Below are 57,671 nucleotides of genomic sequence, written 5' to 3'. Positions count from 1 at the left end.
TATGTTGCGCGCACGCTGTTCAGCGACGGTAGTCTCCCACCGGGCCTGGCGGGTGGGGGGCGGGTAGTCGTGGCACATGAACAACCGGGTCTCCGGCGGTTGTTCCAGCAGTTTGCGTATCGACCGAAATAGCTGGCGCGCATCCCCTCCGGGGAAATCAGCGCGTGCCGTACCGAGATCGGGCATGAAGAGCGTGTCGCCGACAAAGATGGCGTCGCCGAACTGATAAGACAGGTCGGCAGGCGTATGACCAGGGGTCGAAATTGCTTTTGCGCTCAATTTACCGATTTCGAAGGTTTCGTCATCCGCCAAGAGATGGTCAAAGTGGCTGCCATCCGGCAAGAATTCCGGCCCAAGGTTGAATATTTCCTTGAAGATCCGTTGCACTTTTGGCACCTCACGCCCGATGCCGGTTTTTCCGCCCAATTGGCTCTTGAGATAATGTGCTGAAGTCAGATGATCGGCGTGCACATGCGTCTCAAGAATCCACTCCACCGTCAATTGCTGGTTTTCCACGAACGTAATCAGGTTGTCTGCGGACAAAGTACTCGTTCTGCCCGATCTGTGGTCGTAATCCAGCACGGGATCGATGATTGCGCAGGTTCCGCCAGACTCGTCGAAGACAATATAGCTAAGTGTCCCCGTCGCTGGATCAAGAAATGCCTCGATATTCGGTTGCATCCATTTTCCCGCTTCAAGTTGATCATTCATGCTTTCTCGGTATGGAGCGCTCCGGCGTGCTGGTTTCAAGCGTTCAACGTGCGTTGGGTTTGGCGCAAGCAGGGGAGGTTATCCAAGTAACACATCATAGTTGTTGAAGGTTTTTCAGCAATTGGCGCGTATGGAGCGGTTTGTCGCCGAGATAGTGATTGAGTATATAGCGCATCAGTGCTTTGCTCTGTTGCCGTGTCAGCGTGTCGGAATAATCGCCCCGCTCCATATCCAGAAGTGTTTTACCGCCCAATTGCAAACCCTGATCGCAGCGATGCCCATTCGACGGTACCGGCCCGCGCTCGATTTCATAGCAGTAATCTTCATTCGCATCGATGGGATTGCCGGAGGCGGCGTCGTGATCAAGTGTCAGGGCATAGCCGAGCTCTTGCAGCAGGCGTTGTTCAAAGCGTCGCAGTATGGGAATGTAATCTTTCCCGTTGCTCAGCGCGGACAGTGCCTCCTGGTAATATATGAATAGCTGTTCATGCGGATCGTTACGGTGCAACAGGCGCACCAGTAACTCATTGAGGTAAAAACCGCAGATCAGGCCTGTCCCCTGCAGCGGCATCTGGCCTGCTTGCCATTCGGCTTTATGCAGCGTGCGCAGTTCCGTTTTTCCACCCCAACTGAGCTGCAGCGGCTGAAAAGCCCGTAATAGACCTCTGAAGGCGGATTTAGGACGCTTGGCTCCTTTTGCCACCAGTGGCACCCGCCCGAAATTGCGTGTGAAGGCCTCCACCACGAGACTGGTTTCAAGGTACGGGTAAGTATGCAGCACGAATGCGGGCTGGGCGTCCTGACGCTGTTTATCCGCGATCATCCTAGATCCGGTAGTTGGACGGGGTGAAGTGTACGGTTTTTGGGGTGCAGGGCAAGGCGCAACGACGCGGAATGCGACCGCGCAGGGCGGAGCAGTGCCTTCCGCAGGAAGGTGCGACCCCGAAGCGGGATGCTTGCGCCCCCTTGCGTGTGGAACGCGATCGCGGCATCCCCTGCGCTGCCCGATCCCCGCTGCGCGGGGCCCCTCGGGCGACGCTTCGGGGCGCCGTTCCATTCCAAGGAGTTGCAACGCTGCCATGTGCCGCAAAAACCGTACACTTCACCCCGTAGCGGCCCTCACCCGGAAGGTAAGTGTCAAATAATATGAAATATTGTTATTAATCATAATACTGATCTATTAAATGAGCGGTCAACTACCGGATTTAGGATCATTATTCGTCAACCGGGTTTACGCATACCCCAGGGTTTTCAAAACCCGCGCGTCGTCGGCCCAGCCACTTTTAACTTTTACCCAGATCTTGAGATATACTTTACCGCCGAAATTTTCCTCCATATCCTTGCGCGCGGTGGTGCCGATCAGCTTGAGCTTTTCCCCGCCCTTGCCAATGATGATCGCTTTCTGATTGGCCTTGTCCACGATGATGGAGGCGTCAATTTTGCGCAGTTCTCCCTCCATCTTGAATTGATCGATGACGACGCTGGTTGAATAAGGAATTTCCTCACCCAGCAGCCTGAACAATTTTTCACGTACCAGTTCGGCGGCGATGAATCTTTCATCGCGGTCGGTTACCTCATCTTCGCTGAACAATGGCGGGTTTTGCGGCAAATACGGTCGAACCGTGTCTATCAGTGCCGATAGCTGTGTTCCTCGCTCAGCACTTACCGGAACGATTGCGGCGAAAGGGAACTCCTTCGCCATTTTTTGGAGAAAGGGAAGCATCTGCGATTTGTCGATCATCCGGTCTACCTTGTTGACAGCAAGAATCACCGGCCGGTCTTCAGGCAGGAGCTTAACGACCATTTTGTCGCGATCATCAAAACGCATCGCCTCGATAACGAATATCACCGCATCCACATCGCGCAGGCTCTGGGTAACGATACGATTCATTGCGCTATTCAGACAATTCGTATGCCGAGTCTGAAAACCGGGAGTATCGACAAAAATAAACTGGGACCGTGCGTCGGTAAGAATGCCGTTGATGCGATGGCGCGTGGTCTGTGATTTTTTTGATGTGATACTGATCTTTTGCCCGACGAGGCTATTCAACAGCGTCGACTTGCCGACGTTGGGGCGTCCCACGATAGCGACATAGCCACTGCTATGGTTGGGATCGGTAGAATGGTCGAGGTCGATATTCATGCAGGAAATGGTTAAAGAGAAACGGAGAGCCGGGTGATGGGCGAGCATGCAGCACAAAAAAACATAAGGAATTTCCTGCCTATCCGCAGTTTGCTTAACGGCTCGAATGAAGCTGCTCATAGGCTTGTTTCGCTGCTTCCTGCTCCGCGCTCCGCCTGGAGGCACCTTCTCCCACCGTGCGAATGTCAGGTTTTACAATTATGCATTCCACTTTGAATTGCTGCTGGTGAGCTTCGCCGGTCGTAGCGATAACAGAATATTGGGGCAGCGCCAGCCTGAGGCTCTGAAGATATTCCTGCAGAAGCGTTTTAGGGTCTTTTCCCAGCGTTTGCGCATCCAATCCTTTCAGTAAGGGGGCGAAAAGCGCTGTGATGACTTTCTCGGCTTGTGCAAAGCCTCCGTCGAGGTATATCGCGCCGAGTACCGCCTCCAATGTGTCGGCGAGAATAGAAGGGCGCCGCTCTCCGCCGCTTTTGAGTTCTCCATCGCCAAATCTGATCAGCTTTCCCAATTCAAGCATCTGAGCTCGCTCGGCCAGCGCTTGCTGATTGACCAGGTTGGCCCGGACCCGCGATAAATTACCTTCCGTAAGATCCGGGAAATGCCTGAATATCAATCCTGCGACGGCACAGTTGAGTACGCTATCGCCGAGAAATTCGAGGCGCTCATTGTGCGGAAGACTATGGCTGCGGTGGGTCAGCGCCTGACGCAGCAGTTCCGGCCGGTTAAAGATGTAGCCGATTTTCCGGCAAAGTGCATCACTGTTCATATCCTGCAAGTTTTATGCAATCCTTGGTCCGGATTATGACCGCACTGCCGCTGCGTTATCGTATGGCACTCTTACGCGCCGTGATTCACCTTGGCTCCGGCCAGCAGTTTGTCGGACTTGAAGGAAATCGGCTGCAAAAGCGTCTGGCCGGTTCATATTTCGCTGATTTTTCGATCAATAGAATAACTACTATTGGCCTTCAAAATCTGCCCTCGCCCAGTCACTTTTTCGACTACGATTCTTCAAGTCCGACAGGCTGCTAGTCAATCGATAACCCGATACGCTTGAGATCATTGAAATTCCACCAGATCATGAATGCCTTGCCGACAATATTGCGCTCCGGAACAAATCCCCAGTACCGGCTATCGCTGCTGCTGTCCCGGTTGTCGCCCATGGTGAAGTAATTGCCTTCAGGCACCTTGCAGGTGAAACCATTGTCATTGTAGCTGCAATTCTCATGGTGGGGGAACGGACGCACGCCGGCAAGCTGTATGGGGGGGACTTCGGAATTGATGAGAATCCTATAACTGTGATCTCCCACTGATTCGCTGAACCGACGGCTGTAAACGTAATTCAGGCCGGATTCCACATAAGTATATTCCCCGTCCGGCTGCGTTTTAACTGGAATATCATTTACAGCGAGCCTCTTGTGGCGATAGGTGACGGTATCGCCCGGAACCCCGATGATGCGTTTGATGTAGTCCATCGAGGGGTTCTCCGGGTAGCGGAACACCATTACTTCGCCACGTTGCGGCTCTTTTACGTCCAACAATTTGAGGTTGACGACTGGCAACCGGATGCCATAAGTATATTTGTTCACCAGTATGAAATCCCCTACCAACAGGGTTGGAATCATCGAGCCGGATGGGATTTTGAAAGGCTCCACCAGAAACGATCGTAGACAGAAGACGACCAGTATCACGGGAAAAAAGCTTTTGGGATACTCCACCCACCAAGGTCCCTGCGCTTCCGGCGCGCGGTGGCGGCGCAGCGCGAAGCGATCGAGCAACGAGATACCGCCGGTTGCTATCAGCAGTATCAGCATGATGAGAGGAAAGTTCATTCCGCGTCCCCAAGTGATAGTATTTGGCGCCGTATTGAAGGCAAGAACTGCTCTGGCTGGCGTATACAGGCCTTTTCAACACGGATGCCCATCGTTTGCTATTTGTCGCCCACTTGCAGAATAGCCAGAAAGGCTTCCTGGGGAATCTCGACATTCCCGACCTGCTTCATTCGTTTTTTTCCGGCCTTCTGTTTTTCGAGCAGCTTGCGTTTGCGGCTGATGTCCCCGCCATAGCACTTGGCAAGCACGTTCTTGCGCAACGCCTTGATACTTTCTCTCGCGATGATATGCGCACCGATGGCGGCTTGTACCGCAATATCGAACATTTGCCGAGGAATCAATTCGCGCATTTTCTGTGCGAGTTCCCGTCCCCGGTATTGGCTGCTGGCGCGATGCACAATGAGTGACAGTGCATCCACCTTTTCGCCGTTAATGAGAATATCCAGCTTGACCAGATCGGAAGTTCGAAATTCCTTGAACTCGTAATCCAGCGAGGCATACCCGCGGCTTGTGGATTTTAACTTATCGAAAAAATCCATCACGACTTCATTCAGCGGCATTTCGTAGGTGAGCATCACCTGCCTGCCCATGTATTGCATGTTTTTCTGTGTTCCGCGCTTGCTGATGCAAAGCGTAATGACCGCACCCACATATTCTTGTGGAACGAGGATGGTAGCAGTAATGATCGGCTCGCGGATTTCCTCTATTTTCGACAGATCAGGCAGTTTTGACGGGTTCTCGATTTCAGTTATGGAGCCGTCGCGCATCACTATCTGATATACGACTGTCGGGGCGGTGGTAATGAGATCCATGCCGTATTCCCGCTCCAGCCTTTCTTGCACGATATCGAGATGCAGCAGGCCGAGAAAACCGCAGCGGAAACCAAAACCCAGGGCTTGCGATGTTTCCGGCTCATACTGCAACGATGAATCATTGAGCTTCAATTTTTCCAATGCGTCGCGTAAAGCCTCGTACTGGTTCGATTCCACCGGATAAAGGCCGGCAAATACCTGGGGTTTTATCTCCTTGAAGCCAAGCAGCGGCTGGCTGGCGGGACGCTCTGCCAAAGTTACCGTGTCGCCCACCTTGGCCGATTTCAATTCCTTGATACCGGAAATAATAAAGCCGACCTCGCCCGCACCGAGAGATTCCCGGTTTTTTGACTTGGGCGTGAATACGCCGACCTGCTCGCATAGATGGACGGTCTTGCTGGCCATCAGCAATATCCTGTCTCTGGGTTTGAGTATCCCATCCAGTACCCGCACCAGCATCACCACGCCAACGTAGTTATCGAACCAGGAATCAATGATCAGGGCCTTCAGCGGCGCAGCAGGATCACCTTTGGGTGGCGGGATACGTGCAATAACCGCTTCGAGAATATCCAGTACGCCCTCTCCGGTCTTGGCGCTGCAATGCAGCGCATCCTGGGCGTCGATGCCGATAATATCCTCTATCTCTTCAATGACGCGCGCTGGTTCGGCTGCAGGTAGATCGATCTTGTTCAGTACCGGCACGACCTCCACCCCCTGCTCGATGGCGGTGTAGCAATTTGCAACCGTCTGGGCTTCTACGCCTTGCGAAGCATCCACCACCAGTAGCGCACCTTCGCAGGCTGCCAGCGACCGCGATACTTCGTAGGAAAAATCGACGTGCCCCGGTGTGTCGATCAGGTTCAGCAGATAATGAGTACCGTCACGCGATTTGTACTCCAGCGCGGCCGTCTGCGCCTTGATCGTAATTCCGCGCTCGCGCTCCAGGTCCATGGAATCCAGTACCTGCTGCTCCATTTCACGGTCCGACAGGCCGCCGCACAAATGGATGATGCGATCGGCGAGGGTGGATTTACCATGGTCGATATGGGCAATGATGGAAAAATTACGAATGTGCTGCATCAGCGGTCGGGAAGTCGGGGATGGAATCAAAGAGGATGATGATCGGAATGGCGGGATTATAAACAACTAAAAAGGGCACTACTGTGCCCTCTTGAAAATGTATGGTATCGATCCTCGCACGTCTTGCAAGGACCCGGCAACCCCGATTATTCAAGAATACGCATTCTAGCAGCCTGTCGGACTTAAAGGAAATCGGCTGCAAAAGCGTCTGGCCGGTCCACATTTCGCGCTTTTTCGGCCAATGGAATAACTATTGGCCTTTAAAGTCTGTCGTCATCCGGTGACTTTTTTCGCTGCGGTTCTTCAAGTCCGACCGACTGCTAGCGAATTTTGGCGAAATAAGCATCAAGCGCAACAGGATCGAGGTGATAGTGACAAATTTCTTCCCCCTCCGCTACCAGTACCGGAACCTTCAAGCCGAAACGCGACCGTAGCGCTTCATCACTATCCACATCCACCACTTCAAGGTGAAAAGAAAGCTGCACTTGCAATTCACGCAGGGCGGCGATCATATCCTGGCAGAGATGGCAATTCTCCCGGCTATATACCACCAGCTCAAATGGATCGCGACGGGTATCGGAAGCGGCCGGGTTATTTGCTGTCGTTGCCATTGAGCTTCATCGTAATGAAAGTTGCGGTATCGCCACGCCTGACAAGGAGTGCGATGTTGCGTCCTTTTCCGGTTTTGTTGAGCAACTGATTGAATTGCTCAACAGTGGTAACATCCTGATTATTAATGCTGAGAATCACATCACCGGGACGAACGCCGGCGTGGCTGGCGATGCCTGGCACCATGTCTTCCACCAGCAGACCGTTGTCTACTTCCAACTGTTTCTTCTGGTCTGTGCTGAGTTCGCTCAAGCTGAGCCCGATACGATTGGATGTATCCGGCGCTTTACCCCGTTTACCGCCCCGGCCCACCGGTTTCTCATCTGGCGGCGTTTCGTCCACTGTCACCGTCATTTCCTTGGTAGCGCCGTTACGCCAAACCTGCACCGGCACCTTCGACCCTGGCTTGGTGGCGCCTACAATGCGCGGTAAATCGCCTGCAGCAGTCACGGGTTTACCGTCAAACTTCAAAATGACGTCTCTCGCTTCCATTCCCGCTTTATCTGCGGGGCCGCCCTTTTGCACGGAAGCGACCAGCGCGCCGTCAGGTTTCGGCAATCCGAAGGATTCCGCGAGTTCTTTGGTCACTTCCTGGATCAGTACGCCAATCCGGCCACGGCTCACCTTGCCTGTAGCGATCAACTGGTTTGAAATATTCGTGGCTACGTCGATGGGAATGGCAAATGACAAGCCCATGAAGCCGCCGGTACGACTGTAAATCTGGGAGTTGATACCCACCACTTCACCATTCATGTTGAATAATGGCCCACCCGAATTGCCGGGATTGATCGCCACATCCGTCTGAATGAAAGGTACGAAATTTTCCTGTGCCAGGGAGCGTCCCTTGGCGCTGACGATACCAGCGGTCACGCTGTTTTCAAAGCCGAAGGGCGAACCGATAGCCACTACCCATTCGCCGACTTTCAATTTACCCGGATCGCCTTGAGTTACCTTAGGCAAGCCGCTGGCTTCGATTTTGAGAAGCGCAATATCGGTTTTCCGGTCGGCGCCGATCAGCTTGGCGCGGAATTCGCGCTTGTCGGTAAGCTTTACCGTAATTTCATCGGCAGCATCCACCAGGTGCGCATTGGTCAGGATATAGCCATCGGAACTGATGATGAAGCCCGAGCCGAGCGATTTCGATTCGAAGTCCCTGGGTGCGCCGCCATAGGGCTGCATGTGCCGGCGAAAAAACTCAAAAAATGGGTCATCCTCGGGAATATTAGGCATTCCCTGAAAATCCCGATTGGAAATCATGCTGGGCGCTTGCACCGTGCTGATATTCACCACGGAAGGACCTTCTTTTTCAACGAGACCGGTAAAATCGGGTAATTCCCGGGTCTGTGCGAAAACGGCAGTTGACAATCCAATCAGCGTCATCAGAATAAATTTGCGTATCATTCTCTGTCTTCCATAGGATAAAAGCGAATAAACCATCCGTTCGAGATAATAGCTGAGCCTCTGCAAGACTATCATACCGAACTTTTTAGTCTGGCGCGCCAGAAACGGTTTCGTAACAGGCTCAGGAATCAAACGGTATAGGCATCAAACGGTATAGGCGGTGCATTTTTACTCACCACAGCTGTTATCCATACCCGGGCTTGATGACAGGCAACCTGGGTGAAGACCTCCGGGCACATTTTTCCGGTTCGTGGTTCGTTATCAGCGTGCGTCAGAAAACAACTCAAGCGGTATCGAGATTCCATCTCCGCTTCTAATCGGCCTTCCTGCTTACCGAGTTTCCGATTTGCATGACGGTGGCCGGCGGAACTTCGCCTACCGTTGTTACGACGTTATCCGCCACCGTGCGGCTATAGATGTTGATTGCACCACGGCTGTGATAAAGCCCGTCATTCGGCGGGGGGGAATCCTCGGAAACCGGCTCGATGAACACCGATACCGCGGCAAGACCATCCGACAACGCGATATGTCCCACGGGCGCAGGTTTTCCTGAGAGATGACGCTTCATTTCGATGATCTTTTTGAATCCGGGAGGCGGATCTTTTACCTGCCAGCCGAGTTTGCCACGGCCCACCGTGGACGATACGAGATTGGTGGTGCGCCACTCGGCAGCTTTCTTGGCATATTTGGATTTCAACAGTTCTTTATCTATATTGCCGCCAATTTTCAAGGCGGTAAAAACAAACTGTTCGACGACGTGGCCCTTATCCATTACCGCGGCTTTAAGTAGCAGGCCGGTATGGATATCCACCCATAGTTTCTGGCCATAGCGCTTGTCGTCCCTGGGTTCCAGTTCGATTACCTGGCAAAGGTAATCGCTGACGCGTTCCTGCCCACCTTTTTTGACAATATAGCTCTCATCCAGATTATTCAGGGGCTGAGGCAGCAGTGCCGGAAAAACCTTCCGAAGCCAACGCTTTTCAGTGACAACGGTCTTGCTTTCCGGCAAATAGCACCTCATCTCATCATTATTACGGATGATTTCCCGGGGTGCGCCATCCAGCACTTCGCTTCTTTCCTGCTCGCCGTCCTCATTCACGAAATGGATGATGCGAGAGGTCTCGATGTGGTCGCCGGATGAATAAATGAAAGTGCCGACGTAGTTATACTGGCGAGGCGCGGCAGCGATCTTTTGCAGCCAGTTTAATGCCTCTGGGGAGGAACTGGATGGATGTTGTGCAAATACAGGTTGAACGTTGGCGCATAACAGCAATAGGGTAGCCAGCGCGACCCGTGTCATCTGGCAAAATTTTGGTGCGATTCCGCGGACGTACGCATATAAGGCGCTACGCCATGCACCGAGGTACTCGGCGAAAATTCCCGGTGCGCAAGGAGGTAATCGTTAATTTGCGCTGGGGCCGACACCGCTGCCGGAACCGCCGGAATAGCGGTTGCAGGAACCGGATTGTTCTCCGCCAGATTTTGCCGCGCCACCTCCGGAGGTTGCATCGTTTGCAGGCTCATCCATCCTGCGACGGCCACTGCCGCGATCGAGGCAGCGGCAGCGTAGGCGATCGGTCTATGTTTCATCGACGAGCGCGGTGCGAGCACAGCCCGTATATCCGGTTCGTCAGCCAATCTTGCGCCGACGCGACGTGTGATATCGAAAGGTTTCACGTCGGATTGCCCCAGCGAATCGCTGATCAGATGATAAAGCGCCCATTGCTCGCGTAAGCCATCCATTTTTCTGAATTGATCGACAACTACCGCTGCCTCTTCAGGATCCAGCTCGCTATCCATCAACGCTGATATTTTATCTTGCATGCTACCACCTCTTATCTTTGCCGGTCCCCAGCAGGGGCCGTAGTTTTTCCGCTATCGCTTCCCGGGCACGAAATATTCGCGACCGGACCGTACCGATGGGACAATTCATGATGACAGCAATTTCATCATAACTCAGCCCCTCAATTTCTCTCAGCGTAATTGCCGTACGCAATTCTTCAGGCAATTCCTCCAGGGTCTGATTAACCGTCTGCGCGATCTGCTTGCTTGTCAGTTCGCTTTCCGGCGTGTTCATCTCCCGTAAATGACTGCCCTCCTCAAAGCCTTCTGCATCTTCGTTATCGAAGCCGGCGGTGGTCGTCGGCGCACGCCGACCTTGAGCCACCAAAAAATTTTTTGCCGTATTAATACCAATCCTGTACAACCAGGTATAAAACGCGCTGTCTCCACGGAACGACGGTAACGCGCGATAAGCTTTTATAAAGGCTTCCTGGGTCACATCCTCCACTTCCGCAGAGTCGCGGATAAATTGCGATAGCAATCGTGCGAGTTTGCGTTGATACTTGATCACCAGCAGATCGAACGCGTGTTTGTCTCCTTGTTGCGCGCGCTCCACCAGCTGCTGATCGATTTCCCGGTCACCCATGCCACCTAATCCCTGAATTTGTGTTTTTTATACTTGTGACTGCTGCATTACGAGGCAGCCCAGTCAAGTATACTCGTTCAAGGGTCCATCTGGGTATTACGCGCAGACACACTATCGGTGGCCTGTGTGAACAGACAACGCATAATATAAATTAGTTCAGCTGAAAATATGGTTATTCGATATGGCAGAGTTCATGGCGCAATTCCTGACAGTTTTATAATATAAAAAATGAACTCAATAACAGTTCAAAAGTTAAATTGAGGGACCGAAGGGAATGGAAGGGCTGCTTCGATTGCCGGGTTTCACTTTATCGGTGTCCTTACTCTTGCCCAGGTACTGCATAAAAACGACATAACCAAACAAGGGTCGTGGTTCAAATACTGCGCTCGATGTCACTTTGCATCGCATTAAGCACAACCCCGGGTACTTGCTGCTCGCAGTGCTACTTCAATCCGGCATTCCGCCGATGTGAAAGTGAGGGTTGCGAGAATCAGTGACTCTAGCAGCCTGTCGGACTTAAAGGAAATCGGCTGCAAAAGCGTCTGGCTGGTTCATATTTCGCTGCTTTTTTGGCCAATAGAATAACTATTGGCCTTCAAAATCCGCAAAATCTGTTCTCATCCAGTCACTTTTTTCGCTGCGATTCTTCAAGTCCGACAGGCTGCTAGCTCGCCATGCTTCGGCAGCTTTCCGCGCATTTGCGGCAGGCGCGGGCACACTCTTCCATCCCATCCAGTTTTTCGCAACTTTCCGCGCAAGCATCGCAAATTCTGGCGCAGACACCGCAGACATGATTGCTCAGCCCCGAACTGCTCAGCATGAAATTAAGCGACGTCTGGCAAATTTCGGCGCAGTTTATCATGAGTCGGAAATGCTCGGGCTCCAAATGTTTTCCACCTGATTCAAGGCAATGATTCATGGCGGTTTGCAGGCAGATCTGGTGGCAATGACTGCATGCATCGATGCATGCTTGCATGTTGTGGCTGTTATCGGTAGGCATGGTGAGACATCTCCTTTTTTGCTCGTCAAGCGGCTTCCATGTGGCCAAGGCAAAAATCGGTGCAGGAAGGTAATATGCACGCGCGGCGCGGCGCGTTCTGTACGATAGCAGACATAGCCTCTGCTATTAACCCAGATAATTCATTAGGCGGCTCCGCGAGCCTACGCGAGTGCTGGCAGTCAGTTTGCGGCCATTTTCGCTACCTGCGCGGCGTCCATAGACCAGGCTATGGACTTCTCTCAACCGGCAAAACCGTCTCGCAACGTGTCTCGCCATCATCTCGCGTCCTAATGAGTTATCTGGGTTTAAAATCGGGGGAAGGGAGCAGCGAGCGGCGTGAGTTCACTTAATCGATCATCCGGAGGCCCAACCTGTTTCGATCAACGCTTCATGAGTAAATCCGGCGCATATCAGATGGGAGTAATATCAGGTCGGGTAGTATTAATGCCGACTCGGCGATATGCCGACATATATCCTTCTCATCCAAGCGGAGCATGATGGGAAATTACTCCGACCACAAGCATGAGCATGCTTCTTCCGGACCGCCTTCACCGGTCGGGCATGGCGGTCATCGGCACGCGAACCCGCATGACAACGGACGCATATTTGCGATTGCCATCGTTTTAAATATCACGTTTGTAATGATTGAGTTCGGCTATGGCTTTGCCGCCAACTCCACGGCTTTAGTGGCCGATGCAGGTCACAATTTATCGGATGTGCTCGGCCTTGTACTCGCCTGGGGCGCAGCCATCCTGTCGCGTAAAGCGGCCAGCGAACGCTACACTTATGGATTGCGCAGTACTTCCATTCTGGCTGCGCTGGCTAATGCCACGCTGCTTCTTGTGGCCTGCGGTGCGATTGCCTGGGAGGCAGTTCACCGCTTCTCGCAGCCTCCCGTCATATCCGGCCTGACCCTGACCGTGGTTGCAACTGCAGGTGTGATCATCAACGGCTTATCCGCGTGGCTGTTCTTGAAGGGAAGCAAGGACGATCTGAATATCCGGGGTGCGTACCTGCACATGGCGGCGGATGCTGCGGTTTCCGCAGGCGTAGTGGTTTCAGGCATGACAATAATTTTAACGGGTTGGTTCTGGCTCGATCCCGTCATCAGCCTGATCATCATCACCGTGATTATCTATGGTACTTGGGGCTTGTTTCGTGATTCAGTGCAGTTGATATTAAGCGCAGTACCGGCGCACATCGATATCGCGGCTATCGACGCCTATCTGCGGCGCCAGCCCGGCGTAACGGATGTACACGATTTGCACGTCTGGGGCCTCAGCACGACAGAAAGCGCATTGACCGTTCACCTGGTAATGCCCGAGGGTTATCCTGGAGACACATTCATGGACGAGATCAGAAATACACTCGAAGTCCAGTATGCAATTCATCACAGCACCCTTCAAATCGAGCAGGGGCTCGTCAGCCATGCGTGCCATATAAAGTAATCCTCAGCGGGACGTCCTTTCCAATGTTTGTTATAGGAGCCCGTTCCAACTTTCCCATCCATCTGTGCGAAGCTTGGGTGAAGTCGGCGTGTCGCTGCCCTGTCGCAAAGCATGATGGCATAATGCGTATAAAGACCGGCGGCAGGTCTGTTATTATTACATTCATTGGAATTAAAACAAGAATACTCAATTGCCACAGCTCAATTTCGACACTCTGATCATCGGCAGCGGTCTGGCTGGCCTCACCCTGGCGCTGAATCTGGCGCAGACCAACAAGGTGGGCCTCATTACCAAACGTGCGCTACTGGACGGCGCCAGCGGGTGGGCGCAAGGGGGGATTGCCGCGGTTTTGTCGAAGGAAGATTCGCCAGAAGCCCACATAAGGGACACGCTGATCGCGGGCGCTGGTCTCTGTAACGAAGCTGTTACGCGATACGTGGTGGAAGAAGGACCCCGGGCTGTCCAGTGGCTCATCAGCCAGGGCGTGCCGTTCACTCGAAACCAGGGTAGCGGGACCGGGTATCATTTGACCCGGGAGGGTGGTCACAGCGTACGGCGCGTGATCCACGCGGCGGATGCAACGGGGCAGGCCGTGCAGTTGACCCTGATCGAGAAGGCACGTACCCATCCCAATATCACCGTGCTTGAGCACCATGTCGCGATCGATCTCATTACCAGCGCGAAACTGGGCCGCGCGGATCATAACGGCAACCGCTGCTATGGCGCCTATGCGCTGGACAGCGTAGCCGGACAGGTCTACACCATCGGCGCGAATAACACGGTATTGGCGACTGGCGGTGCCGGCAAGGTTTATCTCTACACCACCAATCCCGACACCGCTACCGGCGATGGCATCGCCATGGGTTGGCGCGCAGGCTGCCGCGTAGCCAATATGGAATTTATCCAGTTCCACCCCACCTGCCTTTATCACCCCCATGCCAAATCATTTCTCATCAGTGAGGCGGTACGTGGCGAAGGCGGTTTGCTGAAGCTTCCCGATGGCTCGCGGTTCATGCCCTGGCACGATCAACGTGCGGAGCTTGCGCCGCGGGATATCGTCGCTCGCGCAATCGATTTCGAAATGAAAAAACGCGGGCTCGATTGCGTTTATCTCGATATATCCCACAAGCCGGCCAAATTCCTGAAAGAGCACTTCCCCAACATTTATAAGCGCTGCCTGGAATTCGGCATCGATATCACCGTGCAACCGATTCCCGTTGTGCCCGCCGCTCACTACACCTGTGGTGGTGTCTTCACCGACCGGAAGGGCAAAACCGACATGGATAATCTTTATGCGATCGGCGAAACTGCCCATACCGGTCTGCATGGTGCCAATCGGCTGGCAAGCAACTCGCTGCTGGAGTGCCTTGTATTCGGCCAGGCGGCAGCCAATGATATTATCGGACAGACACCAGCGCCCGCCGTTGAGTTGCCGCAATGGGACGAAAGCCGTGTTACCAATGCAGATGAAGAGATCGTCATCTCGCACAACTGGGACGAATTGCGTCGTTTCATGTGGAGCTACGTCGGCATTGTCCGCACTACCAAGCGTCTGCAACGCGCACAGAATCGGATCGGTCTTCTACATGAAGAAATTAACGAGTATTACGCAAATTTTCGCGTAACCAGCGATCTGCTGGAGCTACGCAACCTGGTGGATACCGCCGACCTTATCGTGCAAAGCGCCATGCTGCGGCATGAGAGCCGTGGTCTGCACTACAGCCGGGATTATCCCGAACTGCTGCCGGAGGCGAAGGATACGGTAGTAAAGCGCGGTCTACCGACTCTATCGCAACACAGGATTAGCCGTGCGTAAGCGTAGCTGCAAGCGGATTGGCCTGACAGAAAGAGTGCCAGGGTCAAACCATACTTATCGGGGCTATTGTCGTTCTTAAGGCAGCAAAGATAGCACTTAATACAAGCGGCTACGTCACGCCTCTACCATCACCGCGAATCCACCATAGATCATGCGCTTGCCGTCAAATGGCATTGAGTTAGTATCTGGCTGCATTCGCGGGTCGACCATCACCTTCTTCCAAGCTTCATCGCGCACTTGGCGCGAGGGCCATGTCACCCACGAGAACACCACCGTCTCGTCCGCCTGGCACTTGACCGCCATCGGAAAGGACGTCAGCTTGCCCTCGGGTACGTCATCGCCCCAGCACTCGACGACGTTCAGCGCGCCGTACTCTTTGAATACTATGGCAGCCTTTGCGGCATGCTCCCGGTAGATTTCCCGATTGGCCGTAGGCACGGCAACAATGAATCCATCGACGTAGTTCATGATTTATCTCCTCCATGGTTTAAATCGAATCTAAACGGCCAAAGCCAAAGCGAACCAAAAAAGCAATACTTGCATTTTCGTCCCAGAGTAGCAAAAGGGAAAGCTTGTTCGGCATTTCGTAGTGTTAACACGTTCTAGATATATCCGCCGAGGTTCGCGCGCTTTCTAAAAATCATTCTCCAGCTCTATCATTTCGATATTGGACTGGACGTGGGCCGAGGAAATGTGATGCTGCATGAGATTCACTTACATATCATTGGTTTTTCGTTCCAATTCTAGCTTGGCGTAAATAAAAATATTAATATCAATTTCCACCACAAACCTGTTCCGTATCGATCGAGAACTCGCATGCCTCCGTCTTTCCCATCCAGCGTTCGCGATCCATCGGGCCGGAGCAGCCTGCGTCTTCCAGAAGCGCACGGGTACCGGTCGCATCGCATACGAGCACAACCGAGTGGCGTTCCTGCCGCAGCACCCTGACCTTATAGCCCCGGAAATTTTCCAGCAGCACCGGATCGTGGCGGGTGGCGAGTTCCAGCAATTCGCTGTCGCCAAGGTCGGGTGAGGGGTTTTTGTAACGCACCGTCGATTCCACCGCAGCCGATAGTTTTGTCAGTGCGGAGGCTTTGACGTACATTTCCTCACTATCGGGGCCTCGCTGACTGGAGGTGCAGGCCGCCAGGAAACCAATCGTGATCATAACGCCAATGGCATTGGCAACAGTGGTTCTGGTCATGCGCGGCTCTTCCAATAAACATAGTTGCCGTCAACGTCTCTTCCGGTATCCAGGTTCCAGTTGACCGATACCGTCTGGTACGTGTCATCTTTCGTGAACACGGCACTGGCAATATATGCCCAGGCGGTAAGGACGTTTTCCATCGCCCGTTCGAATATCTGGTCATAATTCATCGGTCCGAGAGGGGTGGCCAGACCTTTCAGATATTGATTGTCGAGATCGCCTATCGCCGGATAGGTCAAGCCGAGGTTAGCGGCAACGTGTCGCGCAAAAGGGGGAAGTGCACCGCCTTCCTCCGCTTTGTCAACGATGAACTTGAACGCGCCGTGCCAATTGTCGATGATCGGAGGATTGGTTTGATATGGGTCGGAATAGCAGGTCTCGAGCATGCGTTGCCATGTCCTTACGATTATCGGGTCGAGCTTTCCGCTGTCGGGTTTATCGCAACATCCCCAGATTCCCGAATCCAGATGCTCGCCCAAACCTATCTCACCGATATTCAATCGTTGAAATATATAGGCATCCTGGTGCATCTCGCAGATTCTGTGCTTGCCCTTGTTTTTTTGATATTCGCCTACTTTCAGCTCGATGACGGGATGAATCGTCACATCCGCCACGACATGGCTCGTATATCCCAGCAGCCAGGCGAATGTCTTCTGTTGCGATGCGCCGTCCAGTTTTCTAATAAGATCAATTCCTGCTTTGATCATATCGCCGGTTTTTTGATAATGCATTCGATCTGCCCACTGACAGGCATCGGGATGAGCGATATCCAGATAGGGATAATCCGGGCTGACCGCGCCAAGCTCGCAAAAGCGGAAGTAATCCAGTACCGGAACGATTGCCTCAGGCGTTAAACCGTGACTTTCGAGCCGGACCGGTTCCCTGATCAGATTGACGAGCGTGAGATGTGCATAGGCACCAGGCATGTATGCTCCAGGTTCCACTTCCTTGATCGCATGCCATCCAGCCTGGTTGGACGGTGCCGCGATCGTTGATCGGATATTGCATCGGAGAATCGGTGCTATTGTATATTTTGTTTCAGCTTCAGGCTGCGATGGTCATCACCGTATTTTAATGTAGCGATGCATCAGCCGAATATCAAATTTAATGCGTTTTAGCGACCAGAGGCTTGTTGTTAAAGCTGTTATTGGATGATTTAAACCTAAATCCGGTAGTTGGACGGGGTGAATTGCACAGTTTTTGGGGTGCGGGGCAAGGCGCAACGACGCGGAATGGTCGTTCCATTCCAAGAAGTTGCAACGCAGCCATGTGCCCCAAAAACTGTGCAATTCACCCCGTAGCGGCCTCACCCGGAAGGTGAGCGTCAAATAATATAAAATATTGTTATTAATCATGACTCTGATCTATCAAATGAGCGGTCAACTACCGGATTTAGGTTAAATGTTTAGTTACTTTGAGAAACTGATTTATCCCTATCCCGATTCCCAGGACAGGATTCCGCCAAAACGCTTTTCATCTTTCGTATGGGAAGCAACAGATGGCGTAAGGCGGTATCTTGTCGCGATGACCTTGCTTACCGCATCCATAGGCGCGTTCGAAGCAATATTGTTTGCGATACTGGGGAAGGTGGTTGACTGGCTCAGTGAAATTCCGCCTTCTCTACTATGGCAACAAGAACGGTACACGCTTCTTCTGTTTGCCGGGATATTGGCGGCAAGCCCCATCTTGGTTGGATTGCAAAATCTCATTAAGCACCAGGTGCTGGGGGGGAATTTTCCGATGCGGCTACGCTGGAATTTCCACCGGCTGATGCTTAATCAGAGCATGAACTTTTATCAGGATGAATTTGCCGGTCGCGTAGCGGCCAAGGTCATGCAAACCGCTCTTGCACTGCGTGATGTCTGTTTTATCCTGGGAGATATCCTCGTTTATGTAACGATTTACTTTTTTACGCTGGTTGCGGTGGTCGGTAATTTTAATGTCTGGATGTTACTGCCTTTTATGGCGTGGTTAACTCTCTATATTTTCACATTGTGGTTTTTTGTTCCGCGCATGAGCCGGGTTTCTCAATCCCAGGCCGATGCACGTTCCCTCATGACGGGGCGCATCAGTGACGCTTACACCAATATTGCAACGGTCAAGCTCTTCTCACATGCCGGCAGGGAAGCGAGTTACGCGAGATCGGCGATGCAGGAGTTCCTGAAAACGGTGCATAGCCAAATGCGATTGATCAGCAGCTTCGAGACGGTTAATCAGATCATGGGCGCGGCACTTATCATCGCTGCGGTTGGCGTGGCTTTGCTGTTATGGACAAACGGTGAAATAGGCGTCGGTGCGGTTGCTGTCGTCGGTGCAATGTCGCTACGGCTCAACGGCATGTCTCATTGGGTCATGTGGGAAATGGCGGCGCTATTCGAACATGTCGGCACTGTGCGAGACGGCATCAATACCTTATCCCGGGCGCATCTGGTAACCGATTATCCCGATGCAAAGCCGCTGCAGATCAATAATGCCGATATCAGGTTCGAGGAAGTGCTCTTCTGTTATGGAGGAGATACACCCGTGATAGATCGCCTCTCGCTGCATATCAGGCCGGGCGAAAAGATTGGACTGGTTGGACGTTCAGGCGCGGGTAAATCCACCCTCGTAAACCTGCTGCTCAGATTTTATGATATCGAGCAGGGGCGCATACTGATCGATGAACAGGACATCAAATATGTTACCCAAAACAGTTTGCGCGCCAGTATCGGCATGGTTACGCAGGATACTTCGCTCATGCATCGCTCGGTGAGGGACAACATTTCATATGGCCTGCCGGATGCGAGCGATGAGCATATGATAGCCGCTGCGAAAAGAGCCGAAGCACACGATTTCATAGCCGGGCTGACCGATCCTATGGGGCGTAAAGGCTATGACGCACATGTGGGCGAGCGGGGGATAAAGCTTTCGGGTGGTCAACGCCAGCGGATTGCGATAGCCCGCGCCATGCTGAAAGATGCGCCGATCCTCCTGCTCGATGAAGCGACCAGCGCCCTGGACTCCGAAGTGGAATTAGCCATCCAGTCCAGCTTGTATCGATTGATGCAGGGCAAGACAGTGATCGCAATCGCACATCGCTTGTCGACTATCGCGGCGATGGATCGCCTGATCGTGATCGATAAGGGTCGTGTTGTAGAAGAAGGCGACCATCAAAGCCTCATAGCGCTCAATGGCCTCTACGCGCGGCTATGGAATCATCAGAGCGGCGGGTTCCTGGGGGGCGACGTGTAATTTGTTTTGGCGCATGCCATACCTTGCACTGCGCCATCCTGCATGAATGAAATGATCAGAGTAAAGGTTCTGGTCGAAGTTATGTAATGGAGACCGGGAGTACGAAGCAGGCGGTTCAATTCAGGTGCCCAGCTCTATGTCCACCTCGGGCTTGACGCCTGTGCGGATAGCCGCCTCCGTCAGCGATGGCAGGCACAGCTCGATAAAGCGATAAGCGTAGCCGCGCAGGTAGTGGCCGCGCCGGACGGAAATATTGGTCGTATTTTTCTCGAACAGGTGCGAACTATCGAGCAGGTTGAGCTTCGTATCCCGCGCCGGGTTGAACGCCATGGAAGCGACAATGCCCACCCCCAGCCCGAGTTCGACGTAAGTCTTGATGACATCGGCGTCCAGTGCCGACATGGCGATATCGAGTACCAGACCTGCCTTTGCGAATGTCTGATCGATTCCTGTCCGCCCCGTGAAACCTTCGTGGTATGTGATAACAGGAAATTCGGCAATCGCTTCAAGGGTAAGGACATGGACGGATTCCAAGGGATGTCCGTGCGGCACGATGACGGCGTGATGCCATGAGTAATAGGGAAAGGACGCCAACTCCGAAACGCTCTCCAGCGCTTCCGTGGCAATGCCGATATCTGCATGGCCGTCGAGCAACATCGATACGATCTCGCCGGGGCTGGCCTGATGCAGGACGAGATGCACCTGCGGAAACGCCTTTTTGAATTGGGTCACCACCGGTGGCAAGGCATACTGTGCCTGAGTATGCGTAGTTGCAATGGTTAGCCGCCCCTGCTTCCGGTTGCTGAATTGCTCAGCTAGAAGCTTGACGTTCTTGGCATCGAGCAGGATGCGTTCGACTATCTTCACCAGTTCCTTCCCCGGATCGGTCAATCCGAGCAGTCGTTTCCCTTTGCGTATGAACAGCTCGACGCCCAGTTCATCTTCCAGATCTTTTATATGCTTGCTGACGCCGGATTGTGAAGTAAACAGGGCGTTTGCCGCTTCGGTGAGATTGTAGTTCTGCCGAACTGTTTCGTGGATGATGCGCAATTGCTGAAAATTCATGTTATTCAACCTAATCTGGTAGTTGACATGTTCCCGTCGCCTTGCCACGGAGGAGAAGTGTTGAGTAACTTGTTTTTGCCTAACAGCGCACCGATGCCTGCCGGACCGAATACCTTATGACCGGAGAAAACAAACCAGTCACAATCGAGTTGCTATACATCCACGCGCATGCGCGACACGGACTGCGCACCATCCATCAGTAGCGAGAGCCCCGACACAGTGAGCCATTGGACCGGTTCCCTCGCCTGGCGCTGTTCACCGTCGACGATTTTTTTGGCGGTTGGCAGAAGGTACAGAAAATGCACTTCGCCAAGGGTGGAATTCTCGAGCAGATCCAGAGCAATTGAAAGTGATACTGTACCGGCATTACCTGAATCACTGGCGCATTCTCGATTCGTTGATCTGCTTTCCTTCCTTGCTTTTTGAATGTCGTGATCTATATTGTCAATGGGAGTCGGCAAAGCCAGCGTCTCCAGCCAACGTCTTTACGTTGCATATTGATCAGCTAATCCTCTTTAACGCGGCCTATTGTCGTCGTCTTGAGCGAGGTTAATTTTAATGAAGGAGTTATCCATGCAACCGGATCAGCCCGTCATCCAGATTCCAAACCAGTATCAACTCAGCGGTAAGCATCTCCATGTTACATACTCGACCACCAGTTTTGACGGCAAGCCGCGTTTCACCTACCAGGACCGGCAGCAGACGCTCAGCTTCAGCGGGGACGAGATTCGTAGTGTCGAGACCGAAGTCGGCATTCTTGTCAGTGTAACCATCCGCATGACTGTCGATACCGGTGGAACTACTTTCAGCATCCTGCTGCCGCATGTGCAAATACCGGGAGAGCAGACGATACCCGTCAAAACTTTCGGTATAACGACTATACACAAGTTCTCGATCATACCGATTAGCGGACAGCGAGACTTTTATACGGTAACACGTCTGAGCGGCAGCGCCTCGCTGGTATTTTTCTAGTCCACTGGATTTTAAACCAGCGCATCGGATGACGCTTGGCCCGTTTGTTTGGAATGACTCAAGCCGTAGCTTCTGCTTTATCAAGCAGCGGGCATTTTCCGGAACGCGGGCTTGATGGCAGCGCCAACAGTTGACGAGTACCCAGCCGTTGGGGACCATGGCTTGGTATTCGGTTGAATACAGCATGCTTGCTACATATTGGAACAGTAAGCTTCAACCCGGGTCTGCCGGGTTTTTTTCCGTCGGATCTTTCCACTTCCACCGCAACAGCACTCGTAACTGCCTGAACTGCTCCGCATCTATTCCGTCCGGTAGTATCACTATACTGCGTGCGAAAAATCTTCGCCGTCGTCTCGGGCAGCCTGACGGAGGAGGTAATTTGGCGGGTTCCTGGCGTTTCAGCGGCTTCAGTTCGAGCAACGTCAGATAAGGCGCGACAAAGCTGCTGCCGAGCAGTATGCAAACGATGCGGTCGCCGCGCCGTGTTTCAAGCGTGCAAATTATTTCTTCCGATAATTCGATATTCATCACCGAATCCGGCGAGCGTAATAAAGCGTGACGCCTCAAGTAGAAAACAAGGCTGACGACCAGCATGGCGGACCCCGCCAGTTTGGCTGATACGGGCAATATCAGCGGCCATAGCAGGCCGATCGCCGCGAAATGGGCGACACTCAGCATCGCGGCAAGGCGCCCGGAGGGTTTGAGCCGGACAACCACTAGCGGGGGAAGAGACGAAGGCATGAAGTTAGCCATGGTCGAATTATCTCATTCCTGGCGATTTGCCGCTCATCCGGAGCGTATGCTTTATAATTAGCCCTTTCCACAGCCATACATCGTTCTGCATGAACCTTATCTGGCAAGCATATCTGCGCAACCATGGCGCCATTATCCAGAATGGCTGCGTTGTCGGCTTTGGCGATAACGCGGCCGAACTTGAGAGTGCCCGGTCTGCTACGGTATTAAGCGACCTTTCGCACTTTGGCCTGATCCACTTCTCGGGAGAGGATGCGCAATCCTTCCTGCAAGGGCAGTTGAGTTGCGACGTAAAGCAGGTCAATGCTTCCGCTGCGCTCTATGGAGGTTATTGCAATCCGAAAGGCAGGTTGCTGGCGAGTTTCCTGATCTGGAGCAAGGGCATCGGCAATGGCGGCGGTTACGTCATGCAGTTGCCCGCGGTAGTGCGGCCCGGCATACAGAAGCGTCTGGCCATGTACGTGTTGCGTGCTAAAGTAAAGCTTGCCGATGCCAGCGATGATCTGGTGTGCCTGGGTGTGGCGGGAGACGATGCCGAGGCGTTGGTGCGGAAAAATCTGGGTGAGGTTCCCGCTTCCCGTCTCGGCGTGATTCATAGCGAATTCGTGAGCATCATTCGCCTTGCACAGAATCGATTTGAACTGGCTATTGTGCCGGAAAAGGCCCCCGCAATATGGGAAGGTCTGAGCAGGGACGCCGTACCGGTGGGCGCACCCTGTTGGGATTGGCTGGAAATCAAAGCCGGTATTCCCATCATTACACCCGCCACTCAGGAGCAGTTCGTGCCGCAAATGGCAAATCTGGAGGCCATCGGCGGCGTGAGTTTTCAAAAAGGTTGCTATCCTGGTCAGGAAATCGTGGCTCGCAGTCAATATTTAGGTAAAATCAAACGTCGCATGTATCTGGCGAATATCCGGCCGGGGATATCCGATAGCCAGGTTGAGGCCGGGGACGAGTTATTCGGAGATATGGGGGAACAATCCATCGGCATGGTAGTCAACGCATCACCTTCCCCTGATGGCGGCTTCCATGTGCTGGCGGTCATTCAGACAAGTAGTGTCGAGGCCGCGGCGGTTCGCTGGAAATCGCTGGCTGGCCCATCGCTGGAGATCGCGCCGCTACCTTATTCACTGAGCTAATGAACGGGACAACTTTATGGGGGTTTTTCATCATCATGCAACCGAGTCCCGCTATGAAATGGCGCGAATGGCCAAGTGGGATCTGCTGCCCAGGCACCTGGTGTCGCCATGGGTTCTTTTTACGGACAGCGAACCGGTAAATACTTGTTGCCATACCGCACGGGCGTCATTGCTGGCAGGATTGCCAAGCGAAAGTGCCCGGCAATTTGATCGTCAAGGCAACACCGTCAAATCATTCCCGCTGGGGAATGCCAGGAGCTCATCCAGCAATGGGCATCCAAATCTGCAAGGATATCTCAACAAGTTTTGCTAACTGCTACATCAAATCCAGTGTTGTCAAGGCTCAGCCAGCATCAAAGCTGCTAGCGGGGTGGAACAGATGGGCTATTGCAGATCAGCTCTGTTTCGTTTTTACTGTTCCCCTGACGCTAGCAAAGGGACTTAAACCTAAATCCGGTAGTTGACCGCTCATTTAATAGACCAGTGTTATGATTAATAACAATATTTCATATTATTTGACGCTCACCTTCCGGATGAGGGCGCTACGGGGTGAATTGCACAGTTTTTGGGGCACATGGCTGCGTTGCAACTTCTTGGAATGGAACGACCATTCCGCGTCGTTGCGCCTTGCCCTGCACCCCAAAAACCGTACACTTCACCCCGTCCAACTACCGGATTTAGGTTAAATGCTCAACAGCAAAATATTATCTTTCCGTTTCTGCATCTGGCAGTTTTTGCTGCCGTTTCTGTTAATGACATCTGCGGTATTCGCTGATGTGCTCGAGCAGCGCGATATTGCGTTTTACTATGGCAGTCGGCCGCCGGTCGAGGATTTGCGCCATTTTGACCAGATCGTCATACAACCGAGCCAGATTTTGCCGCATGAGAAGACAGCGTTGCTGAATCTGGATTCGCTGATATTTGCCTATGTTTCATTCGGTGAAATTGCACGCAACAGCGAGGACTTGGAGCGCATCAAAACAAAATGGTCGATTGGCGTCAACCCGGCATGGAATAGCCTGGTGATGAACATGAACGATCCCGCCTGGCACGAATATTTGCTGGAGCACCATTTTGGCCGCCTGTGGCAGGATGGATACCGCGCGTTTTTCCTCGATACCGTCGATAGCTATCTGATTGTGACGAGCGAAGGCAAGCAACGCGAGGAACAGGAAAAAGGACTGGTTGCGTTACTTGCAGAGGTAAAGCGCCGTTTTCCTGGTTGCAAGCTGATCCTCAATCGGGGCTTTGAAGTACTGGACCGCGCCAGTCAATACGCGGACGGCATGGTTGCCGAATCTCTTTTTCACGGCTTTGATCCTGTGACGGGCAAGCATGCGCCCACCAAGGAAGAAAACCGGGAATGGCTTCTCAACCAGCTCAAGCGTGCGCAAAATGAATTTAACGTGCCGATTACCGTGCTTGATTACGTCGAACCGGGCAATTGGGTTGATGCTGAAAAAACGGCGCGCCAGATTGTCAAGCTTGGGTTCATGCCGTGGGTCGCCAATGGCGACCTGACTTGGCTGGGGCAGGGCCGCCTGCGCCTGGCTCCGCGCAAATTACTCGCGGTCATTAACGGCACGCCCGCGCAACAGATGGATCATGAGCTATTCAAGCATGCGGCCATGCCCCTGGAATACCTTGGCCTGGCGCTGGATTATTGGTACGTCGATCAACTTCCTTTGCCCATCGAACCCCTTGTAGGCCGTTATGCCGGTGTCGTTGCGTGGCTGGGTGAAGACGGCGCCGACGGCACGGGCCGCTATGAGAATGTTTGCGCACGATTGAAAACAGAAGTGGATGCCGGCTTGCCGGTGGTATTCATGGGTCATTTGCCGGCCGGTGTTGCCTGCCGCGATCTGATCGACTATCAGGGGGAGCTGCAACCCACCACCAGCATGCTCAAGCTCGGCGATGTCAATGAACACCTGGGCCGGCCGAGCACGGCGCCGGTAGTAGGAAGCGGTACGCCCGGTGTTCGTGTTCGCGACCGTAACCAGGCGTGGTTGACATTGAGCGACGGAGAGCAGCTGTTTCATCCGGTCTCGGTTGGCACATTGGGAGGATACGCACTACACCCTCACATTTTAACCGAGAATGCATCGGGCCGCCGTGAATGGCTGCTGGACCCTTTTTCTTTTTTTCAGGCTGCATTGCGCCTGCCGGTACAGCCCGTGTTTGATATGACCACCGAAAACGGGCGCCGTCTCGGTATTATCGAAGTGCGCGGCGACCGACTGTTTGCTAAAGACGAGTATGGCGTTGAAGCAATCGGCCGGCTTCGGGCGTGGATCGAAAAAAACAGTGCGCCGGTAACGCTGGGTGTAATAGAAGCAGAAGTGAGCAGTGAAGATCAGCGTAGCAAATTGCGACAGTTGGCTGCGATGCCGCAGGTTCGATTGGCGAGCCACACGTACAGCCATCCTTTTTATTGGGGCGTGTTCGAGGGTAAGACGGATGCCGATCGGCAGCCTTACCGCTATAGCGTGTTCATGGAAGGTTATGCGGCAGATATAACGCGCGAAACCGTGGGTACCATCCCCTTCCTGCAATCGATCGCGCCCAGTTCGCCGTTGTTGCTTATCTGGTCAGGCGATGGCAAGCCGGGACCCGCAGTCTTGGCAGCCACAAAAAAAGAAAACCTGCCCCATTATGGTGGAGGCGGCTTGCGCTGGCAGAGTGGGTCGTTATCTTTCGCCGATCTTTCTCCGGCGCTGCGTCCGACCGAATGGGGTACGCAAGTGTTGACCCCATTGACCGCCGAGCCGTTATTCGCGCAACTCTGGTATGGGGAAGCGCTGAATTTCGGCAGGGTCAGCGATTGGAACCGGCAACTCGATCTTGGGCGTCGGTTGCGTGCTTCATCCATATCGATCAATGCTGATGCACTATTGCATGCACGAGGGGCGGAGCTTCTGGATCAGTTGGCCGATGAGCAGCGTAAAGAGAAGGTGCTTGGCATCTGGGTTGATGAATATGTCCAGCGTGGCAGGGCTTTTCAAACAGCGAGCATTGCACGCGATCTTGAAGGTGATTGGATGCTCTTCGGAGATGCGCTCAGGACGGTACGATTACCTGTTTCGGAAATGAAACCGGAAATCTCGGTTGATATTGTCGGGTATTCCGAACGAAATGCGGATCGCTATATTTATCTGGCACGCAATTATGCCGTCCTCAGCCAGAGGCGCAACAAGCGGGATGCGAGCTCAGCCTTGCGGCTGATAGATGCCAGTGCGCCGCTGAAATCCTGGCATGTCAATTCCGATGGTTCAGCTACGCTATTGTTTGAAGCACGCGGAGAGTTGGCTGTCAGCGTGCCGATATCGTGCGCGCTGAGCATGGGTGGCAAGCCTTTGACCCCTCGCCGTGAAGGCCCGCATTCCATATATGCGGTACCCGCGGACAACGCATCCGGGGAATTTCAGCTTGAGTGTTGAAACGCAGCGAGAATCCTTGCTAAACGCACCTGCGCTAATGTTCCTGAGCGCGGTATTGCTGATTGCCTTCTGGGTTTTGTTTCCACGGCAGCCTGCATTCAGGGACCCGGCCAATCTATCGGCAAAAGACGCCTTGTCAGTGGCTTACCTTCGCGTTCTTGTCCAGTCGGATCCCGGGAACGCTCCGTTGCGTTTGTCGTTCGTTCAGGTGCTGACAGAGGCGGGCATGACTGACGAGGCTGTCCTTGCTATCGATCCTTTGCGACACGCTCCGGAATCGAACCTCACCTATGAAATCCGCATGGCGGAGCTAAAATTGTCGCTGCAGCAGCTTTACCGGCATCCTCCCAAGGATGTCGAAGCGTCGTTGCGATCCCGCACCGCTGAACTCATCCCTTTGCTCTTACGCATTTCGCATAATGACGACGAACTGAACCAAGTGGTTGTATTGGCGGAGCAGTTTGGGGAGCCCTCGGTATTGGCGGAAATCTTCGAGCAACTGCCTGTCCGGCGAAATGAATCTGGCGAAAGGAAAGCGCGTTGGCTCGTTTTTGCCGCAAAGCAGCGCATAGCGGCCAATCAGCCCAGGTTGGCCGCACGCAATCTGTGCAAAGCGTTTGTGATTGAACGAATACCGGCAAAGAAAAAGGAAATTGCGAGATCCTGCTTGCGCGCCTATCTTCAGGCAGGTATCGATCGCGAGGCGTTGAAGGCCGCAGTGCAGGTGCTGAACGGCGGTACTTCCGGCCCTGACAGTGTCAAGGGCGATGCGGAACTTTTGTTGCTGGGTGCCAATATTGCCGAGCCGCTCGAGGATCGCGAACATGCTTTGGCCTGGCTGAAAAAATCGAGCGAATTATTGCCGGGAGACCTCACGCTGGCCGAACGTGTCATACGATTGCAAATTTCGATGGGTTTGTTGGATGAAAGTCTCTCTCGCGCGGCAGTGCTGAGATCATCCCTGGTGCTTGGCAGCGATCGCCACCGGTTGCTTGCCCATATTTATGACTGGAATGGACAACCAGACGATGCGCTGGCTCTATGGCTGTCTTTCGCGCTTCGTAAGGCCGATAACGAGGCGGAGACGCGAGCATTTGCACTTGCGCAGGCGAAACCGGATTACGATGCGCTGGTAAAATTGCTCGAGGCTGTCATGTCGCGCCGCAGGCTTGCCGCGGACGAAGCGGCGGCCTACGTCAAGGCCGGCCTCAGCATTGCGCAGCCTTCGCATGTGGAACAGCAATTGCGGCGGCATGCGGAGCGCTTTGATAATCCTCCGCCGACAATGAAAGCATTGGCGGATTTATTGATTCTCCAGGGCAAGCCTCGCGCGGCGCTCAAAGTGTATGAGGAAATGCCCGATACCCGAGATGGACGGCAACAATTAGCGCTGGCTCGGGTATATGAAGAAGCGGGGGAAACACAAAAAAGCTTCGATCTACTTCATGGAATCAAATCTCCTGATCCAGCGTATGCCGAAGCGTACTGGTTATTACTGGCTAGAGTCTCTACGCAGTTGGGCCAGGATACCCATGCAAGCAAAGCCTACGAAAAGGCGCTGGCGCTTCGGCCAAATGACACGGAAATACTCGATCATCTGCAACGTCTGGCGGTACGCCATCGCGACGATAAAAAGAGCGAGCAACTTGCCCGTTATGGATGGGATCGGCTACGGCGTATAGAAGATTTGCAGCGGCTCATGCGTTTTTCATGGAAGCGAAAAAATCTGGAAGAGCTCGATCATTGGCTCTCCCTGGCCGAATCACTTCCTTCAGTAGCGCAGGCACCGGATTACTGGTATTTCCGATCCATGCGGAAAATGGCAAGCGGAGATCGAGACGCGGCGCGTCAGTCTTTGCGGGAGCTCTTGCGGCTGCGAGGTCCTGACCCCGAAGTTACCGAGGCAATGATCTGGCTGCTATTGTCCGACAAAAAAGTCGATCAGGTATTGCTTGAGGCCATCGTTCGGCCGTACCGTAACCCATCCGGGAATCAATCGGTGGTAAACCCGCCGTTGACCGAAGCCCTGGCAGCGGCGGAGCAAACATTGGGCAAACCCGTTCAGGCAGCGGCGCGGTATTTGGGATCGTTGGAAACGAGGCCTCGGGATTTTTTGTGGACATTGACATTAGCCGATAATATGGAATGGTCGGATTGCCTCGCCAACGCAAACCAGGTCCGCTTCAGCACCTTGCAAATGTTCGCTTCACGGCGTTTCGCCCAAACCGCGGTGGAATATCCCCCACGCCTGGCCGAATACTTTCGTGGACTGAAAGATCCGCTGGCGCAGTCCGGCAATGCGGATAACCTGGAAAAATGGCAATCGATGCGCGAGCGCTGGGGATTTACAAAAACACTGGACAACGCGCGTTATTTTGCACTGCGGCGTGAGCGCGAGCGCCTGCAAACGCCAGCATGGGAGGCATTCGCCGATGCGGTGAAAAATAAGGATCATCCGGCGGTTTCTGCGCAATTATCCGCAATTTCCACTCATCTGGAGCAGCAGCCAGGCGGTCCTTCTTCCCCGAAAATATTGCCGTTATCCATAGATGACGTTGACCGTGCCAATCGATGGCTCGCCGGGGAAGCAGCGCCTAATCAGAGTTCTTTAAATGCAGAATTGGAGGTGTGTCGTGAAACCCTGGCAAAAATCCGTGAATTGCAGATGACGCCCAGCCCGGATAAGGAGCCTGCCAAGCCATGAAAAAACCTTGGCTGGAAGGCATTGAGGTCATCAATGTCAATACGCCCGTCTCGGCCTGGGGTGGCTGGTTCGAGACATTTGTACTGACTGCGATTGTGATTGCGGCATCGTTCATTACCCAGCAGCATGATCCTTTCCGGCTGAATGGCGGGTTTCCGTGGCCGCTTCTCGCTCCTTTGCTGGCGGGGTTACGGTATGGATTCGTCTATGGTTTTGTCAGTGCTTTGCTCATATTGGCAATATTAGGTGTGGCTATCAATCAGCAGTGGCAAATTGCGACCGGTTTTCCATTGCCATGGGCAATTGGCATTGTAGTCGTTGCGATGGTGGCGGGAGAGTTTCGCGATATGTGGGGACGCCGGTTACACCGGTTGGAGGGTGCCTATCAATATCGCGCCGAACGTCTGGAGGAATTCACGCGCAGTTATCAGTTATTACGCCTGTCGCACGACCGCCTGGAGCAGACTGTCGCCAACAGCGGATTTTCGCTGCGTGAAGGCATCATGAACCTGCAATCGACTCTCGATGCCATTGATGGGCTGAGCCCATCTTCATTACAGCGGCTTATCGAGTTCATAGCGGAATATGGTGCATTGACGCAAGCATGTATCGTGGGTATAGCAGCGGACCGGATCGATACGGGCAGAATTCTGGCGTGTATCGGCGGAAATTTTTCGATAAATGACGACGACCCCGTGGTGGCGAGTGCACTTGAAAGCGGCGAGCTGGCGGCAGTCAACCTGATAAACGAATATGCCATGGATCAGGACCAGTTACTGGCCGCTGTTCCCCTGGCTGACTCGACCGGCGAAATTCATGCGATGCTGGTGATTAGATCCATGCCGTTCTTCGCCTTTCAAGAAAATAATTTAAGACTTATTGCGGTGCTTGCGGCGCATGGCGTTGACCATCTTCGTTTTGGCACAGCCAATTCTTCTGTCGGACGCTTCATTGCTTCGTTCGAGCGTGTGCACCAGGATTTCTCAAGATTCAAGCTCGATGCAACGCTCCTGCGGTTGTCCGGCGCACCCGGCGATATCCTGAACGTTTATGGGCAACTGCGGTCTTCCGTTCGTGCTATCGACCTGATGTGTGTGGCTCGAGATAGGGAAAAACCCGTCATCTGGCTTTTGCTGCCCTTGACCGATACCATGAACGCGCGAGCATGGATGCAGCGGGTGGATGATATTCTGGTACGAGTAACCAGCGAGCTGATAGCCATTGGCGACATCGATCCGCAAACGATTCGTACTCTGGAGCCGCACTGATGTATCGGCTGCCCATGCGATGGGGGGTATCAGCCGAGGTATTGGCTGGTTTGCTGCTCTGGTTGAGCGCAAGTGCCTGGATAGCGAATTGGGCAGCGAACTGGGTAGTGCTGGCGGCGGTGTTATCACATTCTGTTTCATCCTATTTTCTTGCCCGGGGTTTCTGGCAATTGCTGCCGCGCCGTTACAAGCTGCCCGCCAGAAGAAGCTTGAGTTTTTTGGTTGCCTTTATATGGATTTTACCGGTCCTCGGTGCGCTTGGTGTACTGTGGAGCATCACCAGCGCTTTACAACGCCCGCGCAGCCGTTCTTCCCACAATGTAAAGATTGTTGCGTTACCTGAACTGCCGTTTTCGCCCCCTGTCATTTTCCCGACACCGCCCTACAGCCAAGGCGCCTTGCGCCAGATTGTGCATTTTGCCGCACGGCCGTTGAAGCGACTGAAGGCGGTGATGGCGACGCGGCATATGGCGCCGCGCGAAGCCATGACCATCTGGTCGAAGGCGACCTGCGATCCCGTCGATGACGTGCGATTGCTGGCTTACGCCATGAGAGACAGCAGCGAAAAAAAACTGACCGACCATATCTCGGCCCTGGTTGAAGCACTGCCGGATGTTCCGGTGCGTATGCGCAATGCCTGCCATAAAGCGATTGCTGCTTTATGTTGGGAACTGGTGTATCACCGTCTGGTACAAGGGGCCGTGAAGCAGCATTGGCTGCAAACCGCACGGCATCATATGGAAGCTGTATTTGGCGCATCAGGCGATGCATCATCGCCTGATGCGCCAACTGTGCCGGATATTGCGGATAAACCTGACGCATCCGTTATGTCCGATGCGGATAGCTGGCTTTTATACGGGCGGATTCTGCTGGAATCGGATGATCTTACGCTCGCTGGGAAAGCGTTCGCCAACGCACGAGCCGGCGGAACGGATGAGCAGAAAATCCTGCCGTGGCTTGCCGAAATAGCTTTCAATGAGCGAAGATTCCCGGAAGTGAAGGTTTATTTATCGGCACTGACGCGGCCCGGCGAGAGAGGGCACGAACTGGCTTTGGTAAGGGCGTGGTGGAACAAATGAATGACATCGTTCGAGCCAATGCAGCCGGGACGTCAGCAGGAACAGGATCAGTGGCAGATCCGGTGGCCGATATTGCCCTGTTACTGGAGGGTACCTATCCGTATGTTCGGGGTGGCGTATCCTCATGGGTACACCAGATCATCACCGGTTTGCCGGAAATCAAATTCGCCGTTATTTTTATCGGCGGCGAAAGGAAAATGTACGGTCCCGCGCAGTATCAATTCCCGCCCAACGTAACGCACGTGGAAACGCATTATTTGCTGAACCAGGATAAACCGCTTAAACCGAATGCGCGGAAAGGCGACCGCAGGGCGTTCTCGGAAATGGACGAGCTGCATGCGCACATGCGCCAATCGTCGACAATGCCAGTCGAGAAAATGACAAAAGCGTTTTCCCGCCTGGGCTCCGCCGGTGGCATCAGCCACGAGGATTTTCTCTATAGCGAAGCTTCATGGGATTACATCACCCGGCAGTACCGCGAGCGTTGCACGGAACCCTCGTTTGTTGCCTATTTCTGGGCGATACGCGCCATGCATGCGCCTCTGTTCGTACTGGCAGATATTGCGGCCGGGTTGCCGCCCGTGCGTGCCGTACACGCCATCTCGACAGGGTATGCGGGGTTGCTGGGTGCGATGATTCGCCTGCGCCGCAATATTCCCTTCGTGCTGACGGAGCACGGTATCTATACGAAAGAGCGGAAAATCGATTTGGCGCAAGCCACCTGGATTCAGGATCACAATGACGACGTATGTAACACCCTGCATGATGAAATGGGATATATCCGCGGCCTCTGGATACGATTTTACGAACAGATCGGCCGCATGGCCTACGCGCAGGCGTCGCCCATCGTCAGCCTGTACGAGGGCAATCGCCTGAGGCAGATTGCGGATGGGGCGGCGGCGGAAAAAACGCTCGTTATTACAAACGGGATCGATCTGCAGCGCTATCGGGTTGCGTTTGAAAAACGCGGTGAAAAAATTCCGCCGGTGCTGGGATTGATCGGGCGGGTGGTGCCCATCAAGGACATCAAGACATTTATTCGGACATTGCGCATGCTGGTCAATGAGCGGCCCGATGCGGAAGGATGGATTGCCGGCCCGGAAGATGAAGACCCATCCTATGTGAATGAGTGCAAAGAACTGGCAGCGAGCCTCGGTTTGCAAGACCACGTCAAGTTCATGGGTTTTCAAAACGTGCTTGAAATTCTTCCGCAGTTGGGCCTGATGGTATTGACTTCGATCAGCGAAGCGTTGCCCTTGGTCGTACTGGAGGCGTTTGCCAGCGGTGTTCCGTGTATCGCCACCGATGTAGGTTCATGCCGCGAGCTTATTGAGGGGAACAGCGAGGAAGACCGCGCCCTCGGCGCGGCGGGAAGCGTGGTTTTCATCGCCGACCCCGAGGGAACGGCGAAAGCGGCGCTCGAACTGCTCAATGACACCGCCAGATGGCACGCGGCGCAACAGGCTGGGTTTGAGCGGGTGAAGCGCTACTATGACGACAAGCTGATGTTCTCATCCTATCGGAATCTTTATGTGAAAGCACTGGATTCGGTGCCGGATGCAGCTAAACCCGTGAAAGTGGCTTGAATATGGCCAATATCGGTCTTGAAATTCGCAAAATGCTGGAGCGCGACAGCTATTGGTCGGTATTGCGCGCTTACGGCTATGCGGGCTTGGTCAGTGGCGGCCCGTGGGTATTATCTATTCTGAGCATCATGATGATCGGCGTCCTTGCCGTCGCGCTGGGGGTTGCCCAGCGGGAAGTCAATGCCTTCCAGATCTGCGTAACCTACCTTATGGCGACTTCATTAATCTGGACCGGTGGCATGCAGTTGATGTTTACGCGCTTTGTCGCCGATCGGGCTTATGCAAGCGCCCAGGCTGAGGTGCTACCCAACTTGTTTGGCGTTCTTTCGATTACCATGGCGGGCGGCTTTCTGTGGGCTGCGCCTGCCATTTTCTGGTTTTTTACCGGACCGTTTTTCCAGAATTTGTTATTGCTGAGCAATTTTGTCGTACTCAGCGGCGCGTGGATCACGCTTATTTTTCTATCGGGAATGAAGGCCTATCGCCGCATAGTCCAGACATTGGGTAAAGGTTATTTGCTCGGCATCGCCGTAGCGCTTGCGGCGTCGCCCTGGGAACTGAATGGGCTATTGCTGGGCGTGCTGACCGGCCACGCCTATCTGTTGTTTTCATTCCTGCGCCACATTGTCCGCGAATATCCCGGAAGCACGCTGCTCAAGTTTGATTTTCTTAATCAACGCAGGAGTTTCTATAGTTTATTTGCTGTCGGTACCCTTTATTATCTGGCAGTCTGGGTCGACAAATTCATATTCTGGTTTGTGCCGCATACTTCCGAGGCAGTAATCGGTCCCTTGCGTGCTTCCATCATTTACGATCTTCCAATTTTTCTGGCCTATCTGTTCATTTTGCCCGGCATGGCCGTATTTCTGGTGAGTATGGAGGCTGATTTCGCACAGCAGCATGAGCGTTTTTACCGCGCAGTCCGTGAAGGCGATACGCTTATGCATATTGAATATAGACGGGACCGGATGGTATACGCTGCTCGGCAGGGAATCTACGAGATTTTCAAAGTGCAGGGCCTGACGGTCGTGCTGTGCCTGTTATGGGGCAGGGAGCTGCTGCACGTGGTAGGTATTTCCCCGCTATATATACATTTGTTTTATATCGATGTCGTTGCAGTCAGTGTGCAGGTGCTGTTGATGGCGATACTCAACGTGTTGTTCTATCTCGACGCCCGCCGCGAGGTCCTGATCATCACCGCCTTTTTCTTTATCACGAATCTGCTGTTCACCTTTGCCACATTGCACCTTGGTGCCGAAACTTTCGGTTATGGATTTGCCGCCTCGGTAACGCTGTCCGCGTTTCTCAGCCTCTTTATCCTTTCGCATAAATTCAACCGCCTGGAGTATGAAACATTCATGTTGCAGAATTAACATGATTATCAGCGGTGAAGTATTGAACAGGAAGCTGTCGATTGACGGGAAACAGCTCCCTTGAAATTAAAAACAGTCGACGTCGCGCAGGGGGTGCGGAAGGCGAGGCTTGACTTCGATTACAGCCGGGATCCGTGGCGGAGCCACAAATCGATTGAAGCCTTCCCTGACTGTACCGATATTACCTGCCTGATAGCGTTCATCCAACAAGCAACGGTGCACCGTGTCAGATCTTGCCAGAGCTGGTTTTGGCAAACAGTGACCTTCCATCAGAATAACAGCCTCCATGCCCATAACGCCGCGCGAGACTGCCGTCCATTCCTCGACTAGGGAAGAAATACTGCTTACCGGGCCTCTCACGGCGCTCTTCGCGACGTCGGTAGGGGTCGTCGTCACCAATCTCTACGCTCCGCAGACCTTGATCGGCCTGATCGGCCCGTCGCTTGGCCTCGCCGAAGCAAGCGGCGGGTTCGTCTCCATGGCGACCTTGCTTGGCTACGCTATTGGCCTCTTCCTTTTGGTTCCGCTGGCCGATCTCCTGGAAAATCGTAAGCTGATCGTCCAGATGCTCGGATGTGCGGCGATAAGCGCGATTGCAGCCGCCTTCGCTCCAAGCGCGGCTTTACTGCTGGCGATTCTTTTCATTCTTGGGGCTGCGTGTTCTGCTATCCACATTCTGGTTCCCGTCGCCGCGTCAATGGTACCGCCAGAGCAACGCGGCCGCGTCATCGCGGACGTCATGGGTGGGTTGATGATCGGCATTGTACTGTCGAGGCCGCTTGCGAGCGTCATCACCGATGCCTTTGGATGGCGCGCTTTTTACGGTGTGAGCGCTTTCGCCCTGGCGATGCTCACGTTCACGCTCGCTGCGCGCCTGCTCGAGCGTCGGCCGACGACACGCTCGACCTATCCAGTGCTGATCGCCTCGCTTTGGCATCTATTGCGCGTGGAACCTGTGCTACGGCGCCGAGCGCTCACGGCGGGCTTGGCCATGGCCGCGTTCAGCCTATTCTGGACTGCTGTCGCACTCAGGTTGATGCAACCGCCGTTCGAACTCGACCAAGGTGAAATCGCTTTGTTCGCGCTCGTCGGCGCGGTCGGCGCCGACGGTGACGCCGCTTGTCGGGCGAGCGGGCGATCTCGGCTGGACGCAATCGGGAACGATCGCATCCCATCTCCTGATCGTGGTGGCCTTCGCGCTTGCGGGATGGGGCGGATCGGCACATGTCGAGCCGCTGCTCCAATCCCTTCTTCTCATGGGTGCAGGTGCGGTTTTGCTCGATATCGGCGTCGTTGGTGACCACAACCTCGGTCGTCGGGTCATCAATCTTCTCCAGCCGGAGGCACTCGGCCGGCTCAACGGCCTTTTCGTAGGTCTCTTCTTCCTCGGCGGAGCGGCCGGCGCGGCCACTGTGGGGATCGCCTGGGCTTGGGGTGGATGGATAGCGGTTTGCCTTATCGGCGCTGCGTGCGGAATCGCCGCCTTGCTTGTCGACTGGACCGGTGAGGCCATGTGAGCGAGCTTTTTACGCCCCGCGGGTGTCAAGTTGGAACCACTCTTACCCTTCAGCACAATAAAATCAGATATTGCGCTACTGCTGTCGTCTTCATGTGCCCAGCTGTTTGCGTGCCTCCGTACTTATGCTGAGCTAATCCGATCCAGGAGAGTGGTACCAGAAGTAGGTTGGGCTATGCCCAACGCCTTTTTCGATCATGGGACAAAGCCCCACCTACTTTACGATATTGATACCTTTATATTGTTGTGCTACCAAAATTTATCCGCCCACTTCCATTAGAATTATTTCTAATGGAAGTCCTGGTTAATCCGGTTTACCTCAATCATTCACGCCATCGGATTCTCGGCAGTATGCGAACTGCGGCGCGTGATACTCGATGATGAATTAAATCACCTCATTTTTCTATTGTGCGAAACCCGGCCATAGTTTGTCTTCCTTATCCAGTATCAGCAATTCCTTCTTTCTCAAGTCCGAGAGATCTCGCTGTTTCGTTTTCTCGCTGCGCTTCACGTACAGAGCAACATACCATGGAGCGACGCGTATGGCGTCAAGCCTTGTTGGTCCATTTTTCAGCACCTGGGAGGCAATGGCATATTGGCGAATGTTGATCTCCTTGTTATCAGACATCCTTTTCAGCATGTTTTCAAATAATAAAACCTTGATGATCAGATTTGTCCGCTCATGCAGTCTTTTAATGGTCTCCAGCATTCCCTCGAGGTGAAACATGACAAAATCGAGGTTCGGGTTTTCCGCGCTGCGCTTGGCCTTTAATCTGCAAGTATTGAATAGCCTGAAATACTGCTGGATTTCAGAGAGGTAAAACCTTGCTAGTGCAAAAGGAGCATATTTGTAATCCGCTGCAAGCAAAATAGTAGCCTCTACCACTCTGCCTACCCGTCCATTGCCATCCCAGAACGGATGAATAAGTTCGAAGTAGTAGTGAAATAAAGGTGCTCTAATCAGTGCAGGAACCTGCTGTCTTTGTAGTTCCGTGTGCCAATCCACCAGCGCAGCAAGCAAGCGGGCAACGTCACGGCCAAATTGAGGCGGTTTGTAGCTCCCGCCAGTTGCCGCTCCACCCACTCGGGTGACAACGTTCTTCGGGTTGTCGCGCAATTGCCCAGGCTGGTTACGTTCTTCAACGCTGGTTAGCCCATCAGTTATCAGCGCATGAAGCTGGCGAATAAACGCCACTGTGGGTCGCCACTTGGAATCTGCTGCTGCCCCATGTGAAAAATCATAAGCTTTTTTTATGTTTCCGACACGGCGGGCCTCTTCTTCCTTGAGTTTCGCGGGATCTTCTTCCAATACCTGAGCAGTTTCCTGTTCTGTCAGTAACCCGCCTTCTATCGTGTTCGTTCCATAAATACCGGATACCAGGATTTCCTTCTCAAGCTGGTTCGCCACTTGCGATAGAGGGGAATTCCGAAAGAAGCCATGCACATCCTCGACGCGTAAAAGCATAGACTCCATCTTTGGCAAATCTACCCCAAGCTCAAAGATAAACGGCCCAAAACGATCGGTTTCTACTCGAAGGTGATAATTCGGAGGTATCATTATTGTCCAGAGAAATGTCTAGATTAATTCGTGAAAAATCTATTTAATCATAAGAAGTTATTTTTATCAATTGAATAAAATCGCAAGGATAATGTCCTGAGAAGAGCCCAATTTTCCGGCTTTAGCGCTGGGCTTGGCGCAATTTTTTACGAAAGCCTCGTTTGCAGCGGTTCGTATAGTGCCAGTTATACATGAGAGATACGAGGTAAGAGGTTAAGCTTGTCGCAGCGTACATCCGGTGGACATCGACTGCCGGCTGATCTTCCAACCCTTCGTAAACCATCTACTCTTACGTTACACTGTTACACATCAAGTCGGCGAAATGGGGGAGGTACAAGATGGGTTTGCTCATCAAAGGCAAATGGGTGGACGAATGGTACGACACCAAATCGACGGGCGGCAGTTTCGTCCGCACGAATGCCCAGTTTCGCAACTGGATCACGCCGGATGGCAGTCCCGGCCCAAGCGGTGAGAGCGGATTTCCCGCTGAGGCGGGCCGCTACCACCTCTATATTTCGCTGGCCTGTCCATGGGCGCATCGAACACTGATTTTTCGCGCGCTGAAAGGCTTGGGCGACGCGATAAGCATCTCCATAGTCAATCCATATATGGGTGATCACGGCTGGACGTTCGAGCAGGCTCCCAGCGTGGTGCCTGATCCGGTCGGCAATGCGTGCTATCTTTATGAAGTCTACATGCGCGCCGATCTGGAATATAGCGGCAGGGTGACTGTGCCGGTGCTGTGGGATTTGCAGCGGAACACTATCGTCAATAATGAATCAGGCGAGATTATCCGCATGCTGAATTCTGCTTTTGATGGCGTTGGCGCTACGAGAGAAGATTTTGCGCCGGCTGCGCTGCTGCCCCAAATCGACGAGATTAACGGCCGCGTCTATCACGATGTCAACAATGGAGTTTATAAGGCGGGCTTTGCCACCGATCAGCAGGTCTACGAGAATGCCGTCGGGGTTTTATTTGAATGCCTGGACAACCTCGATCAGCGTCTGTCACATCAGCGCTATCTTGTGGGCGGTCGTCTCACCGAAGCCGACTGGCGGCTCTTCACCACGCTGGTTCGCTTCGATTCGGTCTACCATGGCCACTTTAAATGTAACCTCAGGCGTCTGACGGATTATCCGAATCTCTGGGGTTTCACCCGCGAGCTATACCAGTGGCCCAACATTGCGGAGACGGTGAACATGCAGCACATCAAGGCGCACTATTACCGCAGCCATCCAACTATCAATCCCAACGGTATTGTGCCGGCTGGGCCGATCCTGGACTTTGATCAGCCTCACGATCGCGCACGGCTGCCTGACTCTGATCAGAGCTCGAGCAGTCAGGATTAGCGCTGCCTGATCCGGCAATCCACTTTTCTTATGGGCTTCCTGCCGCATTACGCGGCGCTAATTCAATTCGATTCTGCAGTCGTCTCGACATATTTCCACCTCTTCGAAAATTCAATCCGATTGTCATACCAAGCAGAATGAGGAGCCACGTAGGAGGCTCAGGCACCGCGAAAACATCGAATTCGCCAAAGATATTGAAGGTGAACTGTGAAGGGAACGACGAGGGCCCTGCAACTTGATTATCAAAAATCGCCTGCGTGGAATGATCGCCATGGGATTGGCTTCCTACCATGTGCTGCGCATCTTTACCAAGAATAGTGCGAAGGAAATCACTATGGAGAAAATAGCCGGTGTTGTTTACCGTAATGTCGGCCCATGCCCGGTTGAGGGTGGACCCATTCGGTTGCCTGTCGTTTACGCTTTCAAAAACCCCTCCCGACTGGAGACCAAGCCAAAATTGACCATCTGAAGCTCGATCATAGGCGTTCGACGAGGAAGGATCGAAGTTCTTGGTCGATCCCTGTCCGACATAAAAATTAAAAAAGTCTCCTGGTAACAAGCCAAATTCGAGGTGGCTGAAATCTCTGGACTGATCGATTATGGAAAAGTGAAAACGCCCTGTCAGCTCGTTGTCTGCCAGTTGGCTTGAAAAGTCGGCTCCGCTTGCAACGCCCTGAATTCGAGTGATATTCACTACACCTTTAAATACATCGCCACTGTCGGGCAGGTGGTTTCCGTTTTTGTCGTCGAAGAACTCCTGGCCAGCATAGCTTAATCGGGTGATCTCGCCATCCGGTAACACGATAAGCGGTGCTGCATGGCTCAGGCTGACGAGGCTAGCAAGTCCCAATCCAAAAATCCGTCTGGTAAGCGAATAGTTTCGCCGGGGTTGCATGAGATTTCCTCTATGGATGTGTGTTCAATTAAATGAACGATTAACGTGGGATCAGGAATATCTAATTAATATTAATAAGATTCGTTACGTCGGAAGATTTTATTTTACATTATGGCGTATTCTGTAGCTGGACAGTAAAAAATGCTTTCCTGGCTGAGGTTATTCTGGCTTGATGGCAGTGTTAGAAGTCGACGTAATTTGACGAGAAAGAAATTGACGCATCAGCTTTGGCGCATCCAGGGGCACGTTGACAGTCACGCTTCATCGCTTTGATGCTATGGACAGGATGCATCCCTGCATCGCTTCAAGGATTGCTAGTGTCTGATTTTACGGCTGGTCCGAATGGTGACAAATCAACGAGCAGAAGTATTTATAAAGATATTCTCTATATTGACGGCTATGCGGCCAGCTCCAGGAAAACCGTAAAAATTCTCGTCAGGTTTCGCCGCTGACGCTTTTATGGCCTCGTTTTCGGGCTTCGATACGCTTCAGAAAAACACCCATCACTTCCCGATATAACGCATCCTTGAGTACGGCGTCTTCGTTACCGGCATCCACATTAGGATTATCGTTGACTTCGATCACATAACAGCGGTTACCGGATTGCTTGATATCCACGCCATAGAAGCCATCACCGATGAGATTTGCCGATTTGAGTGCAATTCTGACTACTTCTGGTGGTGCTTCGCCCAGCGGGATGGCCTGGGTGGGACCTTCGCTCATTTTGCGTTTCTGCGCGTCGCGCTTGATGACCTGCCAGTGTCCGGGGGGAAAGTAATATTTGGCAACGAATAATGGCTTCCGGTCGAGTATTCCGATCCGCCAGTCGAATTCGGTAGGCAGCCATTCCTGGGCAATAACGAGTACCGATTTGGCCAGCAGCTCGGTTATGCGGGGCAGCAGTTCGGCTTCTGTTTCGATTTTTACCACCCCGCGCGAGAATGAACTGTCCGGCTGCTTCAGTATGCAAGGAAGACCGAGCTCAGGGATGATGCGAGCGATATTGCCCCGGTGCACCAACAACGTTTTGGGGGTTTGTATATTGTGCCGAGCGAGGAGCTCGGCCAGATAGACCTTATTGTTGCACTTGAGGATGGATTCGGGATCGTCGATCACCACCAGTCTTTCTGCAGATGCCAGCCGCGAGAAGTAATAAGTATAGTGATTGACAAAGGTCGTGTCGCGGATGAACAGTGCGTCGAATTGAGGCAACCGGCCGATGTCGGCGCGGGTAATAAATTTCACGCGCATACTCATTTCCTCGGCGGCATCCTTGAATTTTTGCAAAGCTTTCGCATTGGAAGGAGGCTCTGGATTATCCGGATCGTGAAGAATTGCGAGATCGAAGCGAGAAATGTGTTTCTTCGACCACCTAGGACTCTTGACCTTAGAATATTGGGTTGCCGCAAGCACGGCAAACTCCTGATGCGAGATGGATATATCGCTTGCATCAATCACCCGTACGCTGCGCAAAAACCATTGGTTGCGATGGCGTTCGAAGCGGGCGGACAGGAGCGGCAACTGTAACAGATTGAACAGCTGGTGGCCGAGCCTGTTATAACGACTATCTGTGGTGCGGCCGAAATAGATGCTGAGCTCGAAATCATCCATTGTCAGCGGCGCGAGCAGACGCTGGATCAAGGCGCTCAGATCCTCGGCAAGGTGGCGCACCAGGTTCTGGGATTGCAAATCCTCGATCGCGCCGACCTTGGGCAGCGGTTTATGCCCGCGAGCCTCTGCAAGCAGCGAAACATAATAGCCCAAGCTCTGGTAATGGTAGGATTTGCAAAGGTTGAAAACTCTGGCGGAGCGATTCAGGGAACGGCGGGTGTGGCCGGCATTATGGTTTACAGCAAACCCTGAATCGGTCAGATATGTTCGCGCCGATACGATTGTTACGTCCGGAATCTCCAGGGGCCAATCATCGGGTTCCTCGACGATAATGAGTATGGGCATGGAAAGCCTCTGATCTCTCGCTGCTTGTTTTGCATCGCATCGCGTAATGATCCTAAATCCGGTAGTTGATCGCTCATTTAATATATCAGTGTTATGATTAATAACAACATTTCATATTATTTGACGCTCACCTTCCGGGTGAGGGCGCTACGGGGTGAATTGCACAGTTTTTGGGGCACATGGCTGCGTTGCAACTTCTTGGAATGGAGCGGCGCCCCGAAGCGTCGCCCGAGGGGCCCCGCGAAGCGGGGATCGGGCAGCGCAGGGGATGCCGCGATCGCGCTCTACACGCAAGGGGGCGCCCGCATCCCGCTTCGGGGTCGCACCTTCCTGCGGAAGGCACTGCTCCGCCCTACGCGGTCGCATTCCGCGTCGTTGCGCCTTGCCCTGCACCCCAAAAACCGTACACTTCTCCCCGTCCAACTACCGGATTTAGGATAACCCGAAAATCATATTTCCTGAAATTTACAGGGTGGGCTGGCGGGCACTTTTGCTGGTTTCGCCAGGCGGAGTCCCGGCACTACGCAAATTGACGAATTTGCTTAATGTATCGAACCAGAAGGGAGCGCCCATCGATACGGCAAGTATGGAAAGCAGCAGGCCGAACAGCTTGTAAAACACCCAGCCTGCGTAATCCCACGTCCGCTCGGGGCTTCGAAAATATCCGGCGTCATTGGCGTCAGATGACCATCCTACCGGCAGCTTGATGCTCTCTGCCGTTTTAAGAACTGCTTGCAGGCCCGGATTGTTATTTTTTGCTTCGGTGGGTGGCGATTTCGCAGGCTGAGATGCCGTCCCTTCCGTGGAGGGAGTGGTCTGCTCCAAGGCGGGCGGGGTCTTCACGGCATCTTGCGCCGCAGCGACCAGTGACGCGCGCAAGGCGCTATCTGTCGAAAGCCGCTGAATGAGCATGACCGTATCCGCATTGGAAACAATAACGACGGCGGCCGCCAGAAAAAGCAACACGCGCTGGGTCCAGCGCTTGTACCAGCCGCCCACCCTTTCCATGGCATTATTGAACCAGCCTTCGAGATTCTTCCGAAACGCTTCCGCCTGGTGTTCGACAGCAGCGACTTCGCGCCGCGTTTTGTCTACAAGGACAAGAAGGGTTTCTTTTGTATCTCCTTCGGGCAGCCTTTTCAGACCTTCCTGAATATTGCCCAATAGATCGGGAGACTGGGCGGCGAAAGTACGGGCGAAGGCCAGCGCCTCTTTAAGGGTAGTACCTGCTGCCAGGAGCAGTCTCGCTTCCCTGGGGTTTTTGGCGGATGCGATTGCGGCGCGCCGCGCGTCGAGCATTTTAATCGCGGCGTTTATGGTGTCGACGGTATTTTTTGCCTGTGTTGCAACGTTGGCAAGGCTGGCACCTTCCGGGGCGCTTTCGGCGGACTGCATGGCTTTATCGTATGCCGCCTTTGCCTGGTTCGCGATATTCTCGAGCGCTGCCTGGGCTTGCTCCTGGGCGGCCTTCGCCTGATCGGCGGCTTCGGCGAGCTGGGGATTGCCAGGCGTTGCGGCTGCTGCTTCGAGAGCTTTTCCATAGGTGTCGTCCGCGCTTTCGGCAGTTGCAAGCAGATCGCCGTACTTGCCGGTGATAACGCCGCGTGCGCCAAGAATATCCAGCAACGCCAGCGAGAAGTTCTGCCCGGACATATAGGAGGGCAAGCGGGTCACTTTATTCGGGTTGGAAGCATACTGCGAAATGCCGCCTATCAGTCCGTGGTTGTAGACTTGCTGCGCCAGCCCGGTGAACTCGGGATCGTTGAGAAGATTTTTAATTCCTCCCATGAGGTTTCTTCCCCGCTTGTCGATGAGCGACGCGATCCCCTCGTTAAGGGCCGTGCATATGAGGCTCAGGAGCAAGTAGACGAAAATGATACCGATTGCCACTTCCAGTATATTTGAGCCGAACATTTACGCCTCCATCTACAGGAATCGTGTTATTCATAGTTCAGAATAGCAGAATAACGCTTATCCGCAGGCGCTAGAGCCGGCTTATGCGAGTTGGAAATGAAATCGAGTCGGAAGAGGGTCATGAATGGCGGAGCTGCCCACTGGCACCGTTATCTCGCCGATGGCAAAGTCGTGCAAGAATTCTTGTGTAAGGTGGGGGTGGAGTTGTTTCTTCCTCCGTGCTCCAATGTAATGCTAAGCTGGCTGCAAGTCGGGGTAATATTGCAGCTTGATTCGCTCGACATAATTTCTCAGGTTGTCCTTCGTCAAGCCGTATTCCTTCAGGGGCGATTCGATCGGGCAGCCGAGGGTATTGATCAGAAATCCGAAGGCGCTGGCATCCAGGCTGGTGGGTTTATCTCCCAGGAAATATTTTTTGTTCCCGAGGCATGCCGACAGGGCATCAATATCCTGCATCCCAAGCTCAAAAATCTCCCTGGCATTATGCCGCCCCGTCCCATGCCCCAAAATCTGGCGCTGGATCCTGCGGCGATAATAGATTGCCGCCACATCGCGAATAACAGGGGGCAATACACTAAAAATCGCTTTCTTGTTCGCTTGCCAATTTGCGTCCGTATACTGCCATCTCGAATACATAGTCGCCCAGAACAGGTGTTCTTCAAGCAGCCGCTGCATTGCCAGCGATAGTGCTGATTCTGCCGAGGTCAGGTCCGCATCCAGATCTTTATATTGGGTTTTGAGATGTCGTACGATAAAGCGTGAGTCTGCTAATTTGAGATCGCCATCTTCGATATAAGGCACTTTACCTTTCGGCGCAAACAAGGGAAGCGTCGCTTTAACAGCATATTCAATGTCCGCCATCCTTAGATAGGTTTCTGTTTTGCAGCAGAAATGGCTGAGATTCGGAATACCCCACGTACGTTCCAATTGATAAAGTATTACCATCAGCGCTCCAAAGTTATTTGTGCCGCGTCAACTTGCAATTAACCAGTAACAAAAGCTTATCCTAATGCATTGCGAATTGCAAGTTACTATGCTTATCTTATTCATCTATAATTTCCTCGGCGGGCAGTTATGAAACACGACTCGCAATGCAAAGGAATGCAGCTTTAATTGGCCGCGCTCGACATGAATCTATTGCACGAAAGAAAAGGCTGTTCGCGGAATTGAATTGACACATGATAGAATTTCTCCGATATCAGCGTGACGATGGGCGCGAACCTTTCACTGAATGGCTGGATACTATGCGCGATAAAGCCGCCCAGGCGCGCATTCTGATTCGTTTGCGCCAGGTACAAACCGGCAACTTCGGCGATTGCAAGCCGGTTGGTGAGGAGTGACGGGATTACGTGTTCATGTCGGCGCTGGATACCGTGTGTACTTTGGACTGATGGAAAATCAGTTGTAATCCTGCTTTGCGGTGGCGACAAACGTTCGCAGCCGGTAGATATCAAGCAGGCCAAGGTACTTTGGATGGAATGGAAACGGAGGCAAGCATGAGAAAATTGAAAGGTGTCGTCTCGCACCACGAACGAGAAATCTCCGAACTGAGCACTGATCGCGAATTGGCAGTCGAGTATTTGAAGGCAGCAATGGAATCGCTCGATAATCCCGACGACCGTGCTGCTGGCCTGTTGGCGCTTCGCACCGTGGCTGAAGCCTATGGCGGCCTTGCGGTCGTTGCCGCCGAAGCTGGCATCAGCCGTGAATCCTTGTATCGCACGTTATCGCCAAAAGGCAATCCGACTCTCAAAACGCTGCTGGCGGTTCTCAAGACAGTTGGGCTACGATTATCCGTTGAATCTGAGCATCACGCACACGTTTAAAACGCTGCGCATGAGGCGTACCGCCCGGCCAACATCCTCAGGTGTGGCCGCAGCGTAGTCCGATGGAATGCCTGCGGCCCCAAAGAGTTCAACCCGCGCATTATCGAACTCGCCACGCAACATTGCCGCTGAGCGCTGGCGCCTGGCCAGTTGCAGCTAATTCCGGTTTGCCGGGGCCGATAGATGCAGTTAATGCTGGCTCAAAATCGCGCTAAATGCTGGTCGGCGCAGGTTGCTACAGTTAGTGGATGGCGCGACGACTGGCACGGCGCATCTGCAGGGCACGGTCTGTAACACCCAGACGATGCGCCGCGCGCTGAAGATTATCGCCCTCTTGCTCCAAGGCTACCTGCATCGCCAGGTCGGCAGCATTCTGGCTGATTTCCTTCAGCCCGATCCCGAGGTCCACGGCGTGACGGATGGCGCCCTCAAAGCCTTGATCGGGCCAACTCGACCGGCATGAGATGCCGCATTGGCGTTCTTCCATGGGTACATCGCCGATAGTTATCGGACCGGGGCCGATATGGCGGTGCCAGATTCTTTTAACCGTCTGACACAGATCGCGTATGTTGCCTGGATAGTCTCGAGTGAGTAAATATTCGCGGACCGCTGGGTCCAGGTCGAATGTCGCGGCTTGGGGATCCATTTGCCCCAGAAAATGACTAACCAATAGCAGGATGTCATCTCGACGTTCGCGCAGCGATGGCGTCCTGCACCTGCACCCGGCGATCCGATAGTAGAGATCAGCCCGAAAACTGCCATTGGCGACATCCGCCTCCATGTTGCGATTGGTTGCGCATATCAAGCGAAATTCTGTATGTTGCCAGGTATTGCCGCCGACACGCTTGTACTTATGCTCCTGCACCGCTCGCAATAGTTGCGCCTGCAGAGGTAGACTCAATTCGCCGACTTCGTCCAGGAACAAGGTACCGCCATCAGCCAGGGAAAAAGCACCATCCCGAGCGGTGACGGCCCCGGTAAAGGCTCCTCGCTCATGGCCGAATAACTCGCTGCCCGATAACTCGGGGGAGAGCGTGGTGCAGTCGACCACAATGAGATCACCCTTGTTGGTACGCCTGTCGAGGTCATGGATCAGATGCGCGATGAGTTCCTTCCCTGTACCAGTCTCACCGGTGACGAGTACCGAAGCTTGCGTGAAGGCCGCCACTTCGACGACGCTGCGCACCAGGTTCCGCCAAAGTGGGCTCTTCCCAATCAAGGTACCTTTAACCGGGGTAGACTCGATCAAATTCTGCAAGGCGTCCCACCGCTGCAGTCGCGAAACCACCTGGTCCGTTGCAGTATGCAGCTTTGACCACAGTAACAAGTCTGCGGCGCCCGCTTCGAGGACTGCCCACATCTTCGCTGAATCCAGGCCGGCCAGTGACGTCGATATGGCGAGTACGGTAGCGCTGCGGGTCATTACCCGCAATTCACGTAGATTGGCGTCATCCATCCGATCGAATACCACCACGCCGAAGCTGTGAGGTTGCGACGTGAATGGATGTAAAGTCAGATTCGCCTGTTCAAGGGCTGTGGTCAAGCTCGCGCGAGTGTGTGAGGGAACTTCACCGAAGAAATATAGCCAGGCCGAAATAGTCATGTAGCTCCCTAGTTATAACCACTGGATGACAGATGACAGGCATGCCATTGATTAACCTCAACCGGAATATCGGAGTGAGAATTTCAAAAATGGCGGATACTTGTGCACTGGACAACAGGGCTGGTATCTCTCGGTTAGGTTAACTCATAGGCGGCAAAGCATACCCTCATCGGGGGATACTTGGCCGTCAATCGGTGACTGATGACAGGGTTATGAGAATACAAAATGAGATCTCCTCATAGCTGTAATATCTTACAGGGTAGAATGGCTAAAATTGGCCAAAACAAATAGCTGGAAAGGGTTTCAGACATACGCAGGCGTGTATTCCACGTTACGGCATGAGGCCACGGACATTCGTTCCAAAAGTAGATCTGCTCAAAATTAAATTTCCCATTTACGCATAAATAATGAAACGGCGGACGGGAATAAAACAGGCACTCTCGCGTCAGGTTTAATGCTGTGACGCCTCCTGAATCCAAGGGTCCCGCAGCTCGCCTTGCGGCGGAGGCGAGGGCACTGTCCTGACCGGCCGGGATAGCGGTTGACTTCGGACATTCGTGATCAGACGCAGAAGATTTCCACCTAGAATTAAGTTCTCATCTTCCTTTGGCAATCCCAACACGCGCACCTTTGCGAGTTCCACCGCGGGGTGGAGCCAGGGACCATCCGAACCGAACAGGATCTTGTGCGCACCGGCTCGGCGCACGGCCTGTTCCAGCAGATCAAAACGACGTACGCCCGCCGTGTCGGTATATATATTCGGGTGCCGCACCAGATGATCGATGAGCGTGAGCTGCGCGCGCCAGTCGTCAGCGAAACTGCCCAAGTGCGGCAAGATAAAATTTACGTCCGGGTACTGTTCGGCCAACAACTCCGCAACCGACACTTCGCCCGCTACGTCGTACAGCACAGGCAGCCTGAACGCGCGCGCGGCCTCGCAAACTTCGCGGGAAATTCTGGCATCGTGCCGATGCACCTTGATTCCGACAAAACCGTATTCTTTCAACGCCACGCGAACCATCTGGGATACTCTACCGCGGTCGCGCGCGGCGTGAACGAAGGCGAAGCCATAGAATCGCTCCGGGCGGCTCGCGACGATTCGTGCCACCTCGCGGTTGGCAACAAAATAGTCAGAGTGAAAAGCGGCGAAGATCACGGTCTTCCGAATGCCCGCCTTCGCGGCGCGCCGCATATACTTATCCAGCGGGGCCGCAGTATCCCAAGGACCGGTAAGCCCGTCGCCGGGTCCGGCGTGACAGTGGCAGTCGATGATCTTCGTAGGACTCACCGGATATTACCCGACCCGAAGTACGGCGTAATAAGGCGCTCCCTGAAGCTTCCCAGACGCGTCGACAGGAATGGTCTTGATCCCGACCGTGTGGCCAACATTGCCGCCGATGACGGAGAGCTTTCCGGGCTGCACATCAGTGACGATATCGGTGTGGGAAGCTCTGAAAACACCGCTGTCAACGTTGTCGTAGGTTACGCCGCTTCTTAAACGCTCCGCGCATACCATATCGCCAACCCGTAAACCTACTTCGCTGATACGATATGCCTTGAATGGGTTGGCATTGTTGGCAAGGCGATTACGCTTTGCCGCTGCCACAAACTTAGTGTGAGCGCCGGAGTACCGGAAGTCGGCCCCGGCGCCTGCTTTACGCACAACCCAGGAAATGAACACTGCACTCCACGGTTTTGTTGACCACCACTCCTTCTCGATCGGGACGGCACCTGTGGCTACTTTCCAATACTCGGCGAGTACTGGTCGGATGGCGGGATCCCCTTCTTTGATTTTTCCTGAACCCCACCGTATCCTCTCCTGCCAGGCTATTTGGGCTATCTGATTACGCAATACCGCTGCGCTCGAGGTGGGCGCAGGTATAGGCAGTGTGTAGAAACCTGGCGGGTTGGTAGCGCCCGCCCGAATCAACGCAGCCTCAGTCATCGAACCGACGCTCCCGTCTGGCACGAGACCTTTCTGCTGCTGGAAGTTTCGAATGGCGCTTCGGGTCTGGGTTCCGATTATGCCGTCTACGGCTAGTTGAAGACTCATGATTCTATTCAGGGAAGATTGCACCCAGATAGCATAATCGCGACTGCTGCGGTTGACTTCGGTTTCCCATTCAAATTCGTCGGGCTTAAGATACTCAAACTCTCCTTCTCTTCCTGCCAGTGGCTCTTCGAACTTAGCGGCCTGCCTCCTTCTGGCTTCGACCAATGCTTTCCTGGTTTCCGGTCCCGCAAACCCATCCACTGGCAAGCCTTGACGTTCCTGGAAACGCCGCAGTGCACTACGCGCTGCCGCGTCGGCTTCGCTGAACGGGCTTTCCCCATATGTTTCACCGTATGTTTCCCCAAACAGGTTTTCCGCTTCGAGTTCGCCATAGGTTTCTTGCGCCATCGGGAACTCGAGCATTTCGAAGCCAAGGGTACCGCCGCTTCGACATTTCTGGCAATTACAGGTTAAGTCGTGCATGATCATCTCCTAATTTCCTATTGTTAAGTCACCCCGCTGTTGCTGCCGCGCCAGCGAAGCGTGGTCGTTAATTCCATCCGCTGCCCAACAACTCCTCCTCCTCCAATTCCGGTTGAGGATTTATCAATACACTGCTCGGGCTGGGCACGCCCAATGCGACGTGAATCGCTCTTTCCAGCGCCCTGAGTTTATTGACGAACTGCACGGGAAAAATATAGACTCGATAATTCTGGGGCGGCTTCATTTTTTTCCGATGAGTCCGGAGCCGCCCTTGGAAATTAAACGTCATACCGCTGTATGCTCTCCTTCTGCCATCCTTGGTAAACACGAGCAGGTAGAGGCCCCCACCCTTCAACTCGGGCTTGCTAAAAACAAGGTCACGCAGATTCCCAAGCGGAATGTAAGGCCAGGTTTTGATAGATTCCCCAGGGTCTTTACTTGTTATCCGCTTGATAGCCTCGACCGTATTGTCCCTAAACGGCTTAAATTTAGGCGAATTTTCGGCCGGAATTGCAGGAATTTCGGCTTCCTCGCTCACATAAAATTCGGCTTCGGCTTGTGCTGCGGCTTCGTCACCCCTGCATGCACTCTTCAATGCTTCCTCGGTATCAGGGCCCAGGATGCCGCTGACTCGGAGTCCTTGCTGCCCTTGAAAGCGTCGAAGCGCGCTGCGTGTATCCACTCCCATCACGCCGTTGACGGCAAGCCGCAGTCTCATCACATGATTCAGGCAGTCTTGTGCCCAGCGAACAACTTCAGTGCCGGGAGCTGAACTGGTCGAATCGATCGGGAAAGGTTCGCTAATCGAACTGTATGGATCGCGCACCAGTACGCCAGCAGGGCCCCAGGAACCGAGGCGCGAAGGGCGCGGGCGCGGTTTCGGCCTGGGCGGCCGCATGGGTGGGCGCATCTTGGATCCTCCCACCCGGACCGGTCCCCGTGCAGCCGGTTTTGAGCGAGATGGCGGAGCCAATCGCCGGGAAGCTGGCACTGAACCGCGCGCAAAGCGCCGGCCACCGCGCTCGAACTCTTCACCCGTTTCCAGATCGCCCAACTCGTCGAATGCTTGGATTTCACTTTCCCCTTTTACGCCTGCGGTCCATTCAAACGGCGCTATTTCAAAGTTGAGTTCACTGTTCATGATGTCTCCAATGCCTTGTGTTTGAAGTGTGATTTTGCGTTGCTCTGTCCAGATAAGATTTGGGCAAGCGCCTCCATTGCACGGTCAATGTCCTGCGGCATATGATTCGCCGTCAGGAGAAAACTCACTCGTGCTTCGCCCCCGTTGCGACCACGCTGCAATACTGTCTCTACACCCTCGCGGAGCAGACGCTCATGCAGTTGCACAGCGTCAAGGCCCGCAGTCGACTCAAGCGTTTGCACCGGAAACACGCCGCCAGTGGCCGTGAGTCCTATCCGATCGAGGTTTACCCGCAACCTGCGCACCAAGCGCCACAGATGCAACCTGAGGCGATCACCGCATTGCCGGTTTACCTCCAGCGCATGCTGTGCGGCGCGGATTACCGCAGTCGATGGAGGGCTGGTGTGAGTGTGTATATTGCTGCGTGCTTTAAATCGCCTCACCAATGTTCGACTGGCGACGAGCACCGCGACGGGTACGCCAAAGCCCTTTGCCAGTGATGCACCCACCACCAGGTGCGGACCGGCGATGCCATGCAGCTGCAATGAACCGCCGCCCCCCCTGCCATACGGCGCGGTGGATTGAAGCGCGCCACCAAAAATGCCTAGAGCCTGGGTGTCATCGAGAACCAGATAACCGCCACAGGCTCGGGCGATCTCGGCATACGCCGCCACTGGCGCCGCCATTCCACGGCCAGGGGAATACCCGTCGGCGACGATGACCGGCCGCCGCTTCGATTGTGCCCACGATCGGGCGAGCCGCTCCGCCGCTGCTGCATCGAGATGAGGGAAAATGCCGACCGGCACGCCGAGCGCGGCGGCCCGCTCGACTCCCCACTTGGCGATGGGATAGGTTCCGGAGTCCATCAGAATCACTGCATCGTCTTCAGCCAGAATCTGGAATAGATCCCAGAAAAGATGCAGGGTGGAAGGCAGCAGCATACCCGCCTCGCAGCCCTGCAATCGGGCCAGATCCGCGGCAACCGCTGACGCTCCGGGAGGTTCCTGAAGACCCGCCGGGCGGCCAAGCGTCAGCGCATTCCACGGGCGCAGCGATGCGCTCGGGTGCCTCAGCCCGAGGTACAGCGCAGAGGTGAAGTCGGACATTACCCATTCCCCTCAAGCGCCGCGCTGCTGCATCGCCAGCCGCTTTTGCAGCAATACCGATGGCAGTGTCGCGTCTACGCCGGAATCGACCGTGTCGCCCGCGAGCTCGACGCCGGTGGCCGCACGGTAGGCATGGATATAACCCTGCACCTGAGGACGCCAGAATCGCGCCCAATTGAAGGCCTGGTTGGGCTCATACACATCGCTCCAGTGACCATAGCGAATCGACAGCAGCAACTGTTCACCAAACATCGCCAGACTGCGAAAATGCATTACGCTGGTATCGGTCCAGCCCTGCAGCTTCTTCATGGCGTCAACGCGATCCATCCAAGGTTCGGGATAGGCCACCATCAAGCGTGTTGGCAGAAACTCGCGGAACTCCGGCCGTGCCAGCAACCACTGCTGCATCAGCATCTCGATACGAGCGGTCGAAGGCAAATCACCGAATTGGTTGTGCGCACCTTCAGAAAGAATCAGATGCACTTCCTTCAGAGCATTGAGTATGGGAAAAGCATCGGCCTTTACTGTCGTATCATCGTCTTGCTTATAGAACACCGTGCACAGGCGCAACAGGTGGTGGAATGCCTCCAGGAACTTGGATCGCGTGTCGGCAGGTCTGAAATTCTGCACCGCCTTGCCTTCCAGCCGCACCCCATAGTGATGGTCATACTCATAATTGCGGCGCATCAGGGTGAGCCGGTGCTGCTCATCCTGGGTATAGCCCCAGATCAGATTATTGAGGGGCCGGAGCGGATCGATTTCCACATTTGCCAGCGGATCGTTCGCACCCAACGAGCGGACATTCTGAAAGCGCCGGGTGACGGCGTTCATCGTCTGCACCAGCATGCCCTCTTCGTGCCAATAAGACCAGATGAGTTCTATCAGACACGGAGAAAGGAGTTTTTCCCGTATGAACCCATAGCATAAGCCGGCTTCGTCACCGTTGACCGTTATCTTGCCGACATCGGGCAGTTTGCTGCGGATGAGGGCGAGATAGGGCAGCATCGACTGCCCATTGGTATCGACATACTGTTTAAAGCTTGCTCTCAACCCTCCGGGCTCTCCGCCTGGCAGATCTCTGCGATCCAGGTAGGCATTGGCATTATCCTGGAGCTTCAGGTCGTTGAAAAATTGGTTGTCTGGATCATCTGGGTCGACAACACCGCAGTTCACCATGACGAAGGCCTCAGTTGCAGCCTTTAGAAGGCGGTAAGCATCGGCATCGGTAAAAGGGAGATGGCGCTTGTCTTTCAATTCGTTAAACTTCCCGCCCACATCTGAGAACCTCGATGTGGGCGCGACAGCACAAAAAAACTCATCCATAAATCGGAAATAGTTATTGAACGAGAGCGCTTCTGTGCTGCTGCGGATCACGGTCCAGAATGGCAAGTCGTCGGTTGGCTCGGTCTCCGTACGGGTCATGGAGACCCCGATATTGCCCCTCACGAGGGAGCCATCCTCGGGTTGAGCATCAAACTGATTTTCGACTGATAACGCAGCTTCGTTTTGATCCCCGGACAGAATGACGGGTCCCTGCAGCCTAGGGATTTGTATCAAGATCGGAAGTTTATGTAAGCCCGACTTCTGTATCCTCTTACTGAATGTATTAGGTTCATTTGGAACCGGCGCCAGTCCTGGAGGGAGGATAATGCGTGCTTGTGCTTGTTTATTCAAAGAGCCAAATTTCACGAGCAAGGTGTCGCCAACTTGAGGTGGTCGGCAGGATATTTCTTTACAGTCCGAGGTCATAAACTCTAAGATTGGGGTTGCATTGATCTCAGGCTTGAAGGAAACTTCTTCGAGGCACCCCTGATGGACTTCTCGCCAATCGCAGAGTAACTTTGGGAAATTTTCATAAGCCACTATATAGCAAGCAGGTGCCGGTACAGCAAAAGTGACACATCCTTGTTCATCTGTGAAACGGGTTTCGATACGGCCCATTCCGTCAGTGGGATTCTGGCCACTACTACAGGTTTTAACGAACTCGGCTTGAGACTGGGTGCTACTGTACAGACTCACCGATGCATTCTTCAGAGGCATATGAGTACCTGCGTCGGCAACGTGCACTCGGATAGCACCTCTTTTTTCACCCTTCAAAGCAGATTTGTTGGTGTTCATTTCATTCTCCTTAGTGGATAGTCAAACTGTGTTGTTGCCGTAGCCACGAAATGCGAGCCGGCTGCCTGTTGTGTTCCCCGGTGCTGGCACAAGCGAAAGAAGCGTCGAGCGTGCTGACGAGCGCCCAATGCGTAAGCAGTTTCGCCAACAGCTGACTTTCTTCCTCGGGGCTTACTTGTCCATCTGCCCGTGCCTGCCCGATCACGGCGAATACCAGGGACGGCGGCGCGTCGTACATCGCCTCTGGCGTCCGGCACCAGGCGTGATAGAGGCCCTTCAGGCGCGCAGGCTGACGCGCCGGCACATCCAGCACCTCGACCAGCGTATGCCCGCGTAACATCTTGGGACGATGGTTCACCAGCAGCGCGACAAAGCCCGGCATGCTGGTTTGAAGTTGTGCGAATAGTTGCAGACGAGCGGGGTCCAGATCAACGAGTGGATAGTAAGATTCCCAAAGAGCAGACAGCCTTGCCCACTGGGGATGCGGATACAGCGCCTGCCCGATGGCGCAGCTCAATTTGACCCGAATCCAGGGTGCCGGATGCGGATCGTCCGGATTGAGCCGGAACACAAAGGGGCGCGGCAGGCTGACCACCCCTATGAGTCCTAGCGTGGATGTGACGCCGACGCGCGCCACCGACCAGAAATCCGCGACAATCTCCGATATCCACCGTTCCCACAACCGCCACGCTTCCTCATCCGCACCGCCACGTTGAAGCCCCTGCAAGACAGGGCGAAGTGAATTCACCAAGTCGAGCAGCGCCGCCGCCTGATGACCGATTTCGTGAATCAGGGACGAGGCGATGCCGCTGCCGACCATACGCTCGCGCGGCACGCGAATGATGGCGACCGGATTTTCTCCGCCGCCCGGCAAGCGCGTGCGAGCCCGGCGAATGGCGGCGCCTGCGCCGCGATCAAGATAGCAGATGACCGGCGGTACGCGGTAGTAGCCGCCGGGCAACGTTAGCGCGTCTGCCGAAACGACATCCAGCCCGGATAGCCATACCCCGCTTTCATGTTCGCTACGTTGCGTGATCACATCGTTGAACAGATCAAACTGGGTGATGGTGGTGTTAAACTTCAGCCTGAGAAAGGTGAAGCGGCGCTGGGCATCGGCCGCCGTGGCAGCCGATGCGCCGGGTCCGCGCAACCAGGCAAGGAAGTTTTGAATCATCCCGCGCAACTCACGCCGACCTACGGCGAGTTGCCGTTCTATTCCGGTTTGCGCATCAGGTAGCAGCGCAGCGGCCGGAACCATGGGCTCGATTAAGGCAAAGGGCCGTACGCGTGCCAACCGGGTGAGCAGGGCACGCGCCTCTTGCGCCAGCATCGAGGAAGCATAGGGGCTGATGGCCATTTCGCTTCACACGCCGTAAAGGACGATCTTGTTCGCGCGGCGCATCCAACGCCCCGTCTGACCTCGTCCCGTCTGGCCCCGTCCCGTTTGACCCTGGCCTGTCGCGCCCGACATACCACCTCTGGTTCCTCCTTTTCCTAACAGGCCAGGCGCAAATTGCTTGACTGCTGCGATTGCAGCGGACTGGGCAATGGACCGGGGATCGACGTTAGCAGGCGCTGAGGTTGCCTTCTTCACGGTGTTGGCGGCGAGGCGGACATATTGCCTCGCGCCTTCGAACTCGAGGTCCTCCTGCTCCAGCATCTCTGCTTCAAGCCCGAGGGCTTTGCCTCCAGCCCGGGCAAGTCCGCTGCCGATCTTGGCTCCCAGCGGTCCACCGAAATACCCCCCGATTGCTCCTCCGGCGAGCGGCAGTGCTTTCTTGGCCACACCTTTGAGGACGCCACCAACGGCTCGCCCTATGGGTGAACGGATTACTTTACCGGCTGCACGCGAGACTTTTTTGAGTAAATTGCCAAGGAATTGATCCAGCTCCGCTTCGCTCGATACACTCAGCAATTCATTGGCCAATTCCATCTCGTCAGCCTCACTGAGGAGTTCGCCGAATTCGCCAAATTCGCCGCTTTCCGCCTCCCATTCACCCTGACCATATTCGAACTCTTCTGCCTCGAAACCCGTTTCGAAACCCGTCTCAAAGCCCGGCTGCTCCTGGTTGTATTCCATTTGTGTCTGACCGATATCGTGCATGATGACCTCCTGAAAAATGAAAACAAAAAAAGAAACAACAATGAAACAACAGCAAAAAATCGAACGAAGAGATCCCGTCCGGCTTACAACTTCACGATGATGCTGCGGCCACGGCGATACCAGCGGCCGGTGTGCCTTGGAGCACTCGGGCGGCTACGTAGCAGACCGGGCGCATGACGCCGCGCCGCCTGCACCACGGCTTTTTTTGCCACAGCCTGCGGCGCCGCGGCGATGGGTGTGCTCAGGACGTTCCTGACAGCGACGCCCGCGAAGCGCACAAAACTTTTGGCGGCCTCAAATTCCTTGTCTTCCGGGCTCATCCCCTCGAGTTCGAGGCCAAAGATCCGGCCCGCCGCGGATGCCAGCCGTCCTCCGATCCGGGCGACGCGATCTGCGCCTATGTATCGGCCGGGTGCGCGGCCGGCCATCGGCAATGCTTGTTTCATGGCGCCCTTCAGGATGCCGCTCAGCGCTTGCCCTGTCGGCGTACTCACAAACCTGCCCACAGCCTGTCCAGCCTGGCCGATCAAGCGTCCAAGGAAATGGTCCAACTCCGCCTCGTCTGTGACTTCCAGCAGCGCGGCGGCCAATTCCATCTCTTCGATTTCACCGAACACTTCCTCCGCGCCTGTTTCCGCGAACCATCCAGACTCTCCAGCTTCGAGCTCATTGGCTTCGAACGCATGCAGCTCGGGGTTGTACTCCAGAAGGTTGCGATCCATAACGTGCTCCTATTCACAAACGGCGAAATATGAGGCAAGGCCTTTCGCCGTGATCACGGGCCCGGCGATTACCTGGGCTTGATTACCTATAAGCGAAAGGCGTGCCAGTTAAAAACCGATATGCCTGGCAGGGCTAAATTATCAATTCGAATGAATGAAAATGTTGCCAACCTGGATGAATGGCGTGTCTACAACCGCTGGATACAATGGGTCTACGGGAATGCGGCGACAAACGAGCGAAGCTGAAGAACGATCTGAATCAGGATGTATTTAATGGATGCCAGCAAATT

General features: G+C 54.0%; 50 protein-coding genes and 1 pseudogene (1 of these 51 cut by a window edge). 18 read left to right on the top strand and 33 right to left on the bottom strand.

Annotation, left to right across the window (positions count from 1 at the left end):
• The 4 genes from BLP78_RS03300 to rnc all read right to left on the bottom strand — a co-directional run.
• Positions 1-681, bottom strand: partial view of an MBL fold metallo-hydrolase gene (locus BLP78_RS03300; RefSeq protein ID WP_090456512.1) — the 5' portion only. The gene continues 180 nt to the left of window position 1, outside the view; only the first 681 of its 861 coding nucleotides appear in the window; it begins with the start codon at positions 679-681; the stop codon falls past the left edge of the window.
• Between the two features lie 124 nt (positions 682-805).
• Positions 806-1,534, bottom strand: coding sequence for a DNA repair protein RecO (gene recO, locus BLP78_RS03295; RefSeq protein ID WP_090456461.1), 729 nt, complete (start codon positions 1,532-1,534; stop codon positions 806-808).
• A gap of 408 nt (positions 1,535-1,942) precedes the next feature.
• Positions 1,943-2,854 (bottom strand): GTPase Era, encoded by a 912-nt coding sequence (gene era, locus BLP78_RS03290; protein WP_090456509.1) that lies wholly within the window; start codon positions 2,852-2,854, stop codon positions 1,943-1,945.
• 94 nt (positions 2,855-2,948) lie between these two features.
• On the bottom strand, positions 2,949-3,623 hold the full coding sequence (gene rnc / locus BLP78_RS03285) for a ribonuclease III (protein ID WP_090456458.1): 675 nt from the start codon (positions 3,621-3,623) through the stop codon (positions 2,949-2,951).
• Between the two features lie 35 nt (positions 3,624-3,658).
• Between rnc and BLP78_RS03280 the strand changes: the two genes are divergently transcribed.
• Positions 3,659-3,886 (top strand): hypothetical protein, encoded by a 228-nt coding sequence (locus tag BLP78_RS03280; protein ID WP_143002881.1) that lies wholly within the window; start codon positions 3,659-3,661, stop codon positions 3,884-3,886.
• Here BLP78_RS03280 and lepB read toward each other — a convergent pair.
• The 8 genes from lepB to BLP78_RS15495 form a co-directional block, all read right to left on the bottom strand.
• Positions 3,883-4,686 (bottom strand): signal peptidase I, encoded by an 804-nt coding sequence (lepB, locus tag BLP78_RS03275; protein ID WP_090456454.1) that lies wholly within the window; start codon positions 4,684-4,686, stop codon positions 3,883-3,885. The two genes, BLP78_RS03280 and lepB, sit on opposite strands and share 4 nt — an antisense overlap.
• A gap of 98 nt (positions 4,687-4,784) precedes the next feature.
• Complete coding sequence (gene lepA / locus BLP78_RS03270) at positions 4,785-6,581, bottom strand: translation elongation factor 4 (RefSeq protein ID WP_176752772.1); 1,797 nt, start codon at positions 6,579-6,581, stop codon at positions 4,785-4,787.
• A 317-nt stretch (positions 6,582-6,898) separates the two neighbouring features.
• A complete protein-coding gene (locus BLP78_RS03260) occupies positions 6,899-7,189 on the bottom strand; it encodes a glutaredoxin family protein (RefSeq protein WP_090456450.1) in 291 nt (96 codons plus the stop codon).
• The gene (locus BLP78_RS03255) at positions 7,170-8,588 is read right to left on the bottom strand and encodes a DegQ family serine endoprotease (protein WP_090456448.1); all 1,419 of its coding nucleotides are present in this window, start codon (positions 8,586-8,588) and stop codon (positions 7,170-7,172) included. Before BLP78_RS03255 ends, BLP78_RS03260 begins: the two co-directional genes overlap by 20 nt.
• A 313-nt stretch (positions 8,589-8,901) precedes the next feature.
• Positions 8,902-9,888, bottom strand: a complete 987-nt coding sequence (locus tag BLP78_RS03250; RefSeq protein ID WP_025040209.1) for a MucB/RseB C-terminal domain-containing protein — start codon at positions 9,886-9,888, stop codon at positions 8,902-8,904.
• Positions 9,885-10,412 (bottom strand): sigma-E factor negative regulatory protein, encoded by a 528-nt coding sequence (locus tag BLP78_RS03245; RefSeq protein WP_090456446.1) that lies wholly within the window; start codon positions 10,410-10,412, stop codon positions 9,885-9,887. Before BLP78_RS03245 ends, BLP78_RS03250 begins: the two co-directional genes overlap by 4 nt.
• A 1-nt stretch (position 10,413) precedes the next feature.
• Entirely contained in the window at positions 10,414-11,016 is a 603-nt protein-coding gene (rpoE, locus tag BLP78_RS03240) for an RNA polymerase sigma factor RpoE (RefSeq protein ID WP_090456443.1), read from the bottom strand.
• Between the two features lie 585 nt (positions 11,017-11,601).
• On the bottom strand, positions 11,602-11,808 hold the full coding sequence (locus tag BLP78_RS15495) for a hypothetical protein (RefSeq protein WP_176752771.1): 207 nt from the start codon (positions 11,806-11,808) through the stop codon (positions 11,602-11,604).
• A gap of 702 nt (positions 11,809-12,510) precedes the next feature.
• Between BLP78_RS15495 and BLP78_RS03230 the strand changes: the two genes are divergently transcribed.
• Positions 12,511-13,464 carry a cation diffusion facilitator family transporter gene (locus tag BLP78_RS03230; protein WP_256329993.1) on the top strand — a complete coding sequence of 318 codons (954 nt, stop codon included), beginning with the start codon at positions 12,511-12,513 and terminating at the stop codon, positions 13,462-13,464.
• A gap of 190 nt (positions 13,465-13,654) precedes the next feature.
• The gene (gene nadB, locus BLP78_RS03225; protein WP_090456438.1) at positions 13,655-15,280 is read left to right on the top strand and encodes an L-aspartate oxidase; all 1,626 of its coding nucleotides are present in this window, start codon (positions 13,655-13,657) and stop codon (positions 15,278-15,280) included.
• A gap of 114 nt (positions 15,281-15,394) precedes the next feature.
• Here the strand turns inward: nadB and BLP78_RS03220 are convergent, their stop codons facing one another.
• The 3 genes from BLP78_RS03220 to BLP78_RS03210 form a co-directional block, all read right to left on the bottom strand.
• Positions 15,395-15,748 carry a DUF1428 domain-containing protein gene (locus tag BLP78_RS03220; RefSeq protein ID WP_090456436.1) on the bottom strand — a complete coding sequence of 118 codons (354 nt, stop codon included), beginning with the start codon at positions 15,746-15,748 and terminating at the stop codon, positions 15,395-15,397.
• A 304-nt stretch (positions 15,749-16,052) separates the two neighbouring features.
• Positions 16,053-16,484, bottom strand: a complete 432-nt coding sequence (locus BLP78_RS03215) for a hypothetical protein (RefSeq protein ID WP_090456433.1) — start codon at positions 16,482-16,484, stop codon at positions 16,053-16,055.
• Entirely contained in the window at positions 16,481-17,413 is a 933-nt protein-coding gene (locus BLP78_RS03210) for a zinc dependent phospholipase C family protein (protein WP_090456431.1), read from the bottom strand. Before BLP78_RS03210 ends, BLP78_RS03215 begins: the two co-directional genes overlap by 4 nt.
• 475 nt (positions 17,414-17,888) lie before the next feature.
• Between BLP78_RS03210 and BLP78_RS03205 the strand changes: the two genes are divergently transcribed.
• Positions 17,889-19,718 carry an ABC transporter ATP-binding protein gene (locus tag BLP78_RS03205; RefSeq protein ID WP_090456429.1) on the top strand — a complete coding sequence of 610 codons (1,830 nt, stop codon included), beginning with the start codon at positions 17,889-17,891 and terminating at the stop codon, positions 19,716-19,718.
• A 120-nt stretch (positions 19,719-19,838) separates the two neighbouring features.
• Here the strand turns inward: BLP78_RS03205 and BLP78_RS03200 are convergent, their stop codons facing one another.
• From BLP78_RS03200 to BLP78_RS16185, 3 genes and pseudogenes are all read right to left on the bottom strand, one after another.
• On the bottom strand, positions 19,839-20,783 hold the full coding sequence (locus BLP78_RS03200; protein WP_090456427.1) for a CysB family HTH-type transcriptional regulator: 945 nt from the start codon (positions 20,781-20,783) through the stop codon (positions 19,839-19,841).
• A 5-nt stretch (positions 20,784-20,788) separates the two neighbouring features.
• Positions 20,789-20,923: pseudogene (locus tag BLP78_RS16190) on the bottom strand (aminotransferase class V-fold PLP-dependent enzyme); the annotation flags it as partial.
• A gap of 12 nt (positions 20,924-20,935) precedes the next feature.
• Positions 20,936-21,244, bottom strand: a complete 309-nt coding sequence (locus BLP78_RS16185) for a hypothetical protein (protein ID WP_371128847.1) — start codon at positions 21,242-21,244, stop codon at positions 20,936-20,938.
• Between the two features lie 112 nt (positions 21,245-21,356).
• Between BLP78_RS16185 and BLP78_RS03190 the strand changes: the two genes are divergently transcribed.
• A complete protein-coding gene (locus tag BLP78_RS03190) occupies positions 21,357-21,755 on the top strand; it encodes a hypothetical protein (RefSeq protein ID WP_025040197.1) in 399 nt (132 codons plus the stop codon).
• A gap of 213 nt (positions 21,756-21,968) precedes the next feature.
• Here BLP78_RS03190 and BLP78_RS03185 read toward each other — a convergent pair whose 3' ends face one another.
• Complete coding sequence (locus BLP78_RS03185; protein ID WP_256329992.1) at positions 21,969-22,508, bottom strand: protein YgfX; 540 nt, start codon at positions 22,506-22,508, stop codon at positions 21,969-21,971.
• An 89-nt stretch (positions 22,509-22,597) separates the two neighbouring features.
• Here BLP78_RS03185 and BLP78_RS03180 point away from each other — a divergent pair, with 89 nt between their 5' ends.
• From BLP78_RS03180 to BLP78_RS15750, 10 genes are all read left to right on the top strand, one after another.
• Positions 22,598-23,647, top strand: a complete 1,050-nt coding sequence (locus BLP78_RS03180) for a CAF17-like 4Fe-4S cluster assembly/insertion protein YgfZ (RefSeq protein ID WP_090456423.1) — start codon at positions 22,598-22,600, stop codon at positions 23,645-23,647.
• Between the two features lie 67 nt (positions 23,648-23,714).
• Complete coding sequence (locus tag BLP78_RS03175) at positions 23,715-23,960, top strand: hypothetical protein (protein ID WP_143002880.1); 246 nt, start codon at positions 23,715-23,717, stop codon at positions 23,958-23,960.
• 373 nt (positions 23,961-24,333) lie between these two features.
• Positions 24,334-27,087 (top strand): endo alpha-1,4 polygalactosaminidase, encoded by a 2,754-nt coding sequence (locus BLP78_RS03170; RefSeq protein WP_090456419.1) that lies wholly within the window; start codon positions 24,334-24,336, stop codon positions 27,085-27,087.
• The gene (locus tag BLP78_RS03165) at positions 27,077-29,791 is read left to right on the top strand and encodes a tetratricopeptide repeat protein (RefSeq protein ID WP_090456417.1); all 2,715 of its coding nucleotides are present in this window, start codon (positions 27,077-27,079) and stop codon (positions 29,789-29,791) included. The genes BLP78_RS03170 and BLP78_RS03165 overlap by 11 nt, the downstream gene beginning before the upstream one ends.
• Positions 29,788-31,059: a GAF domain-containing protein gene (locus BLP78_RS03160; protein WP_090456414.1), complete on the top strand. Its 1,272-nt coding sequence runs from the start codon at positions 29,788-29,790 to the stop codon at positions 31,057-31,059. Before BLP78_RS03165 ends, BLP78_RS03160 begins: the two co-directional genes overlap by 4 nt.
• The gene (locus BLP78_RS03155) at positions 31,059-32,138 is read left to right on the top strand and encodes a protein PelE (RefSeq protein WP_090456412.1); all 1,080 of its coding nucleotides are present in this window, start codon (positions 31,059-31,061) and stop codon (positions 32,136-32,138) included. The genes BLP78_RS03160 and BLP78_RS03155 overlap by 1 nt, the downstream gene beginning before the upstream one ends.
• Positions 32,135-33,724 (top strand): GT4 family glycosyltransferase PelF, encoded by a 1,590-nt coding sequence (gene pelF / locus BLP78_RS03150; RefSeq protein WP_090456409.1) that lies wholly within the window; start codon positions 32,135-32,137, stop codon positions 33,722-33,724. The genes BLP78_RS03155 and pelF overlap by 4 nt, the downstream gene beginning before the upstream one ends.
• Positions 33,725-33,726: 2 nt before the next feature.
• Positions 33,727-35,097 (top strand): exopolysaccharide Pel transporter PelG, encoded by a 1,371-nt coding sequence (gene pelG, locus BLP78_RS03145; RefSeq protein WP_090456407.1) that lies wholly within the window; start codon positions 33,727-33,729, stop codon positions 35,095-35,097.
• Positions 35,098-35,383: 286 nt separating this feature from the next.
• Positions 35,384-36,397 (top strand): MFS transporter, encoded by a 1,014-nt coding sequence (locus BLP78_RS03135; protein ID WP_218118907.1) that lies wholly within the window; start codon positions 35,384-35,386, stop codon positions 36,395-36,397.
• On the top strand, positions 36,372-36,614 hold the full coding sequence (locus BLP78_RS15750) for a hypothetical protein (protein WP_218118906.1): 243 nt from the start codon (positions 36,372-36,374) through the stop codon (positions 36,612-36,614). The genes BLP78_RS03135 and BLP78_RS15750 overlap by 26 nt, the downstream gene beginning before the upstream one ends.
• A gap of 402 nt (positions 36,615-37,016) precedes the next feature.
• Here the strand turns inward: BLP78_RS15750 and BLP78_RS03130 are convergent, their stop codons facing one another.
• Entirely contained in the window at positions 37,017-38,078 is a 1,062-nt protein-coding gene (locus tag BLP78_RS03130; protein WP_218118905.1) for a Fic family protein, read from the bottom strand.
• 431 nt (positions 38,079-38,509) lie between these two features.
• Here BLP78_RS03130 and BLP78_RS03125 point away from each other — a divergent pair, with 431 nt between their 5' ends.
• Positions 38,510-39,520 (top strand): glutathione S-transferase family protein, encoded by a 1,011-nt coding sequence (locus tag BLP78_RS03125; RefSeq protein ID WP_090456400.1) that lies wholly within the window; start codon positions 38,510-38,512, stop codon positions 39,518-39,520.
• Positions 39,521-39,548: 28 nt separating this feature from the next.
• On the opposite strand, the gene BLP78_RS03120 is transcribed toward BLP78_RS03125, so the two are convergent.
• The 4 genes from BLP78_RS03120 to BLP78_RS03105 form a co-directional block, all read right to left on the bottom strand.
• Entirely contained in the window at positions 39,549-40,370 is an 822-nt protein-coding gene (locus BLP78_RS03120; RefSeq protein WP_176752770.1) for a PEP-CTERM sorting domain-containing protein, read from the bottom strand.
• A gap of 480 nt (positions 40,371-40,850) precedes the next feature.
• Positions 40,851-42,371 (bottom strand): RimK family protein, encoded by a 1,521-nt coding sequence (locus BLP78_RS03115; RefSeq protein WP_090456395.1) that lies wholly within the window; start codon positions 42,369-42,371, stop codon positions 40,851-40,853.
• Positions 42,372-42,836: 465 nt separating this feature from the next.
• The gene (locus BLP78_RS03110; RefSeq protein WP_090456393.1) at positions 42,837-44,285 is read right to left on the bottom strand and encodes a hypothetical protein; all 1,449 of its coding nucleotides are present in this window, start codon (positions 44,283-44,285) and stop codon (positions 42,837-42,839) included.
• A gap of 234 nt (positions 44,286-44,519) precedes the next feature.
• A complete protein-coding gene (locus tag BLP78_RS03105; RefSeq protein WP_090456391.1) occupies positions 44,520-45,230 on the bottom strand; it encodes a glutathione S-transferase family protein in 711 nt (236 codons plus the stop codon).
• 233 nt (positions 45,231-45,463) lie between these two features.
• Here BLP78_RS03105 and BLP78_RS15890 point away from each other — a divergent pair, with 233 nt between their 5' ends.
• Both BLP78_RS15890 and BLP78_RS03095 read left to right on the top strand, forming a co-directional pair.
• Positions 45,464-45,625: a type II toxin-antitoxin system RelE/ParE family toxin gene (locus BLP78_RS15890; RefSeq protein WP_256329991.1), complete on the top strand. Its 162-nt coding sequence runs from the start codon at positions 45,464-45,466 to the stop codon at positions 45,623-45,625.
• Between the two features lie 156 nt (positions 45,626-45,781).
• On the top strand, positions 45,782-46,111 hold the full coding sequence (locus BLP78_RS03095) for an addiction module antidote protein (RefSeq protein WP_090456388.1): 330 nt from the start codon (positions 45,782-45,784) through the stop codon (positions 46,109-46,111).
• Positions 46,112-46,352: 241 nt separating this feature from the next.
• Here BLP78_RS03095 and BLP78_RS03090 read toward each other — a convergent pair whose 3' ends face one another.
• The 9 genes from BLP78_RS03090 to BLP78_RS03050 form a co-directional block, all read right to left on the bottom strand.
• Positions 46,353-47,714: a sigma-54-dependent transcriptional regulator gene (locus tag BLP78_RS03090; RefSeq protein ID WP_090456386.1), complete on the bottom strand. Its 1,362-nt coding sequence runs from the start codon at positions 47,712-47,714 to the stop codon at positions 46,353-46,355.
• 451 nt (positions 47,715-48,165) lie between these two features.
• Positions 48,166-49,002 carry an amidohydrolase family protein gene (locus BLP78_RS03085; protein WP_218118904.1) on the bottom strand — a complete coding sequence of 279 codons (837 nt, stop codon included), beginning with the start codon at positions 49,000-49,002 and terminating at the stop codon, positions 48,166-48,168.
• Between the two features lie 6 nt (positions 49,003-49,008).
• Positions 49,009-50,190, bottom strand: coding sequence for a DUF2272 domain-containing protein (locus BLP78_RS03080; RefSeq protein WP_176752769.1), 1,182 nt, complete (start codon positions 50,188-50,190; stop codon positions 49,009-49,011).
• A gap of 67 nt (positions 50,191-50,257) precedes the next feature.
• Positions 50,258-51,331 (bottom strand): peptidoglycan-binding protein, encoded by a 1,074-nt coding sequence (locus BLP78_RS03075; protein ID WP_090456382.1) that lies wholly within the window; start codon positions 51,329-51,331, stop codon positions 50,258-50,260.
• Positions 51,328-52,437 carry an aminotransferase class I/II-fold pyridoxal phosphate-dependent enzyme gene (locus tag BLP78_RS03070; protein ID WP_090456380.1) on the bottom strand — a complete coding sequence of 370 codons (1,110 nt, stop codon included), beginning with the start codon at positions 52,435-52,437 and terminating at the stop codon, positions 51,328-51,330. The genes BLP78_RS03075 and BLP78_RS03070 overlap by 4 nt, the downstream gene beginning before the upstream one ends.
• 12 nt (positions 52,438-52,449) lie before the next feature.
• Positions 52,450-54,555 carry a hypothetical protein gene (locus BLP78_RS03065; protein ID WP_090456377.1) on the bottom strand — a complete coding sequence of 702 codons (2,106 nt, stop codon included), beginning with the start codon at positions 54,553-54,555 and terminating at the stop codon, positions 52,450-52,452.
• Positions 54,556-54,565: 10 nt separating this feature from the next.
• Positions 54,566-55,912, bottom strand: a complete 1,347-nt coding sequence (locus BLP78_RS03060; protein ID WP_218118903.1) for a hypothetical protein — start codon at positions 55,910-55,912, stop codon at positions 54,566-54,568.
• 6 nt (positions 55,913-55,918) lie between these two features.
• On the bottom strand, positions 55,919-56,659 hold the full coding sequence (locus BLP78_RS03055) for a hypothetical protein (RefSeq protein WP_176752768.1): 741 nt from the start codon (positions 56,657-56,659) through the stop codon (positions 55,919-55,921).
• A gap of 83 nt (positions 56,660-56,742) precedes the next feature.
• Positions 56,743-57,381, bottom strand: coding sequence for a hypothetical protein (locus BLP78_RS03050; protein ID WP_090456374.1), 639 nt, complete (start codon positions 57,379-57,381; stop codon positions 56,743-56,745).
• Positions 57,382-57,671 lie beyond the last annotated feature (290 nt).

Origin of the sequence: Nitrosospira sp. Nsp1 (assembly GCF_900100985.1) — a bacterium.
In the GTDB taxonomy this organism is placed as follows: Bacteria; Pseudomonadota; Gammaproteobacteria; order Burkholderiales; family Nitrosomonadaceae; genus Nitrosospira.
This window is presented reverse-complemented; position numbering and strand designations above follow the sequence as displayed.

Bases quoted from the DNA above. Each gene is read 5' to 3' on its own strand.
- recO (WP_090456461.1), bottom strand. From the start codon at position 1,534: ATGATCGCGGATAAACAGCGTCAGGACGCCCAGCCCGCATTCGTGCTG.
- era (WP_090456509.1), bottom strand. From the start codon at position 2,854: ATGAATATCGACCTCGACCATTCTACCGATCCCAACCATAGCAGTGGC.
- rnc (WP_090456458.1), bottom strand. From the start codon at position 3,623: ATGAACAGTGATGCACTTTGCCGGAAAATCGGCTACATCTTTAACCGG.
- BLP78_RS03280 (WP_143002881.1), top strand. From the start codon at position 3,659: ATGACCGCACTGCCGCTGCGTTATCGTATGGCACTCTTACGCGCCGTG.
- lepB (WP_090456454.1), bottom strand. From the start codon at position 4,686: ATGAACTTTCCTCTCATCATGCTGATACTGCTGATAGCAACCGGCGGT.
- BLP78_RS03260 (WP_090456450.1), bottom strand. From the start codon at position 7,189: ATGGCAACGACAGCAAATAACCCGGCCGCTTCCGATACCCGTCGCGAT.
- BLP78_RS03255 (WP_090456448.1), bottom strand. From the start codon at position 8,588: ATGATACGCAAATTTATTCTGATGACGCTGATTGGATTGTCAACTGCC.
- BLP78_RS03250 (WP_025040209.1), bottom strand. From the start codon at position 9,888: ATGACACGGGTCGCGCTGGCTACCCTATTGCTGTTATGCGCCAACGTT.
- BLP78_RS03245 (WP_090456446.1), bottom strand. From the start codon at position 10,412: ATGCAAGATAAAATATCAGCGTTGATGGATAGCGAGCTGGATCCTGAA.
- rpoE (WP_090456443.1), bottom strand. From the start codon at position 11,016: ATGGGTGACCGGGAAATCGATCAGCAGCTGGTGGAGCGCGCGCAACAA.
- BLP78_RS15495 (WP_176752771.1), bottom strand. From the start codon at position 11,808: ATGTCTGCGGTGTCTGCGCCAGAATTTGCGATGCTTGCGCGGAAAGTT.
- BLP78_RS03230 (WP_256329993.1), top strand. From the start codon at position 12,511: ATGATGGGAAATTACTCCGACCACAAGCATGAGCATGCTTCTTCCGGA.
- BLP78_RS03220 (WP_090456436.1), bottom strand. From the start codon at position 15,748: ATGAACTACGTCGATGGATTCATTGTTGCCGTGCCTACGGCCAATCGG.
- BLP78_RS03215 (WP_090456433.1), bottom strand. From the start codon at position 16,484: ATGACCAGAACCACTGTTGCCAATGCCATTGGCGTTATGATCACGATT.
- BLP78_RS03210 (WP_090456431.1), bottom strand. From the start codon at position 17,413: ATGCCTGGTGCCTATGCACATCTCACGCTCGTCAATCTGATCAGGGAA.
- BLP78_RS03205 (WP_090456429.1), top strand. From the start codon at position 17,889: ATGTTTAGTTACTTTGAGAAACTGATTTATCCCTATCCCGATTCCCAG.
- BLP78_RS03200 (WP_090456427.1), bottom strand. From the start codon at position 20,783: ATGAATTTTCAGCAATTGCGCATCATCCACGAAACAGTTCGGCAGAAC.
- BLP78_RS03190 (WP_025040197.1), top strand. From the start codon at position 21,357: ATGCAACCGGATCAGCCCGTCATCCAGATTCCAAACCAGTATCAACTC.
- BLP78_RS03185 (WP_256329992.1), bottom strand. From the start codon at position 22,508: ATGGCTAACTTCATGCCTTCGTCTCTTCCCCCGCTAGTGGTTGTCCGG.
- BLP78_RS03180 (WP_090456423.1), top strand. From the start codon at position 22,598: ATGAACCTTATCTGGCAAGCATATCTGCGCAACCATGGCGCCATTATC.
- BLP78_RS03175 (WP_143002880.1), top strand. From the start codon at position 23,715: ATGGCCAAGTGGGATCTGCTGCCCAGGCACCTGGTGTCGCCATGGGTT.
- BLP78_RS03170 (WP_090456419.1), top strand. From the start codon at position 24,334: ATGCTCAACAGCAAAATATTATCTTTCCGTTTCTGCATCTGGCAGTTT.
- BLP78_RS03160 (WP_090456414.1), top strand. From the start codon at position 29,788: ATGAAAAAACCTTGGCTGGAAGGCATTGAGGTCATCAATGTCAATACG.
- BLP78_RS03155 (WP_090456412.1), top strand. From the start codon at position 31,059: ATGTATCGGCTGCCCATGCGATGGGGGGTATCAGCCGAGGTATTGGCT.
- pelF (WP_090456409.1), top strand. From the start codon at position 32,135: ATGAATGACATCGTTCGAGCCAATGCAGCCGGGACGTCAGCAGGAACA.
- pelG (WP_090456407.1), top strand. From the start codon at position 33,727: ATGGCCAATATCGGTCTTGAAATTCGCAAAATGCTGGAGCGCGACAGC.
- BLP78_RS03135 (WP_218118907.1), top strand. From the start codon at position 35,384: ATGCCCATAACGCCGCGCGAGACTGCCGTCCATTCCTCGACTAGGGAA.
- BLP78_RS03130 (WP_218118905.1), bottom strand. From the start codon at position 38,078: ATGCTTTTACGCGTCGAGGATGTGCATGGCTTCTTTCGGAATTCCCCT.
- BLP78_RS03125 (WP_090456400.1), top strand. From the start codon at position 38,510: ATGGGTTTGCTCATCAAAGGCAAATGGGTGGACGAATGGTACGACACC.
- BLP78_RS03115 (WP_090456395.1), bottom strand. From the start codon at position 42,371: ATGCCCATACTCATTATCGTCGAGGAACCCGATGATTGGCCCCTGGAG.
- BLP78_RS03110 (WP_090456393.1), bottom strand. From the start codon at position 44,285: ATGTTCGGCTCAAATATACTGGAAGTGGCAATCGGTATCATTTTCGTC.
- BLP78_RS03105 (WP_090456391.1), bottom strand. From the start codon at position 45,230: ATGGTAATACTTTATCAATTGGAACGTACGTGGGGTATTCCGAATCTC.
- BLP78_RS15890 (WP_256329991.1), top strand. From the start codon at position 45,464: ATGATAGAATTTCTCCGATATCAGCGTGACGATGGGCGCGAACCTTTC.
- BLP78_RS03095 (WP_090456388.1), top strand. From the start codon at position 45,782: ATGAGAAAATTGAAAGGTGTCGTCTCGCACCACGAACGAGAAATCTCC.
- BLP78_RS03090 (WP_090456386.1), bottom strand. From the start codon at position 47,714: ATGACTATTTCGGCCTGGCTATATTTCTTCGGTGAAGTTCCCTCACAC.
- BLP78_RS03080 (WP_176752769.1), bottom strand. From the start codon at position 50,190: ATGCACGACTTAACCTGTAATTGCCAGAAATGTCGAAGCGGCGGTACC.
- BLP78_RS03075 (WP_090456382.1), bottom strand. From the start codon at position 51,331: ATGAACAGTGAACTCAACTTTGAAATAGCGCCGTTTGAATGGACCGCA.
- BLP78_RS03070 (WP_090456380.1), bottom strand. From the start codon at position 52,437: ATGTCCGACTTCACCTCTGCGCTGTACCTCGGGCTGAGGCACCCGAGC.
- BLP78_RS03065 (WP_090456377.1), bottom strand. From the start codon at position 54,555: ATGAACACCAACAAATCTGCTTTGAAGGGTGAAAAAAGAGGTGCTATC.
- BLP78_RS03060 (WP_218118903.1), bottom strand. From the start codon at position 55,912: ATGGCCATCAGCCCCTATGCTTCCTCGATGCTGGCGCAAGAGGCGCGT.
- BLP78_RS03055 (WP_176752768.1), bottom strand. From the start codon at position 56,659: ATGCACGATATCGGTCAGACACAAATGGAATACAACCAGGAGCAGCCG.
- BLP78_RS03050 (WP_090456374.1), bottom strand. From the start codon at position 57,381: ATGGATCGCAACCTTCTGGAGTACAACCCCGAGCTGCATGCGTTCGAA.